Here is a 56,064-nt window from a genome sequence, read left to right on the forward strand (position 1 = left end):
GTGCATAACGCCTCGGCCTGGGTCGCGGAAACACCCGGCGACGAAAGCCGCGCCTTTACCGACATGTTCAGCGTGCACATGCTTGCGCCGTACCTGATCAACCTTCATTGTTCACCTTTGCTGCAACGCTCTTCGCCCGCCGACATCGTGCACATCAGCGACGATGTGGTGCGCAAGGGCAGCCGCCAGCACATCGCCTATTGCGCCACCAAGGCCGGGCTCGACAGCCTTACGCTGTCGTTTGCCGCGCAGTTCGCGCCGCTGATCAAGGTCAACGGCATCGCCCCGGCGATGGTGATGTTCAACGAGCACGACGACGCGGCCTACCGCGCCAAGGTCCTGGCCAAGTCGGCGCTGGGCATCGAGCCCGGGCCGGAAGTGATTTACCAGAGCCTGCGTTACCTGCTGGACAACCCCTATGTCACCGGTACCACCCTGACCGTCAACGGCGGGCGGCATATCAAGTAAGCCGTTTGTGAGGATGTTGTATGACCTTGTCCCTGCCCCACCACTACCGCGAGATCCTCAAGGGCCTGGGCGAAGACCCGGAACGCGAAGGCTTGCTCGACACCCCCAAGCGTGCCGCCAAAGCCATGCAGTACCTGTGTCATGGCTACGAGCAGAACCTGGAAGAAATCGTCAACGGCGCCCTGTTCGCCTCCGACAACGACGAGATGGTGATCCTCAAGGACATCGAGTTGTACTCGCTGTGCGAGCATCACTTGCTGCCCTTTATCGGCAAGGCCCACGTGGCCTACATTCCGACCGGCAAGGTGCTCGGCCTGTCGAAGCTGGCGCGCATCGTCGACATGTTCGCCCGGCGCCTGCAGATCCAGGAAAACCTCACGCGGCAGATCGCCGACGCCATCCAGGACGTGACCCAGGCCGCCGGCGTGGCCGTGGTCATCGAGGCCAAGCACATGTGCATGATGATGCGCGGCGTGGAAAAACAGAATTCAACCATGAACACCTCGGTGATGCTCGGCGCGTTCCGCGAGTCGAACACCACGCGCATGGAGTTCCTGCAACTGATTGGACGGAGCAAGTAGCAATGCCACAACTTCAACCAGGCATGGCGCGCATCCGGGTCAAGGACCTGTGCCTGCGCACTTTCATCGGCATCAACGAGGACGAAATCCTCAACAAGCAGGACGTGCTGATCAACCTCACCATCCTGTATGCCGCCCAGGAAGCCGTGCGCGACAACGACATCGACCATGCCCTGAACTACCGCACCATCACCAAGGCGATCATTGCCCACGTCGAAGGCAATCGTTTTGCCCTGCTGGAGCGCCTGACCCAGGAGCTGCTGGACCTGGTGATGAGCAACGAATCGGTGTTGTACGCCGAAGTCGAAGTCGACAAGCCGCATGCGCTGCGCTTTGCCGAGTCGGTTTCGATAACGCTCGCGGCGAGCCGCCCAGCCTCGAGCGATAAGCTTCAAGCCACACGTTAAAGCCAACCTCATTCCCACTTGCAGCTTGAAGCTTACCCGCTTGAAGCTGTCTCGAAGAGACCGTCATGAACGACCAACAACGCCTCGAACTCGAAGCCGCCGCCTTCCGCCGGCTGGTGGCGCACCTGGACAGCCGCAAGGATGTGCAGAACATCGACCTGATGAACCTCTCCGGTTTCTGCCGCAACTGCTTGTCCAAGTGGTACAAGGCCGAGGCCGATGAGCGCCACATCGAGCTGAGCCTCGATGACGCGCGTGAAGTGGTGTACGGCATGCCGTACGCCGAGTGGAAAGCCCAATACCAGAAAGAAGCCAGCGCCGACCAACAGGCGGCGTTCGCCAAAGGAAAAACCCATGACTGACCTGAACACCCTGCGCGCCAGCCTCAACAGTGGCGAACACGTCTTCGCCGATACCCTGGCATTTGTGGCCGCTGGCTACGACTACCAACCGCAGGCCTTCACCAACGGCCCGGTGGAAAACGCCGCCGGCCAGAACGAAGGCTCGTGCAAGACCCTGGGTCTGGCCCTGCTGGAAGGCTTGAGCGATCAGGAAGCGCTGCTGGCGTTTGGCGAGCATTACCGCTCGGTACTGGCCACGCCAGAGGGCAGTGACCACGGCAACATTCGTGCACTGATCGAGCATGGATTGGCCGGCGTGAAGTTCACTCAGCAGCCATTGACGCGCCGCTGATTCAATTTGCCAACCCGATTTAATCTGGGAGCGGGCTTGCCTGCGATGACGTCGGTGACTGACACACCGCTATCGCAGGCAAGCCAGCTCCCACAGTGATTGGATTACCACGTTGAGATAGCGCTGGATCGTCAAATCCCGCGCATAAAAAAACCGGCCTCGCAGCCGGTTTTTTCATTTCAACGGGTTCAGAACGAAGCGTTTTTCAGGCCGTCGAGGTAACGCTCGGCGTCCAGGGCGGCCATGCAACCGGCGCCAGCCGAGGTGATGGCCTGGCGGTACACGTGGTCAGCCACGTCACCGGCGGCGAAGATGCCTTCGATGTTGGTCGCCGTGGCGTTGCCTTCACGGCCGCCCTGCACGACCAGGTAACCGTCCTTGGCCTCCAGCACGCCTTCGAACAGCGAGGTGTTCGGGGTGTGGCCGATGGCGATGAACACGCCGTCGACTTTCAGCTCGTCGAAGCTGCCGTCGTTGTTTTTCAGGCGAGCACCGGTCACGCCCATGTTGTCGCCGAGGACTTCGTCCAGGGTGGCGTTGAGCTTGAGGATGATCTTGCCTTCAGCGACACGGGCGTGCAGCTTGTCGATCAGGATCTTCTCGGCGCGGAAGGTCTCGCGACGGTGAACCAGGGTCACGGTGCTGGCGATGTTGGCCAGGTACAGCGCCTCTTCCACGGCAGTGTTGCCGCCACCGACCACGGCGACCGGCTTGTTGCGGTAGAAGAAACCGTCGCAGGTCGCGCAGGCGGAAACGCCCTTGCCCATGAACGCTTCTTCCGACGGCAGGCCCAGGTAACGGGCGCTGGCACCGGTGGCGATGATCAGTGCGTCACAGGTGTACACGCCGCTGTCGCCGGTCAGGCTGTAAGGCTTTTTCGAGAAATCGACCTGGTTGATGTGATCGAAGACGATCTCGGTCTCAAAACGCTCGGCGTGCTCTTTCATCCGCTCCATCAGCACCGGGCCGGTCAGGCCGTGGACATCGCCCGGCCAGTTGTCGACTTCGGTGGTGGTGGTCAACTGACCGCCCGCCTGCATGCCGGTGATCAGCAGCGGCTTGAGGTTGGCGCGGGCAGCGTAGACGGCAGCGCTGTAACCGGCAGGGCCGGAACCGAGAATAATCACTCGCGAATGACGGGTATCAGACATGACTCACTCCTGTCGACCGCCCGGACAACAAGGCGGCTGGAATAAAAAAGGGACCACGAAGCACTTGGGGAAGGCTTGAACTCGCAGGCCCTGAAAAATAATGGGTGCAGCGTATCGAGGGGGGCAAGATTAAGGAAATACGCAATAACAATCCAGCTCATAGCGGGTCTCTATGCAGTCAGATCGATTAATCGACGCCTTTGTTACCGTTGATGTCGTCACACCGACCACGCTTTCGCCGTCGATGCAAAGCCGGTAAGGTCGGCGCGTTCGTCATCCTGCTCGGAGTTCTCCATGCCCGCCCCCGCTCTTTCCGGCCCGCAATACCTGCGAGAAGGCCTCAAACTGGTCCTGAGCCCCGGCCTGCGCCTGTTTGTACTGCTGCCCCTGGCGATCAACCTGGTGCTGTTCGTCGGCCTGATCTATTTTGCCGGCCATCAGTTCAGCCTGTGGGTCGACACGCTGATGCCGACGCTGCCCGGCTGGCTGAGCTTCCTCAGCTATATCCTGTGGCCGCTGTTCGTGGTGCTGGTGGTGCTGATGGTGTTCTTCACCTTCACCATGCTCGCCAATATCATCGCCGCGCCGTTCAACGGCTTCCTGGCCGAGAAGGTCGAGGTGGTGGTGCGCGGTACCGATGACTTCCCCCCGTTCAGTTGGGGCGAGCTGGTGGCGATGGTCCCACGTACCCTGGCCCGGGAAATGCGCAAGCTGGGCTATTTCCTGCCACGGGCCATCGGCCTGTTTATCCTGTCGTTCATCCCGGTGGTCAACCTGATCGCGGCGCCGCTGTGGCTGCTGTTCGGCGTGTGGATGATGGCGATCCAGTACATCGACTACCCGGCCGACAACCACAAGCTGGGTTGGAACGAAATGCTCGCCTGGCTGCGCCAGAAACGCTGGCAGAGCATGAGCTTCGGCGGCATCGTCTACCTGGTGCTGCTGGTGCCGGTGGTCAACCTGCTGATGATGCCGGCGGCGGTGGCCGGCGCCACGTTGTTCTGGGTGCGTGAGCAAGGCGCCGAGGCAATGGCGGCGCAGCAGATCGCCAAGTCATAAATCCATCATCTGGATGACACAATGACGACATGGCCCACGGCGACACTGTGGGTCATGACGACAGCCTCGCTCCACATCACCCTGATCACCGAAACCTTCCCGCCAGAGATCAACGGGGTGGCCAATACCCTTGGCCGCCTGTGCGACGGTTTGCGCGCGCGCGGCCATCAGGTCGAACTGGTGCGCCCGCGCCAGGGCGCGGACCAGAGCCGTCCCAGCGACGATGGCCTGCTGCTGTGCCGCGGCTGGCCGTTGCCGGGGTATCCAGGGCTGCAATGGGGCCAGTCGTCGATGCACAAATTGCTGCGCCGCTGGACGCGCCAGCGCCCGGACGTGCTGTACATCGCCACCGAAGGCCCGCTGGGACTGTCGGCATTGCGTGCCGCGCGGCGCCTGGGGATCAGCGTGGTCAGCGGCTTTCACACCAATTTCCAGCAGTACTCGAACCAGTACGGCTTGAGCCTGCTGAGCCGCATGGTCACTCACTACCTGCGCTGGTTTCATAACCGTTCGACCCTGACCCTGGTCCCCAGCGCCAGCCAGCGCCTGGAACTGGAGCGCCGGCATTTCGAGCGGCTGGGGATGTTGTCGCGCGGCGTCGACAGCCAGCTGTTCCATCCGGCCAGGCGCGACAGTGCCCTGCGCGAAAGCTGGGGCCTGGAAAACGACGATATCGCAGTGCTGCACGTCGGGCGCCTGGCCCAGGAGAAAAACCTCGGCCTGCTCAAGCGCTGCTTTGATGCAGTGCAGGCGACCTACTCGTGGCGCCGCTTGAAGCTGGTCATCGTCGGTGACGGTCCGCAACGCGCGCTGCTCGAGCGAGAGCTCCCTGACGCCGTGTTCTGCGGCACCCAGTGTGGCGAAGAGTTGGCCCGGCATTACGCCTCAGGGGATCTGTTCCTGTTCCCCAGCCTGACCGAAACCTTCGGCAACGTGGTGCTGGAAGCCATGGCCTCCGGGCTCGGCGTGGTCGCCTACGACCAGGCGGCCGCCACCCAGCATATCCGCCATGGCTACAACGGCGTGCTGGCGATGCCCGGGGATGAGGATGCATTTTGCGATGCCGCGATCTGGCTGCTGGAAGAACGCGAGACCTTGCGCAGGGCCCGACTGAATGCGCGCCAACATGCGAGCCGCCAGGGCTGGCCGGCGATTATCGAGCAGTTTGAAGGACAACTGCGCAGCGCCTGTGGCGAGGACGTGTCGATAGCGGCGACTTCACGCCTGATCTGACGCAGAACCTGGCCGCCGTGACATCGTCCTGGCCCACCACAACGCCTTGCCTGCCTCCTCCCGTCCAAAAAGACCACGCGGGCCTGGAACCCTATCCCACCTGCATCCCACATAAAGAGGTCTTGGAACCGAGAGATGGTTTCGAGCCCCCCTATCAAATCAATAACACATGGAGATACCAATGGGCGTAGGCGCAATTGGCAATACACAGGCTGCAGCCTGGAACTATCCTCAAAACGATCAAGCTGCGCCCTCTGACGAGCCAGCCCAAACGTCAGCAGCGTCCAGCATTGAGTACGGATCGCAAGGGCAAGGCTCTCAGAGCATCAATTATGAGGACATCAGCCAGAAGCAAAATCAGAACTTCCAGCACGCTACAAAAGATTGGCCGGACGATTTAGACGCCGTGAGTTGAAACACGACCGGCGGATACATCCGCCGGTCACCCTTGCCCCTGATGGCTTACACCAGCGTCGTTAGCGCCTCACGACTGAACGGCAGGATGTCGCCTTCACGACCTTCGCGCACTTTCAGCGCCCAATCCGGATCGACCAGCAATGCACGGCCGACGGCCACCAGGTCGAACTCGTCGTTGTTCAGGCGTTCCAGCAGCTTTTCCAGGCTCGCCGGTTGCGCGACCTTGTCGGTATTGACCATGAACTGCAGGAACTCGCCATCCAGGCCGACGCTGCCGACGGTGATGGTTGGCTTGCCGGTCAGCTTGCGCGTCCAGCCGGCCAGGTTGAGGTCGGAACCTTCGAACTCCGGCTCCCAGAAACGGCGGGTAGAGCAGTGGAAAATATCCACGCCGGCGTCAGACAAAGGCTTGAGGAACGCCCCCAATGCTTCGGGGGTTTGCACCAGGCGCGCGGTGTAGTCCTGCTGCTTCCACTGCGAGAAACGGAAGATGATCGGGAAGTCCGGGCCCACGGCGGCGCGGGTGGCCTGGATCAGCTCGATGGCAAAGCGCGAACGGTTGGCCAGGCTGCCACCGTATTCGTCAGTGCGCTGATTGCTGCCTTCCCAGAAGAACTGGTCGACCAGGTAACCGTGGGCGCCGTGGATTTCCACGCCGTCCATGCCGATGCCCTGGGCATCCTTGGCGGCTTGGGCGAAGGCGGCAATGACATCCTGGATGTCCTCGACGGTCATGCCATGCACGACCACGTTGCCGTCCTTGAGTTTTTCCATCGGGCCGTAAGCCGGCACGCTGGCGTCAGGCTCGGTGCCGATGCGACGTACGCTGCCCACGTGCCACAGCTGCGGGACGATCTTGCCGCCCTCGGCGTGCACGGCATCGACCACTTTCTTCCAGCCGGCGAGCGCCGCTTCTCCATAGAAATGCGGGACATTGGGATAGCCATTGGAAGCCTTGTGGCCGACCACAGTGCCCTCGGTGATGATCAGGCCGACGCCGGCAGCGGCACGGCGACGGTAGTACTCGATCACTTTGGAATTGGGCACGCCACCCGGGGAAAACGAGCGGGTCATCGGCGCCATGACCACGCGGGTCGACAGCTGCAGTGCGCCGAGCTGGAACGGTTTGAACAAGGCTTGGACAGGCATGGGGGCACTCCACGAAAGACGGGGTTTATGATGCGGATAATATGAGCAGTGCCCCGCGCTGGGTAGCACTATTGATGGGGGTGATTAAGGGGTAAAAGCAGGGGAGCGTGGTAGCTGTTGGGCTGGGGTGAGCGCGTTTATTGCGCAGGCACCTTGTGGCAAGCCCGCTCACCACATGAAGCATGCTAGTCACAACAAGCCGGCTCAGCCCATCAAGCCTGCTAGTCACAACAAGCCGGCTCACCACAAAATTGATGGGGGTGACTAAGAAGTAAAAGCAGGGGAGCGTGGTAGCTGTTGGGCTGGGGTGAGCGCGCTTATTGCACAGGCACCTTGTGGCGAGCGGGCTTGCCACATGAAGCATGCTAGCCACAACAAGCCTGCTCAGCCCATCAAGCCTGCTAGCCACAACAAGCCGGCTCACCACAAAATTGATGGGGGTGATGAAAGGGTAAAAGCAGGGGAGCGTGGTAGCTGTTGGGCTGGGGTGAGCGCGCTTATTGCGCAGGCACCTTGTGGCGAGCGGGCTTGCCCCGCGTTGGGCTGCGCAGCAGCCCCAATCAAGTCAGCGCAGTTTTTCAGAGACTCCGAGGTGGAGGGTTTTGGGGCTGCTGCGCAGCCCAACGCGGGGCAAGCCCGCTCGCCACATAAAGCATGCTAGCCACAACAAGCCTGCTCACCCCATCAAGCCTGCTAGCCACAACAAGCCTGCTCACCCATCAAGCCTGCTAGCCACAATAAGCCCACTCACCACAAAAAGCCGCTCTTCGAAGCCAGCCCGGTGTTCAAGCCAGGGCTTTTTCGATGGCCTGGATGATCGACGGGTCTTCCGGGGGGGTACGTGGCGAGAAACGCGCCAGGACCCGACCGTCTTTACCGAGCAGGAATTTCTCGAAATTCCAGGTGATATCCCCAGGAAACTCGGCGCCCTCACCCGCCAGCAGGCGGTACAGCTGGTGACGCTCAGGGCCGTTCACATCGAGCTTGCTGCCCAGCGGGAACGTCACGCCATAGTTGAGGCTGCAGAACTCGCGGATTTCATCCTCGGTGCCCGGTTCCTGGCCTGCAAACTGGTTGCAAGGCAAGCCCAGCACGGTGAACCCCTGGTCCTTGTACTGCTGGTAGAGGTTCTCCAACGCCGCGTATTGCGGGGTCAAGCCACATTTGGAGGCGACGTTGACCACCAGCACGACTTGCCCCTTGAAGGGCGCCAGCGGCAGCTCTTGTCCGTCCAACGCTTTGAGTTTCAGGTCGTGGAAAGCACTCATGACGAACTCCAGATATCCCATGTTCTTCGCATTGCGACGTATCGAGATTACAACCCGCAAGCCTGCAATCATAGACGCCGATTACAAAACTCGCCTGCGGATTACTGAGCGGTCGGCCACGGCAAAATTGGAATCGCCGTGACCGCGTTCTGCGGGCTGCCTTCGATCAGGCGGTCGCTGTAGACCAGGTACACCAGGGTGTTGCGCTTCTTGTCGAGAAAGCGCACGACCTGCATGGTCTTGAACACCAACGAGGTGCGTTCCTTGAAGACCTCGTCGCCGTCCTTGAGTTCGCCCTTGAAGCGGATCGGGCCGACCTGGCGGCAGGCAATCGAAGCTTCGGCGCGGTCTTCGGCCAGGCCCAGGCCGCCCTTGACGCCGCCGGTCTTGGCACGCGACAGGTAGCAGGTCACGCCGTCGACCTTGGGGTCATCAAACGCTTCGACCACGATCCGATCGTTGGGGCCGACAAACTTGAACACCGTCGACACCTGGCCGATCTCTTCAGCCGAAGCCAGCAACGGCATGGCCAGCAGCAGGCCGAGCAATCCCTTCATTAAACGCATCGTGTATTCCTTTGGTTAAACCAGGATCAGGTTATCGCGGTGCACCAGTTCCGGTTCCGCCATGTAACCCAGGAGTCCGACAATCGCATCAGACGATTGTCCGATAATTTTCTGCGCTTCCAGGGCGCTGTAGTTGGCCAGGCCACGGGCGATCTCACGACCATCCGGCGCCACGCACACCACCATTTCGCCACGGCGGAAGCTGCCCTGGACCAACTTGACGCCGACTGGCAGCAGGCTCTTGTTGCCTTGGGACAACGCCGATACCGCGCCTTCATCCAGCACCAGGGTGCCACGGGTTTGCAGATGACCGGCCAGCCACTGTTTGCGCGCCGCCAGCATGCCGCGTTCCGGCGACAGCAGCGTACCGATGCGCTCACCGGCCTTGAGGCGATCCAGCACGCGCTCCAGGCGCCCGCCAACGATGATCGTGTGGGCGCCGGAGCGTGCGGCCAAACGGGCTGCGCGCAGCTTGGTCTGCATGCCGCCACGGCCCAATGCACCGCCGACGCTGCCGGCCACGGCGTCCAGGGCCGGGTCATCGGCACGCGCTTCATAAATAAGCTGGGCATCGGGGTTGTTGCGTGGGTCGGCGTCGAACATGCCGTCGCGGTCGGTGAGGATCACCAGCAGGTCGGCTTCCACCAGGTTGGCCACCAGGGCGGCCAGGGTGTCGTTGTCGCCGAAACGGATTTCGTCGGTGACCACGGTGTCGTTTTCGTTGATCACCGGGATGACCTTGAGCTCCACCAGCGCGCGCAAGGTGCTGCGGGCATTGAGATAGCGCTTGCGGTCGGACAGGTCGTCGTGGGTCAGCAGGATCTGCGCCGTGTGGCGGCCGTGCTCGGCAAAGCTGGACTCCCAGGCTTGCACCAGGCCCATCTGGCCGATGGCGGCGGCGGCTTGCAGTTCGTGCATCGCGCTGGGTCGCGCGGTCCAGCCGAGGCGGCTCATCCCGGCGGCAACCGCCCCGGACGACACCAGCACCAACTCCACGCCCGCCTCATGCAAGGCCACCATCTGCTCGACCCAGACGCTCATGGCTGCGCGATCCAGCCCCTTGCCGTCTGCCGTCAGCAGCGCACTTCCGATCTTTACGACCCAGCGCTGCGCACCTGTCACTTTGCTCCGCATCTTCTTCAACCTTAGAGTGAGGGCTGCACGCGACCCAGCGCCGCCCATAACGTTATACCCGGATACCAAAACGCCGCTCCAGGGAGCGGCGTTCAAGTTTATCGCAACGGATCAGTCACGCACGTAAATGATTTCCGGACCGTCTTCATCATCCACGTCTTCTTCGTCCCAATCATCGTCGCCGATGTCATGGACCGACTTCACGCCACTGCGGCGCAGGGCACGCTGGTCATCCAGGGCCTGCAGCTGGGCGCGGGCTTCGTCTTCGATGCGCTGGTCGAGTTCGGCCAGTTCGGCCTTGAACACCGGATCGGCCGCCAGGCGGTCGGCACGGTCTTCGAGGTAGCGCATGATGTCGCGGGTCAGGCGCTCGGTGCCTTCTTTGGCGATGGCCGAGATCACGTAGACCGGACCTTCCCACTCCAGGCGATCGACGATTTCCTTGACGCGCTCCTCGTGTTCTTCTTCGAGGATCTGGTCGCACTTGTTCAGCACCAGCCAGCGATCACGCTCAGCCAGGGACGGGCTGAACTTGGTCAGCTCGCTGACGATCACTTCGGCGGCGTCCGGTGCGCTGGTGTCATCCAGCGGCGCCATGTCGACGAGGTGCAGCAGCAAACGGGTACGCGACAAGTGCTTGAGGAAGCGAATCCCCAGGCCAGCACCATCGGAAGCGCCTTCGATCAGGCCGGGAATGTCGGCGATCACGAAGCTTTTCCAGCGGTCGACGCTGACCACACCCAGGTTCGGCACCAGGGTGGTGAACGGGTAGTCGGCGACTTTCGGCTTGGCGGCCGAGACCGAGCGGATGAAGGTACTCTTGCCGGCATTCGGCAGGCCCAGCAGGCCCACGTCGGCGAGTACTTTCATTTCCAGCTTGAGGTCACGCTGCTCGCCTGGCTTGCCTGGCGTGGTCTGGCGCGGTGCACGGTTGGTACTGGACTTGAATCGGGTGTTACCCAGACCGTGCCAGCCGCCCTGCACTACCATCAACTTCTGGCCGGCCTTGGTCAGGTCGCCAATCACTTCCTGGGTCGCGGAGTCGATAATGGTGGTGCCGACCGGTACGCGCAGTACCAGGTCTTCGCCTTTCTTGCCGGTGCAGTCGGTGCTGCCGCCGTTGGAGCCACGCTCGGCATCGAAGTGCCGGGTGTAACGGTAGTCGACCAGGGTGTTGAGGTTTTCGTCGGCCATCATGTAGATGGAACCGCCGTCACCGCCGTCACCGCCGTTTGGACCACCGTTTTCGATGAATTTTTCGCGACGGAAACTCATGCAACCGTTACCGCCGTCGCCTGCTTTTACTCGGATGGAAACTTCATCAACGAACTTCATAACAAAACGCCTCTCGCCGCACGGACGAGCTTAAAAAACCAAGACATAAGACTCTTGCAAAAATGAGCGCAGCGACCTCAAGCAACGACCACACATCCAGCTGCTCTCGCCCATTACAAACAGCTTTGCAAGAGACTCACCCCACAAACGAAAAAGCCCCGTCGCAAGACAGGGCTTTTCCAGCGGTCTCGCAATTAAGCTGCGATAACGCTTACGTAACGACGACCGAAGGCGCCTTTTACTTCGAACTTGATCACGCCTTCGACTTTAGCGAAGAGGGTGTGATCTTTACCCATACCAACGCCGTAGCCAGCGTGGAATTGGGTGCCGCGCTGACGCACGATGATGTTGCCCGCTTTGATAGCCTGGCCGCCATACATCTTCACGCCAAGGCGTTTGGCTTCTGAGTCGCGACCGTTACGGGTACTACCACCAGCTTTTTTGTGTGCCATGAGTCAATTCTCCTAGTGAGGAATTAGGCTGAAATTAAGCCTGAATACCGGTGATTTTGATCTCGGTGTACCACTGGCGGTGGCCCATACGCTTCATGTGGTGCTTACGACGACGGAACTTGATGATGCGGACTTTATCGTGACGACCTTGGGAGATCACTTCAGCCACAACGGTAGCGCCAGCAACAACTGGAGCGCCGATGTTCACGTCATCGCCATTGGCGACCAACAGAACGCGATCAAAAGTAACGGATTCGCCGGTAGCGACTTCCAGTTTTTCGATCTTCAGGTATTCACCTGGGGCGACCTTGTATTGCTTGCCACCAGTAACAATTACTGCGTACGACATGGTATTTCTCCGATAATCCTGCTCACCCAGCGCTTTATAAGAAGAGGTATTGGCTGGCATGGCTGCATGGGATGGACGTCCCGAATGCAATTGCGTAAGGCAGGTGCTGCCCAGGAAGTTCAGGGTGCGCGATTGTACGCAAGGCTTTGATACGTTGCAAGTGGCCGCCTATCGCGCCTTGACACCCGGGGGTCAGGGTCCTAGCATGCCGCGCAACCCTTCTGGAGCGACTGTCGCTGATGCAACCCCAAGCTTTCTACCGCGCGGTCGCGGACGATTTTAGCGCCGTCGACGGCATCATCAAGCAGCAGCTGACGTCTAAAGTGCCGCTGGTCTCCAAAATTGGCGACTATATTACGTCGGCGGGCGGTAAGCGCCTGCGTCCTTTATTAGTGTTGCTGTGCGGCAAGGCCCTGGGTCGCGAAGGCGATGACGTGCGCCTGCTGGCCGCCACTATCGAGTTCCTGCACACCGCCACCCTGCTGCATGACGACGTGGTCGACATGTCCGGCATGCGCCGTGGCCGTGAGACCGCCAATGCGATGTGGGGCAACGCCCCGAGCGTGCTGGTGGGCGACTTCCTGTACTCGCGCTCGTTCGAAATGATGGTCGAGCTGGGCTCGATGCCGGTGATGAAGATTCTTTCACAGGCCACGCGCATCATCGCCGAAGGCGAAGTGTTGCAGCTGTCCAAGGTCCGCGACGCCAGCACCACCGAAGAAACCTATATGGAAGTGATTCGCGGCAAGACCGCGATGCTCTTCGAAGCCTCGACCCACAGCGCCGCCGCCCTGTGTGGCGCGACGGCCGAACAGGCCGAAGCCCTGCGCACCTTCGGGGATCACCTGGGCGTGGCGTTCCAGCTGGTCGACGACCTGCTCGACTACAAGGGCGACGCCGAGACCCTGGGCAAGAACGTCGGTGACGACCTGGCCGAGGGCAAGCCGACCTTGCCGCTGATCTACACCATGCGCGAAGGCACGCCGGAACAGGCCGCCCTGGTGCGCAAAGCGATCCAGAAAGGCGGGATCGAGGACCTGGAGGCCATCCGCGTCGCCGTGGAGGCCTCCGGTTCCCTCGAGTACACCGCGCAATTGGCGCGTGACTACGTGGCCCGTGCGATCAAATGCCTGGAAGCCCTTCCGGCCAGCGAATACCGGGATGCCCTGGTTGAGCTGAGTGAGTTTGCGGTCGCGCGGACGCACTGATTGCGCCGCACTTGATGTGGGAGCCGGCTTGCCTGCTCCCACATTAAGACCACATCGCCCCCTCCCCCTACAAATCCCTATATAATGTGCGACTTTTAGCCATCCCTGACTTTCAAGGAGCTTTAGTGAGCACGTTGCCACCCTGCCCGAAATGCAATTCCGAATACACCTACGAAGACGGCGCCCAGCTGGTCTGCCCGGAATGCGCCCATGAGTGGTCCGCCAATGGCGAGGCCGAAGTGGCGGGCGATGAAACCGTGAAGAAAGACTCTGTGGGCAACGTCCTGCAGGACGGCGACACCATCACCGTGATCAAGGACCTCAAGGTCAAGGGCACGTCCCTGGTGGTCAAGGTCGGCACCAAGGTCAAGAACATCCGCCTGTGCGACGGCGACCACGATATCGATTGCAAGATCGACGGCATTGGCCCGATGAAACTCAAGTCCGAGTTCGTGCGCAAAGTCTGAATCTGCTGCCCCCATCCCGCGCCCGCCGCGGGATGGCGTTTCGCCCTCTGCGTTGATCGAACGCAATATCCACACAGAAAAACCCGGAAACCGCCAATAGGCACTTGCTATTCTACGAATAAGAATTATTCTCATTGAAACTCATCAAGGAGAACGACCATGACTTATTTGATAGATGCCTGGCTGGATCGTCCACACCCTTACCTGCGGATCCTGCATCGGGAAACCGGCGAAGTCTGTGCAGTGCTGGAAGAAGAGGCACTCAATGAACTGCAGGACCAGGGCGACCTGGACGTGAATGGCCTGAGTTCGAGTGAACCCGGTGTACTCAAGGAAGTGGTGCGCAATCTGTTTCTGTTCTGCTATGCCCGAGCATTGCGCCCGGCCACGGAACTCAATGGCAAGTTCCATCCATGAACCAGCCAACACACAGGCCCTGTGTGGCAGCTGGCTTGCCGGCGATGTCTTCCACTCGATAACAGCTCGGATCGAGTCGTCTGCATCGCGGGCAAGCCCGGCTCCCACATGAAGCAGGTCTTACAGAACGTCGAGCAGCTCGACGTCGAACACCAGAACGCTGTGCGGCGGGATGCTGCCAACGCCTTGAGCGCCGTAAGCCAGTTCGCTCGGCACGTACAGGCGCCATTTGCTGCCGGCATTCATCAGTTGCAGGGCTTCGGTCCAGCCGGCGATCACGCCACCCACCGGGAATTCTGCAGGCTGGCCGCGCTCGTAGGAGCTGTCGAACACCGTGCCGTCGATCAACGTGCCGTGGTAGTGAGTACGCACTTGGTCTTCACGGGTCGGCTTGGCGCCGTCACCTTGGGTCAACACTTCAAATTGCAGGCCGGAAGCCAGGGTGGTGATGCCGTCACGCTTGGCGTTTTCCGCCAGGAATGCCAGGCCGGCACCTGCAGCGGCTTCAGCCTTGGCAGCGGCTTCGGCTTGCATGATTTCGCGGATGACTTTGAAGCTCGCAGCCATTTGCTCCTGGTCAACGCGGCTTGGCTTGCCGGCGAACGCGTCGGTCAGGCCAGCCAGGATTGCGTCCAGGCTGACGCCCGGTGGCGGGTTGTCGCGCAGTTGGTCGCCCAACTGACGGCCGATACCGTAGCTGACGCGGGTTTCGTCGGTGGACAGATTAACTTCGGACATGAAGAGGCTCCGCTGTAGGGCAGGGCTGAAAACACTGTTTTCCTGCACTGCCCGAAACTAAAAGGGCCAGCAGACTAGCACAGAATGTCAGTCCGGGATCAGCCGCGCGCAGCCCGCCGACCGAGCGCCGCTGGTCGGTTATGCGGCGGCGGTGCCTATCGGCTTACGAATAAAGGTTCAGATTCCTTGCCCCCCGCCGATACAGCCCTACACAACTTGGCTGGCTCAAAGAACAACACCGTCCAGCAGACAGACATCAATTTTTGCGGAGCATTCGATGAACAGCTGGTTCGGCAACATTAGCGTCAATCTCAAACTCGGCCTGGGCTTCGGCCTGGTGCTGGTCCTCACGTCAATCCTGGCCCTGACCGGCTGGACCAGCCTGGGCGGCCTGATCGACCGCAGCAACTGGATGAGCGACATCACCCAGCTCAATGCGTCGCTGACCAAGCTGCGGATCGTGCGCCTGCAGTACATGCTCGCCAACGGCGACGAAGCCGTGGCCCAGAACGTACAGACCAACCTGGACGCGTTCACGGCTCAACAGCAGAAACTGCTGGACAGCTTCAAGAGCCCGGAAAACCGCAAGCTGCTCACCGAGCAGAAAAACATCATCACCGCCTACCAGCAGTCGTTGAACAAAATGCGCGAGGCCTACCGAAACGGCAATGCCTCTCGCCAGCTGATGGGCGAAAAGGCCGACATCGCCAATGCACAAATCAACGCGCTGGAAACCAGCGTGAAGCAAGCCCCGGACAGCTCCGAGCACCTTGCACAGTTCCAGGCCGTCGCCGATGCCAAGATGCAATTCCAGTTGGCCCGCTATGAAGTGCGCGGCTATACCGGCAACGTCAACGCGGAGACCGAAGCCCGCGCCGCCGCACAAATCGAAAAAGCCATCAACGGCCTGAAGGGCCTCAGCGCTGTTTTCGGTGCCGGCCAGCAAAGCGCGTTGAGCGCGCTGGAAACCGCCCTGGGCGACTACCGCAGCGCCGTGCAGAACTACAAGGCTGCCAACGCCAACATCGTCGCCGCCCGCGCCGAAATGACCACCCAAGGCGCCGACATTGTCACCATCAGCGACAAGCTGTACGACATCCAGCTGGATCGCCGTGACGCCGAAAGCGCCCAGGCCCGCAGCCTGCAATTGATCAGCACGTTGCTGGCGCTGCTGGTCGGTGTCATTGCCGCCCTGGTGATCACCCGCCAGATCACCCGCCCCTTGCAGGAAACCCTGGCCGTGGTGGAGCGCATCGCTTCCGGCGACCTGAGCCACAACATCCAGGTGACCCGCCGCGATGAACTCGGCGTGTTGCAACAAGGCATCCAGCGCATGGGCACGACCCTGCGCGAGCTGATCAGCGGCATTCGTGATGGCGTCACCCAGATCGCCAGCGCCGCCGAAGAGCTGTCGGCCGTAACCGAGCAGACCAGCGCCGGCGTCAACAGCCAGAAGATCGAGACCGACCAGGTCGCCACCGCGATGCATGAAATGACCGCCACCGTGCAGGAAGTGGCGCGCAACGCCGAGCAAGCCTCCCAGGCGGCTTCCGAAGCCGACGGCCAGGCCCGCGAAGGCGACAAGGTCGTGGCGGAAGCCATCGCCCAGATCGAGCGCCTGGCCACCGAAGTAGCGCGCTCCACCGACGCGATGACGCACCTGCAGCAAGAGAGCAACAAGATTGGCAGCGTAATGGACGTGATCAAGGCCGTAGCCGAACAGACCAACCTGCTCGCCCTCAACGCCGCGATTGAAGCGGCGCGTGCCGGTGAAGCCGGTCGCGGCTTTGCCGTGGTGGCCGATGAAGTGCGTGGCCTGGCCCAGCGCACACAGAAATCCACCGAGGAAATCGAAGGCCTGGTGGCCGGTTTGCAGAACGGCACCCAGCAAGTCGCCAATGTGATGAACAACAGCCGCAGCCTCACCGACAGCAGCGTCGAGCTGACGCGCAAGGCCGGTGTGTCGCTGGAGAACATCACCCGCACGGTGTCGAATATCCAGTCGATGAACCAGCAGATCGCCGCCGCCGCCGAACAGCAGAGCGCCGTTGCGGAAGAGATCAGCCGCAGCATTGTCAACGTGCGTGATGTGTCGGAGCAGACTGCAACGGCGAGCGACGAGACGGCCAAGTCCAGCGTTGAGCTGGCGCGTTTGGGCAGCCAATTGCAGCAGATGGTCAGTCACTTCCGGGTTTAAGCAACAAAAAGCCGCCCCCGGTTTAAGCCGAGGCGGCTCCACTTCTCAGACCTTACAGGTCATCGAAGCTGTCCCGCAGGAATGTCCACACGTGATTAGTGGCGTGATTACATAACCGGCCTAGTATCCGTCTGCGGGTCGATTGCGTCTTTTTAGATAGCACCCCCAGCCACTCACTGGGATTGCAAAAAAAACCGCCTACCCAGGCGGTTTTTTATTGCCTGCGATTGACCGATCAGCCCTCGCCTTCCTCGACAAACACCAGCCGATTGCCAAATGGGTCGCCGATGCTCATCTCCCGCGAGCCCCAAGGCGTTGCTTCAACCCCAGGCTTGGCATACCGATAACCCTTGGCCAGCAATTGCTGCTGGTACGCGTCCACGCCCTGCGCCTGAATCCGCACCGCCGAGCCGGGCGAAGCATCGCCGTGGTGTTCGGACAGATGCAGCACGCAGTCGCCCAACGACACCTGCAAATACAGCGGGAAATTCGCTTCGAAGCGATGCTGCCAATCCACCTTGAACCCGAGGAAATCGACGTAAAACTCCAACGCCTTGGCCTCGTCGAAGATCCGCAGGATGGGGGTGACTTTTCCTAAGTGCATTGCGCTCGCTCCGTGTATGAGATCGCCCACTATAGAGACGAAAACCCGCCGCGCAAATCCCCGCTGCGCGCCAAAAACCGTCCCGGCCGCTGACCATTGGCCTGCCCGTCGCTGTAGCTCAGCACGCCATTGACCCACACACCGTCAATGCCCTCGGCGGCACGTTGCGGGGCTTTGAAGTCCGCCACATCGCGCACCCGCAGGGGATCGAACAACACCAGGTCAGCCCAATACCCTTCACGGATTTCACCGCGCTCAGCCAGGCCAAAACGCGCCGCCGACAACCCGGTCATTTTGTGCACCGCCGTGTGCAGTGGAAACAACCCCACGTCACGGCTGAAATGCCCCAGCACCCGTGGAAACGCGCCCCATAAACGCGGGTGCGGAAACGGGTCTTCGGGCAAGCCGTCCGACCCCACCATCGACAGCGGATGCGCAAGGATGCGTCGTACATCCGCTTCATCCATCCCGTAGTACACCGCCCCTGCCGGTTGCAGGCGACGCGCCGCGTCCATCAGCGAAACGTCCCACTCGGCAGCGATGTCCTGCAAGTCACGCCCGCCCATCTCCGGATGCGGCGTGGACCAGGTGATGGTGATGCGAAACGCATCGGTGACTTGCTTGAGGTCCAGGGTCGAAGAACTCGCCGCATAGGGATAACAATCACAGCCGACCGGGTGGGTTTTCGCCGCCAACTCCAGCGCCGCCAACAGCTGTGGACTACGCCCCCAGTTACCGGCACCGGCGCATTTGAGGTGGGAAATGATCACCGGCGCCTTGGCATGCCGGCCGATCAGGAAAGCCTCGTCCATCGCCTCCAGCACCGGCTCGAATTCGCTGCGCAGATGGGTGGTGTACACCGCACCGAAGGCCGTCAGTTCTTCACTCAGTTGCAGCACTTCATCGGTCTCGGCATCGAACGCACTGGCGTAGGCCAGGCCTGTGGATAAGCCCAGCGCGCCGGCTTCGAGACTTTCCTGCAACTGCGCCCGCATGTGCGCGATTTCACCGGGCGTGGCGGTGCGGTGCAGATCGTCCATATGGTTGCTGCGCAGCGCCGTGTGGCCGATCAGCGCGGCGACGTTGACGGCCGGGTGAGCGTTTTCGACCGCCAGGCGGTAATCGATAAAACGCGGATAGGCGAAGGCTTCACGCGTGCCCAACAGGTTCATCGGGTCCGGCGGGGCGCCGCGCAGGCTCACCGGCGACGCACTGATGCCACAGTTGCCGACGATCACCGTGGTCACACCCTGGCTGAGCTTGGGCAGCATCTGCGGATGGCGGATCACCACCGTGTCATCGTGGGTGTGCACGTCGATGAAACCCGGTGCCAGCACCCGGCCCGCGGCCTCGATTTCATGCTCGGCGTGTGCTGCCGACAAATCGCCGATCGTTTCGATGCGCCCGTCGCGCAGCCCCACATCGGCAACATAGCCTTCGGTGTTGCTGCCATCGATGATCAGCGCCTGGCGAATCAGCGTGTCGTACTTCATATCAGTCTCCAAGCGGCAGGCTGTCAGGGCCGCCGCGATAATCGTCCAGGGCCAGCTTGATCCGGCGCAGGCGTTCCTGGTTGTCGTCCGGCATGGCCAGCGCCAGCTCGGTGGCGAGCAGGTCGATGGCCAGCAGCATTCCGTAGCGCGCCGCCGTAGGTTTGTAGATAAAACTGGTTTCGGCCGGTTGCAGCGGCAGCAGGACATCCGCCAATTCGGCCAGCGGAGAATCGGCCAGGGTGATAGCGACAATGCGCGCGTCGTAGTTGCGCGCCAGCTTCACCACCTCCAGCAACTCGGGCGTGAGGCCGGTCAGCGAGCAGACGATCAGTGCCTGTTCGGGCCCCAGCGTCGCGGCCGTGACCCGCATCATCACCGGGTCGTGGCTGGCAGCAATCGGGTACCCCAGGCGCACCAGGCGCACCTGCAACTCGTCGCTGCACAGGCTCGACGGGCCGCCCATGCCGAAGGCGTGAATCATCCGCGCCTTGCCGAGCAGGTTGACCGCATCGACAAAACTCGCCTGGTTGAACCCCGACAAATGCTGACGCAACGTCGTTTCGATATCGCCGAGTATCTGCCGATGAAACGCCGACTGCTCGGGCAGCCCCGCCGGGTCCAGGAAGCGACTGCCGACACCACTGGCCTGGGCCAGTTGCAGGCGCAGATCGCGCAAGTCGCGACAGCCGACACTGCGCGCAAACCGCGACAAGGTTGCGGTGCTGACTTCGGCCCGCTGGGACAACTCTTCCAGGCTGGCCGACGCGGCAAATGCCACATCCTCAAGCATCAGCCTGGCGATACGCCCTTCGCCGGCGCTGAAGGAATCCTGGCGGGCGCGGATCTGGTAGAGGATGTCCATGGGGTCTCCGGGTTACAAAATGCAGGACAGACCATACGTGAGACCGAAGGCGACCACCGAAATCAGGGTCTCCAATACGGTCCAGGTCTTGAAGGTCTGGATCACCGTCATATTGAAGTATTCCTTGATCAGCCAGAAGCCGCCGTCGTTGACGTGGGAAAAGATTACCGAGCCCGCACCGGTGGCCAGCACCAGCAATTCAGGGTGTGGATAACCCATTCCCAGGGCAACCGGCGCTACCACGCCGGATGCGGTGGTCATGGCCACCGTGGCCGAACCCGTGGCAATGCGCATCAGGGCTGCAAACAGCCACCCCATCACCAGCGGCGACAACTGGAACGCATGGGCCAGGCCAAGGATTTCATTGGTGACGCCTGCATCCACGAGGATCCGGTTCAGGCCACCGCCCGCGCCCACCAGCAAGGTGATGCTCGCGGTCGGCGCCAGGCATTCATTGGTGAACTTGAGGATCGACTCGCGGTTGAAGCCTTGCGCCAGGCCCAGGGTCCAGAAGCTCACCAGGGTCGCCACCAGCAGGGCGATCACCGAGTTGCCGATAAACAACAGGAATTGGTTGAACCCGGTGCCCGGGGTGGAAATGACGTTGGCCCAACCGCCGATCATCATCAGCACCACCGGCAACAGGATGGTACCCATGGTCAGCGCAAAGCTCGGCAAGCGCTCGCGAGGCTCGCGCTCGATGAACTGGCGTTCCAGCGGGTTTTCCGCCGGCAGGTGAATACGCGGCACGATGAATTTGGCATACACAGGACCGGCGATGATCGCCGTCGGGATGCCGATGAGGATCGCGTAGAGCACGGTCTGCCCCACCGATGCGTTATAGGCCAGCACCGCCATCATCGCCGCCGGGTGCGGCGGCACCAGCGCATGCACCACCGACAAGCCGGCGACCATCGGCAGCCCGACCATCAGGATCGACACGCCCACGCGCCGTGCCACGGTAAAGGCGATCGGCACCAGCAACACAAAACCGACCTCGAAAAACAGCGGCAACCCCACCAGGAAGGCGATGCACACCATGGCCCAGTGGGCATTGCGCTCGCCGAAGCGGTTGATCAGCGTGCGCGCCACCTGCTCGGCGCCGCCGGATTCGGCCATCATCTTGCCGAGCATGGTGCCCAGCGCCACCACCAGGGCGATGTGCCCCAGCGTCTTGCCGACACCCGCCTCATAAGACCCCATGATGGTGTCCGCCGGCATCCCGGCCATCAGCGCGAGGCCGATGGACACCAGGGTGATGACGATAAACGGGTTGAGTCGGTAACGTGCAATCAGCACGATCAATGCAATGATGGCAATGGCAGCGTATGCCAATAGCCCGAAGCCCGGTAATGCGGCCATGCGGTACTCCTCGGAAAGGGTCACGTCGAATTGGTTGTGAAACTCATAAATCATTACCGAGGAGTATTTTCAAATTTTATGAAAGTAATTTTCGCCCACAGACACGTGCTGTCGCGTTGGGATATGCCCGACACGCACGCATGAAAATTCAAGGTGTGTTCTTACATGAAGATCAGCAACTGCCGGAAACTCAGGGGCGGGCGTTGAGTCATAGAATGCGCATCCACTCATGCCCAGGAAAATCGACCATGATTCGCACCTCCCTCGCCGCCGGCGCGCTGTTTCTGACCTTGTGCGGCGCTGCCTCGGCCGCCGATAACGCGGCGCTGAAAAAATGCATGGACGGCGCCAACACGACCGCCGACATGGTCGGTTGCAACGCCAAGGAAGCCAAGGTGCAGGACGATCGCCTGAACCGCGCCTACAAGACCGCCCTCGCCGCCCAGGAAGGCGCGCGCAAACAGCAGCTGCAGGACGTGCAGCGCCTGTGGATAAAATACCGCGACGCCAATTGTGCCTTCGCCGGCAGTGCCACCGGCGGCACGATCGACCAGGTCAATGGCTCCGGCTGCGTGCTGGACATGACCCAGACCCGCGCCCAGGAACTCGAAGACCTGGTCGGGCCATAACTCCCCTTGTAGAAGCCCGCAGGTTAATCGTGATGGACCTTGGCGCGCTTGAGCAGCTTCTTGCAGCGCTCGGACAAATGCAGCACCCGCAGGTGCTTGCCGGCCTTGGTGTAGCGCTCGCGCAGGGTCATCAGCGCGGCAATCGCTGAATAGTCGACAAAGCTCAGGTGACGGCAGTCCAGCGTCACCTGGGCCGGGTCGTTGGCTGGATCGAATTGGTTCAGGAATGGCGTAGTCGAGGCGAAGAACAAGGTGCCGTGCAGGCGATAGAGCTTGCTGCCGTCGGCCTCCAGGTGCTCATCGGCATACAATTCCCGCGCCTGTTGCCAGGCAAAATTCAGCGCAGCAATCACGATGCCGCACAGCACGGCGGTGGCCAGGTCGGTGAACACGGTGATCACCGTCACCGCGAGAATCACCAGCACGTCATTGAACGGCACTTTGTTGATGACCCGCAGCGACGCCCAGGCGAAGGTCTGCTGGGACACCACAAACATCACCCCCACCAGCGCCGCCAGCGGGATCCGCTCGATCAGCGGCGACAGAAACAGAATGAACAACAGGATCATCACCCCGGCAAACACCCCGGAAAAACGCCCGCGCCCGCCAGAACTGAGGTTGATCACGGTTTGCCCGATCATCGCGCAACCGCCCATGCCACCGAACAGGCCCGAGACCATATTCGCCGCCCCCAGGGCCACGCTTTCGCGGTCGGGGTAGCCCCGGCTTTCGGTGATTTCGTCGGTGAGGTTCAAGGTCAGCAGGGTTTCCAGCAGGCCGACCATGGCCATCAGGAACGCGTAGGGCGCGATGATGCCGAGGGTTTCCAGGGTCCAGGGGATCTGCGGCAGGGCAAAGGTCGGCAGGCCGCCGGCGATGTGGGCCATGTCGCCGAGGGTGCGGGTCGGCAGGCCGAGCAGGTACACCGCCAGGCCCACGCCGAGAATCGCCACCAGGGCCGGCGGCACGGCGCGCGTTATGCGCGGCAGCAGGTAGACGATGGCCATGGTCACCAGCACCAGGCCGGTCATCACATACAACGGCGTACCGCTGAGCCAGGTGTCACCGCTTTTGAAGTGTTCCAGTTGCGCCAGCGCAATAATGATCGCCAGGCCGTTGACGAACCCCAGCATCACCGGGTGCGGCACCATGCGCACCAGCTTGCCCAGGCGCAACAGGCCGAACGCGACCATGATCAGCCCGCCCAGCAGCACCGTCGCCAGCAGGTACTCCACGCCGTGCTGTACCACGAGCGCGACGATCACCACCGCCATCGAGCCCGCCGCCCCCGACACCATGCCGGGCCGGCCGCCAAACAGCGCCGTGAGGGTACAGATGATAAAGGCGCCGTAGAGGCCCATCAGCGGGTTGAGGTGGGCGACCAGGGCAAAGGCGATGCATTCGGGCAGCAACGCAAAAGACGTGGTGAGGCCGGCCAGGGCATCGGCGCGCAGGCGGGTGAGGTTCATGAGGTACCAGGGCATTGCGGGGATAAGGCCGGGAATGGTACGGAATTGAACGCGGCAGAACCAGATTTTTCAGGCAGGCAATCCCCGGTGGGGAACGGGCCGGTTGTGACAAACGGAGTCGTTCTGACAGGCACGCGTGTGTGGCGGACGGGCTTGTTGTGATAGGCAATTGTGTGTGGCAGACGGGCTTGGTGTGATAGGCAATTGTGTGTGGCGGACGCGTTCCATGTGGCGAGCGGGCTTGCCCCGCGTTGGGCTGCGAAGCAGCCCCCCCAAACCATTCAGCGCATATCTGTCGGAATATAGGCGGTGGCTGGGATGGGGCTGCTTCGCAGCCCAACGCGGGGCAAGCCCGCTCGCCACAAAAAGCCCGCCCGCCCAACTACAACTACAACTGCAGCCAGAGCCACAGCTACAGCTACAACTACAGCCATAGCTACAGCTACAGCCACAAGTTGAGCGGCAGAAAAATCAGACCATCTCGTGGCGAATCCACTCCACCACCGACGTACGCTTCGGCGCCCAGCCCAGCAGTTCACGCGCGTGTTTGCCGCGCACGCGGCTGTTGGAGCCCAGGCCATAGTTGGCCATTTCATAGCCCCACTCGGCTTCAGCCTCAGCCAATGGCCAATCCTGCGGCTGGCCCAGGTTCAGGGCGGCGGCAATCGCGGTGGTCATGTCGATAAACGCCGCCTCGCCGCTTTCCACAAAGTAGAAGGTGCCCGGCACGTTCCTGGTCAGCGCCAGCAGATACAGGGCCACCACGTCGTCAATGTGCACGTTGGACCAGATGTTCTGCCCGGTCCCCACGTGGTGCACCACGCCGCTCTTGCGGGCCTGCTTGAGCAAGCGCGGCAATTGCACGCTGTCACGCTTCACACCCAGGCTGTGCCCGTAGATCAAGGTGTTGCAGATCACCGCCGAGTTCACGCCGTCGTTGGCGGCCGCCAGGATCAGGTTGTCGATGGCCACGCGCGCAGCCTTGTCGACCGTCGGCGCCGGCAGGTTGTCTTCAAAGTAGATGACATCACTGGCCTTGCCGCCGGATGCATCACCAACAATGCTCGAACCGCTGGTGTGCAGGAATGGCTTGTTCGAACCTTTCAACGCGGCCAGCAAGGTTTCCACGGCAGCACGATGGTCGCTGCTCGCAGCGTTGATCACCGCATCGGCGCGCTTGGCCTGCTCGGTCAATACGCCGGAGTCATCCAGGGTGCCGATGACTGGGGTAATGCCCAGGGCGCTCATTTCAGCCGCTTGCTCGGCGCTGCGCACCAGGCCGGTAACGTGATGGCCGGCCTTGACCAGGCCCGTGGCGATGGAGCCGCCGATAAAACCTGCAGCGCCGGTGACGAATACGTTCATGGAGTGTGCTCCTGACTGGGTAAGTGATGGGCCCATTGTTACGGACCCCTCCCTGGCGAATAAGCCCCTGGTGCCCAATTCACTCTTGCGCGCAGGTCACGAATCAACGGGCATAGCGCGCCAATTTGGCCTGGATGAAGTCCAGGAAGCACTGGATGCGCAGCGCCAGTTGCGAGTTGCGGTAGAACACCGCGTGGATCGGCTGGCGATAACCGGTATTGAACGCTTCCAGCACCGGCACCAGGCGCCCGGCGCTGATGTCTTCCAGGGTCATGAAATTCGACAGGCAGCAAATCCCCTGCCCTGCCAACGCCAGGTGACGCAGGGTTTCGCCACTCGACGCAGCAATCCCCGGCTGGATCAGCCAGCGGTCGCCCTCCACATGGCGCAATGGCCAGTGGTTGAGGGTTTCGGTCTGGGTAAACCCCAGCAACGTGTGGTCGGCCAGCTCGGCCACCGTTGCCGGGGCGCCGTGCTGCTTGAGGTATTCAGGGCTGGCGAGGATATGCAGCGGCGACCAGCCGAGGGCGCGCGCATGCAGGGTCGAATCGGCCAGCACGCCGATGCGAATGGCGATGTCGGTGCTCTGTTCCAGCAGGTCGATGATCAAGTCATCGCTGTTCAGCTCCAGCTGGATATCCGGGTACAAACGGCGAAACTCGTCGATGTACGGCACGATCCCATGCAGCATGAACGGTACGGCAGCATTGATGCGCAGGCGCCCGGCCGGATTTTTCTGACGCGACGACAAGCGTTCTTCCAGCTCCTCCATCTGCGCCAGGATCACCTTGGCCTGCTCGAAGAAATACTTACCTTCCTCGGTCAGGTCCATGCGCCGCGTGGTGCGGTTGATCAACGTGGTGTCGAGCTTGGCTTCCAGGCGCGACAGGGTGCGGCTGACCGCCGAGGGCGTCTGCCCGACCTGCTCCGCTGCGGCGGAAATCGAACCGCACTCAATCACGCTGACGAAGATCTGGAGCTCATCGGATCGGGCTTTCACAGGCTGTCCTCTTTATCGATTCCTGCCAGCTTACACCGAGAGGTTGAACACCTGCGCCAGGTGCTGCTCGTAGCGCGCCACGTCGGCCTCAATGGCCGGGCGTTTCATCACGTCCACGCACAGGAAGGTCGGCAGGCCGGTCATGCCGAGGAACTCGTTGGCCTTGTGGAACGCAAAGTACACCGCGTCGACACCCTTGGCCTCAAAGAAATCGCTCGGGTCGTCGAAGGCTTGCTGCGGCGCGTTCCAGGTCAGCGAGAGCATGTACTGCTTGCCCTGGATCAGGCCGCCGCTGCCGTATTTCTGCGACGAATCGGAACGGGTGCGGCCGTCGCTGGCGTACAGGCTGCCGTGGCCTTCGGTGAAGACCTCGTCGATGTACTTTTTGACGATCCACGGTGCGCCCATCCACCAGCCGGGCATCTGGTAGATGATCACGTCAGCCCAGAGGAATTTGGCCACTTCTTCGGCGACATCGTAGCCTTCGTCAATGTGGGTGACTTTGACGTCGATACCGCCACGGTCCAGCACGGCCACGGCGGCGTCGTGCAGGGTGGCGTTGTAGCGACCATCGGAGTGGGCGAACTTTTTACCGCCGTTGAGCAGGAGGACTTTTTTCATCGTAGGGATCCAAGGGGTTAGAAATGTCTGGCGGCAGACTAGCGACTCGCAACCCTGGGAATAAGCGGTGATGCAGCAAAATGCATTTGACCCATACGCACGAATAACTACGCACTCGTGAATTATCCGCCAATCAGTAGGTGACCCCCCAACAGCGCCATGCCGATGAAAAATACGCGTTTGAACACCACCGCGCTGATGCGCTGGCGCAGCGTCTGGCCCAGCCACATCCCCAGCAGCGCCGGGACCAACGCCAACATCGAGGCGTTGATTTCGCCACCGCCGAGGTTGCCGCGCCAGGCCAAACCGGCGGCCAGCGCCAGCGTCGAAACCGTGAACGACAGGCCCAGCGCCTGCACCAACTCATCGCGGTTCAAGCCCAATGCCTGCAGGTACGGCACAGCCGGAATCACAAACACACCGGTGGCCGAGGTGATCACCCCCGTGATCAGCCCACACAGCGGGCCGAGCCAGCGTTCGGTCTCGGGCTTTACCTTGAGCGTGGGCAAAAACAGCCCGCTCAATGCGTACACCAGCAAGGCTCCGCCGAGCGCACGCACCACCCAATGGCCGCCGTCCATGCCCAGCCACACGCTGCCGAGCCCGGTGCCGAGAAAAATCAGCAACAGCAGCGGCCACAGGCGCTTGAACAAGGCGCTCAGGTGCCCGCCGAAGGCCAGTTGCCAGAGATTGGTGACTGTCGAGGGAATGATCAGCAACGCCGCAGCCTGCGCCGGCAGCATAGCCAGGCCGAGCATGCCCATGGCGACGGTGGGCAGTCCGAGGCCGATCACCCCCTTGACGGTGCCGGCCAGCAGGAAGGTGCCAATCACCAGCAGCGTCAGGGCTGGGCCGAGGTTTTGGTAAAAGGTCAGGAAGGTATTCATGGGGCGATTGTGAGGGGTTTCGATCCGGCGGGAAATTCGCCATATACTGAGGCAGCCTCTTGTTTTGCGGGAGGCTGATGACGCCATCGCTGGCAAGCCAATCACCCGGGAACAGCCGCCATGCACTTTGATTTGATCGACCTGCGCCTCTACCTGCACATACTCGACACCGGCAACATCACCGCCGGCGCCACGCGCAGTCATCTGTCCCTGGCGGCGGCCAGCGCGCGCATCCGGGCGATGGAGGCCTCGCTGGGCATCGCCTTTCTCGAGCGCGGCCGCCGTGGCGTCACCCCAACGCCGGCCGGCAAAGCCCTGGCCCGCCACGCGCGCCTGCTGTTGCAACAGGCCGACCACCTGCAACAGGACCTCGCGGAATACGCCAATGGCGTCAAAGGCCAGGTGCGCCTGTTGTGCAACACCACCGCGCTCAGCGAATACCTGCCGGAACTGCTGGCGGATTTCCTGCGCGAACACGCCAACCTGGATATCGACCTGCAGGAGCTGCCGAGCCTGCGCATCACCCAGGCCTTGCGCCAAGGCACGGCCGACCTGGGAATCATCTCTGATGCGGTCGACACCCACGGTTTGCAGACGCTGGCGTTTCGCGACGACCCGCTGGTGCTGATCATGCCCCTTGATCATCCGTTGACCACGGCGAGTTTCATCGACAGCCTGCAATACGACTACGTAGGCCTGGCCGCCAACAGCGCACTCGCGGTGTACCTGGAGGAGCAGGCGCTGCACGCGGGCTTTCGCTTGCAGACGCGCATTCGCGCCGATGGCTTTGATGGGCTGATTCGCATGGTCGCCGGCGGCGCCGGGCTGGGCATCGTGCCCCAGGCTGCGCTGGAACGCTGGCCGCTGGAGCACCGCTTCAAGGCCCTGCCGCTCAAGGAGGACTGGGCCTGTCGCCGATTGCTGTTATGCGCGCGCTCGTTCGAACAACTGCCGGGTTACGCCAGGGCCTTGTTCGATGCCTTGGCCCTGCCCTTGCGGAAAAACCCGTAATACACCGCCGACAGGATCAGCAGGAACGGCACGCCAAACACCAGGGTCATCTTGAATGCGTCAGTGAAGTACGTGGTGATCATCACCGCGCCCATCAGCACCAGGCCGAGCAAGGTGCTGTAGGGAAACAGGCGCAGTTCGAACGACAGCTTCGCGCCGCCATGGCGCTGGCGATAGCGCCGGAAGAACAGGTGCGTGAGGAAGATCATGAACCAGGTGAAGATCGCGCCAAACATCGAGATCGCCATCATCAGGGTGAACGAGCTTTCCGGGTACACCACGTTAAGCAAGGTTGCCAGCGCGATGCCCGAGCTGGACAGCAACAGCGCATTCAACGGGATGCCGCTCTTGCTCAGGGCGCCCATGGACTTGGGCGCAAAACCTGCGCGAGACAGGCTGAACATCATCCGCGTGGTGATGTAGAGCTGGCTGTTCATCGCCGACAGCGCCGCGATCAGGATCACGAAATTCATCACCCCGGTCGCCCCGGGAATGCCGATGGTCTGCATCACCGTGACGAACGGGCTCTGGGTCTGGCCCGCCTGGTTCCACGGCACGATGGCGAGCATCAGCGCCAAGGTCAGCAGGTAGAACACCACCAGCCGCACGATGGTCGCGCGAAAGGCCTTTTTCACCGCTTGTTCCGGGTCAGCCGCTTCACCGGCGGCGACGGCGATCATCTCCACGCTGAGGTAGCTGAAGATCGACACGATCACCGCGATCCACATGCCGCTCAGGCCATGTGGGAAAAAGCCGTCGTGGGCCGTGTAGTTCTGTACGCCATATTCCGGGTTGCCAGAGCCGAACACCACGTAGACGGCGAGGAGGATGAAGGCGACGATGGCGCTGATCTTGATGGTCGAGAACCAGTATTCGAAGGTGCCGAAGGTCTTCACGCTGATCGCATTGAGCAGGATCAGCACGCTGGAAAACGACACGATCCATACCCACTCCGGTACGTTGGCGAACCAGTACTTCATGTACATCGCCACCGCCGTGACCTCGGCGCCCACCGCCAGCACGATCGCCGCCCAGTAGGCATAACGCACCAGGAATCCGGCCAGTGGGCTGATGTAGAACTCGGCGTAGGCGCCAAACGAGCCGGAGGTGGAATGGGCCACCGTCATCTCGGCCAGGCAGCCCATCAGCAGCAAGGTGATCAGCGCGCCGATGGCATAGCTGATCAGCACACTCGGCCCGGCATAGCCGATGGCATAGGCGCTGCCCATGAACAGCCCGGTACCGATCGCGCCACCGATGGCGATCATGCTCATCTGGCCGGAAGTGAGCTGGCGCCTGAGGCCCAGTTCGCGGTGGGTAATCTCTGCAAAGCCGTTGTCTGGCGTGGTCACGTGGGGTGCCCCTTTATTATTGTGATGGTTGTTGCCGGTGTTGGACCCTGTGGGAGCTGGCTGGCCTGCGATGATGTCGGTGAATTCGCCATCGCCATCGCAGGCAAGCCCGCTCCCACATGTGAAAGGTGTTGCCCTTAAGTAACGCTGTTGCGCACTTTGAATTGCGCCTGGTCCCACGTGGCGTTGTCGAGGATTTCACCGAGAATCTCCACGGCGTCCCACACCTCGGTAAAGCTGGTGTACAGCGGGGTAAAGCCAAAGCGCATGATGCGCGGCTCGCGGTAATCGCCGATCACGCCACGGGCGATCAACGCCTGGATCACCGCGTAGCCTTCAGGGTGTTCGAAGCTCACATGGCTGCCTCGCCGGGCGTGGTCACGCGGGGTGATCAGCACCAGGTCGTGGGCGGCGCAACGGGCTTCGACCAAGTCGATAAACAGGTCGGTCAGGGCCAGCGACTTGGCGCGCAAGCTGGCCATGTCGGTCTGGGCAAAAATTTCCAGGCCGCATTCGACCATGGCCAACGAAGTGATCGGCTGCGTGCCGCACAGGTAGCGTGCAATGCCGCTGCTGGGCGCGTAGGTCGACTCCATGGCGAACTGCCGAGTGTGCCCGAACCAGCCCGACAATGGCTGGCGCACCACATCCACCAACTCCGGATTCACCCACACAAACGCCTGGGAGCCCGGCCCGCCGTTCAGGTATTTGTAGGTGCAGCCAATCGCGTAATCAGCCCCCGCCGCGTGCAGGTCGATGGGCACCGCGCCCGCCGAGTGGGCCAGGTCCCAGATACTCAACGCGCCGCACTCATGGCTCAAGGCGGTGAGTGCCTGCATGTCGTACATGTAGCCGGTCTTGTAGTTGACGTGGGTGAGCATCACCACTGCCACGTCCTGGTCGATGGCTTCGGGCAACTCGTCGGGGCTGTTGACCAGCCGCAGGGAATAGCCTTGTTGCAGCAGTTCGGCAAGGCCTTCGGCGATATACAGGTCGGTGGGAAAGTTGCTCGCTTCGCTGACAATTACCTTGCGCGCCGGCGTGCGCTGGCGCTGCACGCTCAACGCCGCGCTGAGCACTTTGAACAGGTTGATCGAGGTGGTATCGGTGATCACCACTTCGCCGTCGCGCGCACCGATCAGTGGTGCCAGGCGATTGCCCAGGCGCTGCGACAGATCCGCCCAGCCCGCGCTGTTCCAACTGCGAATCAAGCCGTTGCCCCACTCTTCGGCGATCACCGCCTGCGCCCGCGCCAACGCGGTTACCGGGCGTGCACCAAGGGAGTTGCCGTCGAGGTAGATCACGCCCGCCGGCAAGGCGAACTGTTGACGCAGCGGCGCCAGGGGGTCCTGGGCGTCTAGGGCTTGGCAATGGCTTCGAAGGGTCATGGGCTGTCCTGGTTTTTATAAGGAATATGGACCAAATAATGAACGAAGCTTTAGAGAATTTTCGTGCAAAGTGGTAGGTAACAGGCTAATTAAGCTGTAGGAAATTCGAATTTAACCTCCAAATACGCGGATTTATTCTAACCATGATTCTTGACGCCACCGACCTTCGCCTCCTGCATTTCCTGCAACAGGATGGGCGTATCAGCAACCAGGAACTGGCGGAAAAGGTCGCCCTGTCGCCCTCCGCCTGCCTGCGCCGGTTGCGCCTGCTGGAGAGCGAGGGAATCATCAGCGGCTACCGCGCGGTCCTGAATGCCGAGCAGTTGGGGATTGAGCTGGAGGCCATCGTCCACCTGTCATTGCGCCAGGATGTGGAGGATTGGCACGAGACGTTCATCAAGAAGGTGCAAGGCTGGCCGGAGGTCGCCAGTGCCTATGTGATCACCGGCGCCAGCAACTATGTGCTGCGGGTGCAGGCACGCAACCTCAAGCATTTTTCGGACTTCATCGTGAACCACCTGAACCGCACGGCGGGGGTGATGGATATTCGCTCGGAGATCGTGTTGCAGAAGATCAAGGACCGGGATGAAGTGCTGGATCTGGTAGTGCGCAAATAGCACGGACACACCACATCAGCTGTGGGAGCTGGCTTGCCTGCGATGGCGGTGTGTCATTCACCACCGCTATCGCAGGCAAGCCAGCTCCCACATTTTTTACCGCGTTCAGTCTTCGAGGGCGCGCACGCGCTGCATGCGTTTCTGCTCTACCGGTGCGTCAGCCACCTGCAGCTCGAAGTCAAAATCAATCTGCGCAAACCGCCCTTCCACGCCGAATTCCCGGGCCAGTTGCGGATCGTCGCTGAAGCGAATTTCGGCGATCAATTCATCCCGCGTGGCGTAGGCAAAATCGTCATGCAGGTACGGATCATCCGACAGGTTGATCTGCGTGGTCAGGTGCCGATGGCCCGGGGCCGAGATAAAGAAGTGGATGTGCGCCGGCCGCTGCCCGTGACGCCCCAGTTGATCAAGCAACTGTTGGGTCGGCCCGGTCGGCGGGCAGCCGTAGCCGGACGGCACGATGCTGCGAAACCGGTAGTTGCCCTGGGCGTCGGTCTCGATGCGCCGACGCAGGTTGAACGCTGATTGCGTCGGGTCAAACCACGAATAGGTGCCGCCGGTATTGGCCTGCCACACATCCACGATCGCCCCCGCCAACGGTTTGCCATCGGTGTCACGCACTTGCCCGCGCATGAACAGCGGCACCGCGGCGTCCGTGCCATCGTCCAGCCGCGCCTCGTACTTGGACAGCGGCGCACCGGCCACATACAGCGGGCCCTCGATGGTGCGCGGAGTGCCGCCGGATTTACCGGCTTGCTCGTCAGCGGCGTCCATCAGCAAGTCCAGGTAGTGCTCCAGGCCGAGCCCGGCGGCGAGCAGTCCCGCCTCCTGGTTCTTGCCCAGCTCATTCAGGTAGTTGACCGCCTTCCAGAACTCTTCCGGGGTCACTTCGAGGTCTTCGATGATGTTTACCGTATCGCGCAGGATCCGGTAGATCAGCGCCTTGGTGCGCGGGCTGCCGCCGTCATTGAGGTTGCCGCTGGCTTCCTCGAGGAACTGTTGGGCGTGGGCAGTCTGGGACAGTCGGATGGACATGGTGCAATCCTCATCTTGTAATTATTGGGTGCAGAACAGGCTCAGCGGTCGTCCTCATGGATCGACGAAGGGTGCCGGCACAGGGCATTCACTTCGATGGCCATGTAGGGGTAGAGCGGTAGTTGCATCAGCAGGTCGTGCAGCTCTTGCACGCTGTCGACATCAAACACGCTGTAGTTGGCGTAGTGCCCGGCGATGCGCCACAGGTGGCGCCATTTGCCCTGTTGTTGCAGGCGCTGCGCCAGGGCTTTTTCGTCGGCCTTGAGGCTGGCGGCCCGCTCGGGATTCATGTCGACGGGCAGGTTCACGGTCATTTTTACGTGGAACAGCATGGCAGGCGCCTCTTAGTGTTTGTCACGACGGAAGAACGCCAGGCGTTCTTCATCGATGGCCAGGCCCAGGCCCGGAGCGGTGGAGACATGCAACTGGAAATCGCGGTACACCGGCGGCTCGACCAGGATGTCTTCGGTGAGCAACAAGGGGCCGAACAGTTCGGTGTCCCACGCCAGCGTGTTCAAGGTCAGGAAGGCATGCGCCGAGGCCAGGGTGCCAATGCCGCCTTCGAGCATGGTGCCGCCGTAGAGGCCGATCCCCGCGGCCTCGGCAATCGCCGCCGTGCGCAACACCGCGCGGGGGCCGCCGTTCTTGGCGATCTTCAGCGCGAACACCGACGCCGCGCCTTCGCGGGCCAGGTTGAAGGCATCCTCCACGCACTCGATGGATTCATCCGCCATGATCGGCGTCGGGCTGGACAGGTTGAGCCGGGCCATGCCGCTACGGTTGTTGCGCGAGATCGGCTGTTCGATCAGGTCGATACCGTGGTCGCCGAGCACCTTGCACGCGCGCAGAGCCACGGCTTCGTCCCACGCCTGGTTGACGTCGACGCGCACACTGGCGCGCTCGCCCAACGCTTTCTTGATCGCGATGACATGGGCCAGGTCGCGCCCGACTTCACCGGCACCGATCTTCAACTTGAAGATGCGGTGGCGACGCAGGTCGAGCATCTTTTCGGCCTCGGCAATGTCCTGTTCGGTGTTGCCGCTGGCCAGGGTCCAGGCTACCGGCAAGGCATCACGCACGCGGCCCCCGAGCAGCTCGCTCACCGGCAGGTCCAGGCGCTTGCCCAGGGCGTCGAGCAAGGCGCTTTCGATACCTGACTTGGCAAAGGTGTTGCCGCGAATACTGCGCTCCAGGCGCAGCATCGCCGCGTTGATATTGCTCGCGTCCTGGCCGATCAGCAGCGGTGCGAAATGGCGGTCGATGTTGACCTTGATGCTGTCGGGGCTCTCGTTGCCGTAGCTCAGGCCGCCAATGGTGGTGGCTTCACCGATGCCCTCGATGCCGTCGGCGCAGCGCACGCGGATGATCACCAGGGTCTGGTTTTGCATGGTGTGCATCGCCAGCTTGTGCGGGCGGATGGTAGGAAGGTCGACGATGACGGTGTCGATCGACTCGATGGCGCAAATCGGCATGGCAATACCCGTTGGGTTCTTTATTGGTTTTGGCCGATTCTGTACCCTATTTTTCGAGGCTTCCAATATAGAATGGGTCTCGCACAATACCCTCAAGGTATGAAAGGAGCCGTCATGGAACTGCGTCACCTGCGCTATTTCCAGGTGTTGGGGGAAACCCTCAACTTCACCCGCGCCGCCGAACGCCTGCACATCGCCCAGCCGCCGTTGAGCCGGCAGATCCAGCAACTGGAGGATGAGTTGGGCGTGGTCCTGCTTGAACGCGGCCGGCCCCTGCGGCTGACCGAAGCCGGGCGGTTTTTCTATGAGCACGCCAATGTGTTGCTCGAACAATTGGGCAAGGTCTGCGACAACACCCGGCGCATTGGCCAGGGTGAGAAGACCTGGCTGGGCATCGGCTTTGCCCCGTCGACGCTGTATGGCGTGCTGCCCGAACTGATCCGGCGCCTGCGCAACCATGACGCGCTGGAGCTGGAGTTGGGCTTGTCGGAGATGACCACCCTGCAGCAGGTCGAAGCGCTCAAGGCCGGGCGCATTGATGTGGGTTTCGGGCGTATCCGCATCGACGACCCGGCCATCGTCCAGCGCGTGCTGGTGGAGGACCGCCTGGTGGCCGTACTGCCCGCCGGCCATCCTCTGCTCGAGGCGCCCGCCACCCTTGCCCAACTGGCCGCCGAGCCAATCGTGCTGTACCCCGGCAACCCGCGCCCCAGCTATGCCGACCATGTGATTGCGTTGTTCGATGCGCACGGCTTGAGCCTCAAGGTGGCGCAGTGGACCAACGAATTGCAGACCGCCATCGGCCTGGTCGGCGCGGGCATGGGCGTGACGCTGGTACCGGCCTCGGTGCAGGTGCTGCACCGCGCGGACATCGGCTACACGCCGATTGTGGAAGCCACCGCGACGTCGCCGATCATCCTCAGCCGGCGGGTGAATGATCAGTCGCCGGGGCTGAGTCATTGCCTGCAACTGGTGGAAGAGTTGATCTAAAAGAACACCACACATCCAATGTGGGAGCGGGCTTGCTCGCGAATGCGCAGTGTCAGTCACCGAATGAGTTGGCTGATGCACCGCATTCGCGAGCAAGCCCGCTCCCACAGTTGATCTCCGTTGTTTTTGAGTAAGGTATTCATCCACGCATGCGCCGGGCGTCGTTGCGTTGCAACGTCTGGCTGGGGGATTCGTCGAACAGCTTGCGGTACTCGGCCGAGAATCGGCCCAGGTGGGTAAACCCCCAGCCCAGGGCGATTTCGGAGATGGTGTGGGTTGAGCCGTGTTCGAGGATTTGCTGGCGCACGGCGCCCAGGCGGTATTTCTTCAGGTAGGCCATGGGCGACAGGGCGAAGTATTTGCGAAAGGCGTCGAACAGCTTGAAACGCGACACCCCGGCCGCCGCTTCCAGATCCTCCAGGTGCACCGCTTCGCGGGCGTTGTCGTGGATGTACTGACGGGCGCGGATCAAATAGTGCGGCAGCTTCACGCCCAGCATGTCCCGCAGCTCTTCGGAGTAGTTGTTCGGCTGGGCCAGGATCAAGCCCTTGATCAGCGAACTTTCCAGGTCCCGGGTAAACGCCGCCTGGTCATACAGCTCACTGCTGCGCTCCAGCTCGGCGATGAAATATCGCGCCATGCGCCACCACGACGCAGAAGCGCCGTCGACTGCATCCATCACCGCTTCGAAGCGCAGCGGCGCCTCAATCGGCCGTTGCAGCAAGCCTTCCAGCGACTCGCTCATGGCCGCGCGGGTGATCACCACCTGCAGCTTGCGGCAGTCGCCCGAGATTTCCAGCACCTGATGTTCGTTGGGCGAGATGATCACGCCCTGGTCACGGTTGGACATGAGCCGTTTGCCGTTCTTGCTCAGCTCCTGCTCGCCCACCAGCGGCAGGGTCAGGCTGTAGCTGCTGAAGTGCTCGGCGTCCTCGATATCGATGGTGACATCGGTGCCGTATTCGATAATCCCCAGCGTCGTGGCGCGGGACTTGAACACATTGGCACTGTGGTGAAAGCGGATGCGCTCCGGCGTCGCGGTTTGCAGCCGGTGCGGCCCGCAGATGCCGGACATCCAGCTGCAGGCGCCTTCAAGGTCGAAACGCTCGATACGTATATCGCGTGTATTGCTACTCATCACGGGGCACCCACGGCAATTGTGGCCGGCGCGCTCTGACGGCGCGTCCTGGTTGATCGACAGCAAGTTTTACGCCACGCCAGCCGTATTGCCACTGGGTGGATAGCAAGCGTCGACTAAGTGGATAAGCCGCCGGCTTTTTCGACCCTCACCTTGCAAGACAGTAGCGCATCACGTCACCGCCCTGCACCGCCGTGGGTATTTGCTGCCCAACTTTGCGGCCTGCCTTTGCCCATTAACCGGATAGCCCCGCGCCGCGTCGCAGCCTCTTAATGGCCCACCTGTTTAGCCATTATCAAAAGGTGCCTCCCATGAGTGGTGCAAGAAGCGTCGAGCAATGGAAAAGCTTTATCGAAAGCTGCCTGGATTTTCGCCCGGCCGATGCCGTGTTCCGTATCGCCCGCGACATGTTCACCGAGCCGGAGCTGTTCGACCTGGAGATGGAACTGATCTTCGAGAAGAACTGGATCTACGCCTGCCACGAAAGCGAACTGGCGAATAACCACGACTTTGTGACGATGCGCGCCGGGCGCCAGCCGATGATCATCACCCGCGACGGCGAAGGCCAACTGAACGCGCTGATCAACGCCTGCCAGCATCGCGGTACCACCCTTACCCGGGTTGGCAAGGGCAACCAGTCCACCTTCACCTGCCCGTTCCACGCCTGGTGCTACAAGAGTGACGGCCGGCTGGTGAAGGTCAAGGCACCGGGGGAATACCCGGAAGGTTTCGACAAGGCCACGCGCGGTTTGAAAAAGGCACGCATCGACAGCTACAAGGGCTTCGTATTCATCAGCCTGGACGTGCACGGCACGGACAGCCTGGAAGCGTTCCTGGGCGATGCCAAAGTGTTCTTCGACATGATGGTCGCGCAGTCCGCCACCGGTGAGTTGGAAGTGCTGCCGGGCAAGTCCGCCTACACCTATGACGGCAACTGGAAGCTGCAAAACGAAAACGGCCTGGACGGCTACCACGTCAGCACCGTGCACTATAACTACGTGGCCACGGTGCAGCATCGCCAGCAGGTCAATACCGAGAACGGCAGCGGCTCCGCCAGCACCCTGGACTACAGCAAGCTCGGTTCCGGCGACGCGAATACCGATGACGGCTGGTTCGCTTTCAACAACGGGCACAGCGTGCTGTTCAGCGACATGCCCAACCCCAGCGTGCGCTCCGGCTACGCCACGATCATGCCGCGCCTGGTCGAAGAGCACGGCCAGCAAAAAGCCGAGTGGATGATGCACCGCCTGCGCAACCTGAACATCTACCCGAGCCTGTTCTTCCTCGACCAGATCAGCTCACAGCTGCGCATCATCCGCCCGGTGGCGTGGAACAAGACCGAGATCATCAGCCAGTGCCTGGGGGTGAAGGGCGAGTCCGACGCCGACCGCGAGAACCGCATCCGCCAGTTCGAGGATTTCTTCAACGTGTCCGGCATGGGCACACCGGACGACCTCGTGGAGTTCCGCGAAGCCCAGCGTGGCTTCCAGGGCCGCCTGGAGCGCTGGAGCGACATCTCGCGCGGCAGCCACCGCTGGGAGACCGGCCCGACGCCGAACAGCGAGGCTATCGGCATCCAGCCGGCCATGACCGGCACCGAATTCACCCACGAAGGCTTGTACGTCAACCAGCACCGCAACTGGCAGCAGTTCCTGCTCGACGGCCTTGATCGACACGCGTTGAAACTGCGGGAGGTGAAATGATGAGCGCGCCATTGCAGTACCAGATCGAGCAGTTTTTCTACCGTAAATCCGAGCTCTGCGATGCCCAGGACTGGGACGCCTATGTAGAGCTGTTCGACCCCCAGAGTGAATTCCATCTGCCGCAATGGGACTCCGAACACGTCTACACCCGCGACCCCAAGCGCGAGATGTCGCTGATCTACTACGCCAACCGTTCGGGCCTGGAGGACCGCGTCTTCCGCCTGCGTACCGGCAAGGCGGCATCCGCCACGCCGATGCCGCGCACCTTGCACCTGATCAATAACGTGCGCATCAACGAGCAGGCGGACGGCACGCTGGAAGTGCGCCTGAACTGGCACACGCTGTTCTATCGCCTGGCCACCTCGGAGCAGTTCTACGGGCACGCCACCTACCGCCTGAAACCCCATGGCGACAGTTGGCTGATCACCCGCAAGCACGCGTTGCTGCTCAACGACACCATCAACTCGGTGCTGGATTTCTATCACCTCTAAACGCGCTTGTTGTGGCGAGCAGGATTGTTGTGCTGAGCAGGATTGTTGTAGCGAGCGGGCTTGTTGTGGCGAGCGGGCTTGCCCCGCGTTGGGCCGCGCAGCGGCCCCAATACAGTCACCGCATCTCTTCAGTCAAACAACGGTGCCTGGACCAGGGCCCGCTCGCAGGACAAGCCCGCTCGCCACGACAGGCGCACTCGACACACTCATGACTCTGCGGAGACCAACACATGAATCACAAAGTGGCCTTCAGCTTCGCCGATGGCAAGACCCTGTTTTTCCCGGTGGGCGCCCACGAGATCCTGTTGGATGCGGCGCTGCGCAACGGCATCAAGATCCCCCTGGATTGCCGCGAAGGCGTATGCGGCACGTGCCAGGGCCGTTGCGAGTCCGGCGAGTACACCCAGGATTATGTGGACGAGGAAGCCCTCTCCAGCCTCGACCTGCAGCAACGCAAGATGCTCAGTTGCCAGACCCGGGTGCAATCCGACGCGACGTTCTACTTCGACTTTGATTCGAGCCTGTGCAATGCGCCCGGCCCGGTACAGCTGCAAGGCACAGTGAGCGCGGTGCAGTTGGTGTCCGCCAGCACGGCGATCCTGCAGGTTCAGCTGGACGCGTCGCTGGATTTTCTGCCCGGCCAGTACGCGCGCCTGTCCGTTCCCGGCACCGACAGCTGGCGCTCGTATTCCTTCGCCAACCGGCCCGGCAATCAGCTGCAGTTCCTGGTTCGCCTGTTGCCCGACGGCGTGATGAGCAACTACCTGCGTGAGCGCTGCCAGGTAGGCGACCGCCTCTTGATGGAAGCGCCGCTGGGCGCTTTTTACCTGCGTCAGGTGACCAAGCCGCTGGTGCTGGTCGCTGGCGGCACCGGGTTGTCGGCCTTGCTGGGCATGCTCGATGAACTGGTTGCCAGCGGCTGTGACCAACCGGTACACCTGTATTACGGCGTACGCGGTGCCGAGGATCTGTGCGAGGCCGAACGTATCGACCAATACGCCTCCACCCTCGATTTTCGCTACACCGAAGTGCTGAGCAACCCATCGCCGGCGTGGCCCGGCAAGCGCGGTTACCTCACCGAACATTTCGACCTGGCCGAATTGCGGGACAGATCGGCAGATATGTACGTGTGCGGCCCCCCTCCAATGGTCGAATCCATCCAGCAATGGCTGGCAGATCAGGCACTTGATGGCGTTCAGCTGTATTACGAAAAGTTCACGCAGAGTAATATCTGACCCTCAGCACTTCTGAGGGGCTGGTGCGGCGTGCAATCAACCCTGAGAAAAACAAGTAGAAGGGAATGTTAATGGCGGATGACATGGTTAACCCGGTAGGCCTCAAGCGGGGCTTGAAGAACCGGCATATTCAGCTGATCGCCTTGGGAGGGGCGATTGGCACGGGGCTGTTCCTCGGCTCGGCAGGCGTGCTCAAGTCGGCGGGACCGTCGATGATCCTCGGCTATGCGATTGCCGGTTTCATCGCGTTCCTGATCATGCGCCAACTCGGCGAAATGATCGTCGAAGAGCCGGTGGCCGGATCCTTCAGCCACTTCGCGCACAAATACTGGGGCGGTTACGCAGGCTTCCTGGCGGGCTGGAACTACTGGGTGCTCTACGTACTGGTAGGCATGGCCGAACTCACGGCCGTGGGCAAGTACATCCAGTTCTGGTGGCCGGAGATTCCGACCTGGGTCAGTGCGCTGGTGTTCTTTGTCGCGGTGAACCTGATCAACACCCTCAACGTGAAGTTCTTCGGTGAAGCCGAGTTCTGGTTCGCGATCATCAAGGTGGTGGCGATCGTCGGCATGATCGTGCTCGGCTGCTACCTGCTGTTCAGCGGCACCGGCGGCCCGCAGGCCTCGATCACTAACCTGTGGAGCCACGGCGGGTTCTTCCCGAATGGCGGCATGGGGCTGTTGATGTCCATGGCGTTCATCATGTTCTCGTTCGGTGGCCTGGAGTTGGTGGGCATCACCGCCGCCGAGGCCAGCGAGCCGCGCAAGGTGATCCCCAAGGCGATCAACCAGGTGGTGTACCGGATCCTGATTTTCTACGTCGGCGCACTGACTGTGCTGTTGTCGCTGTACCCCTGGGACCAATTGCTGCAAACCCTCGGCGCGTCGGGCGATGCCTACAGCGGCAGCCCGTTTGTGCAGATCTTCTCGCTGATCGGCAACGACACCGCGGCGCACATCCTCAACTTCGTGGTCCTGACCGCGGCGCTGTCGGTGTACAACAGCGGCGTGTACTGCAGCAGCCGCATGCTGTTCGGCCTGGCCGAGCAGGGGGATGCACCCAAGGCGCTGATGAAGCTCAACAAACAAGGCGTGCCGTTGCGTGCCCTGGCCATTTCGGCGTTGGTGACGATGCTGTGCGTGGTGGTCAACTACGTGGCGCCCCAGAGTGCGCTGGAGTTACTGTTTGCGCTGGTGGTTGCCTCGCTGATGATCAACTGGGCGCTGATCAGCATCACCCATATCAAGTTCCGCAAGGCCATGGGCGAGCAAGGCGTGGTGCCGTCGTTCAAGACCTTCTGGTTCCCCTTCAGCAACTACCTGTGCCTGGCGTTCATGCTGATGATCGTCAGCGTGATGCTGGCGATCCCGGGCATTCGTGAGTCGGTGTATGCGATGCCGGTGTGGGTGGGGATTATCTACATCGCGTATCGGATGCGGGTGCGCAGAAGTAACGCGCCAGTCAACGCACAGTGATACCTGTGGGAGCCGGGCTTGCCCGCGATGGCGGTGGGTCAGCCGATGGCTGTGGTGGCTGACACACCGCATCGCAGGCAAGCCAGCTCCCACTGTTGATTGCATTCCAAATGAAAAAGCCCCGGTTATCCGGGGCTTTTTTCATAGCGTGGAACGCACTCGCCACAGCTCGGGGAACAGCACGGTGTCGAGCATCTTGCGCAGATACCCCACGCCTTCAGTACCACCAGTACCGGGCTGGAAGCCGATAATCCGTTCCACCGTCGTCACATGCCTGAAGCGCCACTGGCGGAACGAATCCTCCAGGTCGATGAACTTCTCGGCCAACTGATACAAGTCCCAATACCGGCTCGGATCGCGGTACACCTCACGCCACGCGGCTTCCACCGATTCATCGTGAACCGTGGCCGCCGTCGGGTCGCGTTCGGCGCGTTTGGGGTCAATCGCCAGGCCCGCCTTGGCCATCAGGTTGACTGCCTCGTCATACAGCGACGGCGTGGCAATCGCCACTTTCAACTCGTTCAACAACTCCGGCCGATGCGCGTGAGGACGCAACAGCGCCGCGCTTTTATTGCCGAGGATAAATTCGATCTCGCGGTACTGGAACGACTGGAACCCCGACGACTGCCCCAGGAACGGACGGATCGCCTTGTACTCCGACGGCGTCATCGTCGCCAGCACGGCCCAGGCGTGCACCAGTTGATCAAAGATGCGCGACACTCGCGCCAGCATCTTGAACGCCGGCGGCAACTCGCCAAGGCGCACATGTTCGCGGGCGGCCTTGAGTTCGTGGAGCATCAGTTTCATCCACAGCTCAGACGTCTGGTGCTGGATGATGAACAGCATTTCGTTGTGGTCCGGCGACAGCGGGTGCTGGGCGCTGAGGACTTTGCCCAGGTCCAGGTAGTCGCCATAGCTCATGGACTCGGAAAAATTCAGCTCGGCGTTATGCCATTCTTCCGGCGGTTGGTAATCAGCAGAGAAGGGACATTGGCTCATCGCGTGGGCTCCTTGAGCGGGCGGAGAATGGCGCGGACCGGGCTCGCGTCGAGGTTGGCAAAGCGCAACGGCAGCGCGATCAATTCATAGTCGCCCTCCGGTACGTCATCGAGCACGATGCCTTCAAGAATCGCCATGCCATGACGGGCCACGGCGTTGTGCGAATCCATGGTCTTGGATTGCTGCGGATCGAGGGACGGCGTGTCGATCCCGACCAGCCGCACGCCGAGGCTCGCCAGCAACTCGATGGTCTGCGGGGCGATGGCGGTGAAATTCGAATCCCATTCGGTCAGCGGCGCGTGTGGATAAGTACGCAAGAGCACGCGCTCTGGCAGGTTATCCACACGCCCTTCCAACTGATGCGGCTGCACCAGCGCGCCGCTGTCCAGACAATGCAGGACCCGGCACGGCCCCATGTAGACATCCAGCGACACCTCGCCAATCGGCGCGCCGTCCGCGCTGTAATGCAGCGGCGCATCGACGTGCGCACCGGTGTGCGGCGACAAGGTAATGCGCCCGACATTCACCGGGCATTCCGGACCGAACTGCCAGACGCGCTCTTCCTGGAACGGCGTATCGCCCGGCCAGGTCGGGGTCGCCGTACTCAAGGGGGGGCTGATGTCCCACCACGTTTTTATTGGATTCATTTCAAGGCTCTCGGCGGTTACTGGGGTGAATGATACGAGGGCCAGCTGTGAATTTTCTTGCGAATTCCAGCGCCAGGCGGGATTTCTTTCGTACTTACTGCGAGGAATTGCCTTATTTGTGATTGGATATTTCAAATGTAGGCGCCAGCTTGCCGGCGATGGCGTTCCTACGAGGCCCGTCGCTGGCAAGCCGGCGCCTACAGGGTTTTGTATTGCGCGGGACTTGCGCTTCTGGGCATCCCGATGTCGAGTTCAGACCACTGGCACGACGCCCAAGGCCTTAGGGTGCATCTTTGCATTCACTGCCTCGGAGTCATCATGTCCAAGCCCATCACCGTACTGCGCGACACCCACCCCCTGCCGGTCCTGGATGCCTGCAAATGGGAAAAACTCGAAGGCGACCCGCACACCGTCAACCTCAACGCCTACACCAGCGAAGACGGCAGCAAGATCATGGGCACCTGGATCTGCACACCAGGCAAGTGGTACGTGGAATACGTGAAGTGGGAATACTGCCATTTCCAGGAAGGCTACTGCGTGATCACCCCAGAAGGCCTGGAACCGATCCATTTGCGGGCTGGGGATATCTTTGTGGTGGAACCGGGAATGAAGGGGACGTGGGAAGTGGTCGAGACGGTGCGTAAGTATTTTGTGTTTGCTTAAATCGCTTCCAAAGCGGGCAACTTTGACATTGTTGTGGCGAGCGGGCTTGCCCCGCGTTGGGCTGCGCAGCAGCCCTGATCCAGACGCCGCGATCTTCCAGGAAGATCGCGGCGTTTTCCTTTAGGGCTGCTTCGCAGCCCAACGCGGGCAAGCCCGCTCGCCACAGGAGGTCCCCTTACAAGGTTATTTGGGTTTGCGGTAGCTGTTGATAATCGCCGAGAAGTCCTTGCCGCCTTCCCCGCGCTGGCTCATCGATTGATACAACTGCTGGGCCACGGCGCCCAGGATGACGGGCTGCTTGGCTTGGCGCGCAGCCTCGGTGGCCAGGCCAAGGTCCTTGAGCATCAGGTCAGCGCCAAAGCCACCGGTGTAGCCGCGCGATGACGGCGCGGTTTCAATCACGCCCGGCCATGGGTTGTAGGTGTCGGAACTCCAGCAACGTCCGGTGGAGCTGTTGATGATGCCGGCCAGCACTTGGGTGTCGATCCCCAGCGCATCGCCCAGCGCCATAGCTTCGCTGACGCCGACCATACTGATTCCGAGCAGCAGGTTGTTGCAGATCTTGGCGATTTGCCCGGTGCCGACCTCACCGCAATGCACGATGTTACGCCCCATCTGCGCCAGCACCGGTTGCAGGGTGGCGAACAGTTCAGGGGTGCCGCCGACCATAAAGGTCAGGGTGCCGGCACTGGCGCCGCCGGTGCCACCGGAGACTGGGGCGTCAGCCACGACCACACCTTGCTTGGCCGCCGCAGCCGCTACGTCGCGGATCGTCTGCGGGTCGATGGTGCTGCAATCCACCGCCGGCACGCCTTGGCCGATACCGGCGAGTACGCCGTCTTCATTCAGCCACACGCTACGCACATGCGCGGCCGCCGGCAGCATGGTGATCACAAGCTCGGCGTCTTTCGCCGCATCGCGGGGTGAATCGCTGATAGTGCCGCCCAGCTCGGCCAATTCCTTGAGCACGGCCTGGTTCAGGTCAAACAGGTTCAGCGCGTGGCCGGCCTTGATCAGGTTGCGGGCCATGGGCGCGCCCATGTTGCCCAAGCCGATAAATGCAATCTTCATGGTCGTCTCCCGGAATCAGCGCAGGTTGATGGTGGTATTGACGCCATCGTTGACCGTGTCGTCGTCGAACCAGCGGCTGGTGACGGTTTTGGTCTGGGTGTAGAACTGCACCACTTGCTTGCCGTACGGGCCGAGGTCGCCGAGCTTGGAGCCACGCGAACCGGTGAAGCTGAAAAACGGCACCGGCACCGGGATCGGGATGTTGATGCCGACCTGGCCCACGTCGATTTCGCTCTGGAATTTACGCGCCGCCGCACCACTCTGGGTAAACAGGCCGGTACCGTTGCCGAACGGGTTGGCGTTGACGAGCGCGATGGCCTCGTCGAGGGTCGCGACTTCGAGCACCACCAGCACCGGGCCGAAGATTTCCTGGGTGTAGATCTGCATGTCCGTGGTCACGCCCGAGAACAGGGTCGGGCCGACAAAGTTGCCTTGCTCAAAGCCCGGCACCTTGATGTCGCGGCCGTCCAGCTCGAGCTTGGCGCCTTCTTTCACACCGCTTTCGATCAGCTCGAGGATGCGCGCCTTGGCGCGTTTGGAAATCACCGGGCCGACATCGGTACCGGCCTCGCTGCCGGCATTGACCTTGAGTTTTTGCGCCAGCGCCTTGAGGTCCGGCAGCCATTGTTTGGAGGCACCGACCAACACCACCACAGAGGTGGCCATGCAACGCTGGCCCGCTGCGCCGAAACCGGCACCGACCAGCGCATTGAGGGTGTGTTCGCGGTTGGCATCCGGCAGCACCACGGCGTGGTTCTTGGCGCCCATCATCGACTGCACGCGCTTGCCGTGTTTGCCGGCCAGATCATAAACATGCGTGCCGACGGCGGTCGAACCGACGAAGGACACGGCCTTGATGTCTTTATGGGTGCACAGCGCATCCACCACGTCCTTGCCGCCGTGCACCACGTTGAGCACGCCGGCCGGTACGCCGGCTTCCAGCGCCAGCTCCACCAACAGCACGGTCGACAGCGGGTCCTGCTCGGACGGTTTGAGGACGAAGGTGTTACCGCAGGCGATCGCCATCGGGAACATCCACAGTGGAATCATCGCCGGGAAGTTGAATGGGGTAATGCCGGCACACACGCCGATGGGTTGGCGCAGGGTATAGGTGTCGACGCCACCGGCGACGTTTTCAGCGAATTCGCCCATTTGCAGGGTGCCGATGGAGCACGCGTGCTCCACCACTTCCAGGCCACGGAAAATATCGCCCTCGGCATCGGCAATGGTCTTGCCCTGCTCGGCGCTGAGGACTGCGGCGATGCGCTTGGAATGTTCGCGGATCAAGGCTTGCAGCTTGAGCATGATGCGCATGCGCGCGCCGATCGGGGTCAACTTCCAGGTCTGGAAGGCGCGATGGGCAGCGTCGATGGCGGCATTTACTTCATCGGCAGTGGCAAACGGCACTTTGGCCAGCACTTGCTGGGTGGCCGGGTTGACGATGTCGTGCCACTCGGTGGTCTTGGACTCGACCCATTCACCGTTGATCAGCAGCTTGACCTGTTGCACGGAAATATCGGCAGATGCGTTCATGTGGTCTCCAATCTTGTAGTTATGCAGAGACAAGGCGCGTGAATCGCCTTGGGAATGAGGCGTTTTTGGAGTATAGATGTGCAAATCTCTAATAAGAACGCACATAAAAGCCGGTCCAATATGCAAAAAAACATCACATCATTGGGCTCCCTGAACTGGGACGACCTGAAGTTTTTCCTCGAAGTGGCCCGCACCCGCAAGGCCAGCGTCGCGGCCAAGCGCCTGGCGGTGGACTACACCACGGTGTCGCGGCGCATCAGCTCACTGGAAGTGTCGCTGGGTACATTGCTCTTCGAAAAATCTCGGACCAACGGCTTCGTCCTCACCACCGAGGGCCAACGTTTGCTGGGGTACGCCGAGTCCATCGAGAGCACCCTGCACATGGCTTGCGAGCAGGTGTCCGGCTCCGGCGTGGCACTGTCCGGGCATGTGCGCATGGGCTGTACCGAAGGCTTCGGCAGTTTTTTTGTCACCCCGCAGCTCAGCCATTTCGTCGACACTTACCCGGCGATCTCGGTGGACATCCTGCCCCTGCCCCACTTCATCAGCCTGTCCAAGCGCGAAGCCGACATTGTCATCGCCCTGGAACGCCCGGAACACGGGCCCTACGTGTGCTGCAAACTGTGTGACTACAAACTGCAGCTGTATGCGACCCAGGAATACCTCGACCAGCACCCCCCGATCCGCAAACCCACGGATTTGGCCGAGCACCCGTTTATCAGCTATGTGGATGACCTGGCGTTCAGCTCCGAGCTGCTCTACCTGGCGAACGTGGTGCCCGGCGCCAGCGCCAGCCTGCGCAGTACCAGCGTGATTGCCCAGTACGTGGCAGCGCAGCAAGGCCGGTCGATGGCGATATTGCCGTGCTTCCTGGCGGCGCAGGACCCTCGGTTGCTGCCGGTGCTGGGGGAGCAGATCACACTGACTCGGCAGTTCTGGATGTATTGCCGGGAAGACTTGCGCAAGTTGAAACGCATCACCTTGCTGTGGGATTACATCCGCGAGGTGACGGAACAGAACCAGGGCTTATTGATGGGGGAGACGCGGGAGATCAAGTTTGCAGATTAAGGGGGGCGCGCGGTGTTGCCGTGAGCGCACTGCAAAATAAATGGGGGGGCTGGCTTGCCTGCGATAGCGGTGTATCAGCCAGCTTAGCCTTGACTGATACACCGCCTTCGCAGGCAAGCCAGCTCCCACATTTGAACTGCGGCGGATGCAAGATTTTGGTTAAACACAAATAGTGTGGAATCTGCGGCGGGTGCAAGATTTTGGTCAGACGCAAATATATGTGGGAGCTGGCTTGCCTGCGAAGGCGGTGGGTCAGCCAGCTTAACCTTGACTGATACACCGCCATCGCAGGCAAGCCCGGCTCCCACATTTTGAATGCATGGCAGGTGGAAAACCCGCTTAGTCCGCACTCACCACAATCGACACCCGCCGATTCTCCGTACGTCCCGCCGCCGTCGCGTTCGACGCCACCGGCTCGCTGCTGCCCAACCCGCGCAGCTGGATGTTTTCTTCCTTCATGCCCACACCGATCAGCACCGTGGCCACGCTCTTGGCGCGGCGCAAGGACAGTTGCTGGTTGTAGGTTTCCTTGCCCGAAGCGTCGGTATGGCCGTCGACGCGCACGCGCTCGATGCCCACGCCGAGCAGGGCCTTGCCGATACGCTGGACGATCTCGGTACTGGGCTTGTTGAGGGTTTCGACGTCGCTGCCAAACAACACTTTGCCGGACAGGCCGAACGCCCAACCCTCGTCGGTCAGCTCAAAGCCTTGTTGCTTGAGCACGGCGACCTGGGCCGGGGTCAAGCCTTTGGGTGGGGCGGTCTGGCAACCGCTGAGAGCCAGCAGTGACACCAGCACGGTGAGGAAGATAAAACGCGCGGTCGAAAACAAGGGATCAACTCCTGTGTTGAACATTGACGGCAGGGCTCTCCGACTCCGCCGTTTGCTGGCCGCCTTGGGCCTGCCGTTTGGCCTGGTACATCGCTGCATCGGCGGCATTGAGCAAGGTGCCGGGCGTGGCGCCATGATCGGGGTAGATGGCGATGCCGATACTGAGGGAGGTCAACACCTGGGTATTCCCGGGCACGGCAATCGGCACGTCCATGCTGGCGATAATCTTGTCGGCGATGCGCTGGGCGTCTTCCACTTTATGCAACGGCGCCAGCAGGATGGCGAACTCATCGCCGCCCAGGCGCGCGACCAGGTCATCTTCGCGCAGTTGTGCCCGCACCCGTTCAGCGACGGCCACGAGGACGGCATCGCCTGCGGCATGGCCAAAGCTGTCATTGATTTCCTTGAAGCGGTCGCTGTCGAGGTAAAGCACCGCGACCTGCTCCTTGACCTTGGCCGCGCTGCGCAAGGCACGAATCAGCCGACCTTCGAAAAACGCCCGGTTGGGCAAGCCAGTGAGACTGTCGTGGTTGGCCTGGTGCGCAAGGGTTTCGTTCTCGCTTTGCAGGTGGCTTTGCCAGGCTTCCATTTCACCGAGCAACGCATTGAAGTCGCTGCCCAGGCTGTCGAGTTCGGCGATCCGCGCGGGCGGCACGCGGCGGTCGAAGTCGCGCTCGCTGCGGGCGGCATGGGCCACGGCTGCGAGGCGTTGCAGCGGCTCGGTAATGCCGCGCAACAGACGCCGCGCCAAGTGCAAGGCCACCCACGCACTGAGGGCGGTACAGATCAGGATCCCCGCCAGCCCACTCAGCAGGAAGCGCAACAGGCTGCCGCCATGGCCAGTGACATGAATGCTGCCGATGGTGCGCCCCTGGTGCAGGATCGGCTGGCTGATGGGCTGTTCGAGCAGGGTGTGCGCCAGCTCCAGTTCAAGCCGTGAGAGCATGCCGGTTTCCGGACGTGTCCACTGCGCCAACAGCTTGCCGTTGACATCAAGCACTTCGGCCTGGGCCACCTCTTCGGTGGAGGCGATCAGGCTGAGGGCCTCGGTGGCCGCCGCGCTGTCGTTGAACACCACCGCCGCTTCTACGGTGTAGTTGATCGAGCGTGCGATCAAATGCAGGTTGTGCTCGGCGTACACGCGCAGCGCCAGCACGCCGAGCAGGGTCAGCGACACACTGGCCAGGCTCACCGCCACCAGCGCGAGGATCAGGTGCCCCCGGCCGATGACCGAGCGCAGCGTCGGTCGCACCTTATCGACCTTCATGGCGCAAGCGCTCGACGGCGGGACAATTGCAGCACGCTGGGGTGAATGCGCACGCCGCTGCGCGCCACGGAGTCGAGATTGACCTCGAACGACACCTGATCATCGCCGACCCGCAGGCAGAACAAGCTGCCGACCGTGCACTGGTCGCCGCCTTCGCTGATGCTCAGCACCGGGTGCCCGATCAACGAAGCGAACAGACGGCTGCGCTCATCGCCGCTGAGCTTGCCGATGTAAACGGCGTCACAACTATTGACGATATCAGGATGGTCGGCGAGCAGGCGCTGCACCACCACCGGGCGGCCGGTGGCTTGGGTGGTGCCCTTGACCAGGTCGTCGGTGTATTGGGTCGGCCCGACGATGCACAGGCGCAATTGCGCAGGCTCCACCGGCCAACGCGCGTAACTGAGGATACCCAGCACCACTTGGGTCACCGCCTGGGCGCGGGAGTCGGCGGGGCTGGACGCCTGGGCAAAGGCGCCGGGCGCGAGCAGGCACAGAACCGCCACCAGCAACAGGCGTCCCCAGCTCATACGGCGCTCTGTGGGCGAGACAGCCACGTTCATGCAGCGATTTCTCTCAGGTGTGTACAAAGTGATGCCGCAACGATAGCACAGCAACGGAAAACCCCGCGAAGCGAGGCTTTCGCGGGGGCCGCTATTTTTTCAGAAAAATCAGGCGACTGAATCAGAAATATCGCATGACCTGTCAGTCAGTTTTTTCCGTCTCCTGACCCAGTTCCAGCATCAACCCGCTCAAGCGCTTGACCTTGCGTCGTACCGCTTCTTCAAACACGCCGCCACGGGGTTCGATCAGGCTGAACCAGCGCTTGGCGCGGGTGATCCCGGTATAGATCAGCTCTTTAGTGAGCACCGGGTTCAATGCGTCCGGCAGGATCAGCGCCGTGTGGGTGAATTCCGAGCCTTGGGACTTGTGCACGGTCATGGCGTACACGGTTTCGACATCATTCAGGCGGCTGGGCAGTACAAAACGCACACCGCCCTGACCATCATTGCGCGGGAAGGCCACGCGCAATACCTGCGGCCCCCCGTCGCTTTCGGGCAGTTTGAGAGCGATGCCGATATCGCCGTTCATCAAGCCCAGGCCGTAATCGTTGCGGGTCATCAGCACCGGGCGGCCTTCGTACCATTGCTCGTCACCTTCGATCAGCCGCACCTTGCGCAAGGCCGCGGTGATGCGCAGGTTGAGGCCTTCCACCCCCCACGGTCCCTTGCGCACGGCACAAAGCAACTGGAAGGCGTCGAAGGCTTGCAACAGTTGTTGCGCCCAGTGGGTCCAGGCGGCGTCCTCGCGTGGAGTATCCAGCGACGGGCGCGCGCTGTGCAGCAGGTTGAGGTAATAGCGATAACCTTCGGCGCCATCGCCCTGCCCGTCCAGTACCAGCCGCTCCAGGGCGTGGTCGTGTTCGCCCTTGAGGCTGACGCAGAACAGGTCGCGATGGCTGCGCGCGGCCAGCAACTTGCGCGCTTCTTCGGCATTCTGCTGGTTGACCCAGCGCGCCAATTGGCCGATGCCACTGCCCTCGCCGAAACGCCGCGAGTAACGCAACATCACCACTTGCTGGGCCAGCGGGTGGCTGCCATCGAGGTCTTCCTGCAGGCCGCTGGCGTCAAGGTCTTCGCCGCTGACCGCCTGCAGCCACTGACGCGTCTCGGGGCTGTACCAACCGGCCTCGGCGTCGCGGCACAAATCGCCGAGTACGGCGCCCGCCTCCACCGACGCCAGCTGGTCCTTGTCCCCCAGCAGCACCAGCCGCGCATGGGGCGGCAAGGCGTCGAGCAGGTTGGCCATCATCTCCAGGTCGATCATCGACGCCTCGTCCACCACCAGCACATCCAACGGCAGTGGATTACCTAGGTGATGGCGGAAATGCCGAGTACCCGGGCGGCTACCCAGCAGGCGGTGAACCGTGGTCACCTGGGTCGGGATTTTTTCCCGCACGCTTTCGGGCACTTTCAGCGACAGTACTTGCTGGCTGATGGACTCGGTAAGCCGCGCGGCGGCTTTACCGGTGGGTGCGGCCAGGCGGATGCGCAACGGTGTGCCGACTTCCACCGCAGGCGCCTGCAACAACGCGAGCAGGCGCACCACGGTGGTGGTCTTGCCGGTACCGGGACCACCGGTGACGATGCTGAATGCCCCGCGAGTCGCCAGGGCGCAGGCGAGTTTTTGCCAGTCGATCACACCCTCGGGTGCGGGTTGGTCGAACAAGCCATTCAAACGCTGGGGCAAATCGGCAGCGACGCTTTCCTGGGTGGCGAGGCGCTGGCGCAGTGCCGTGTCGATACGTCGTTCATAGGTCCAGTAGCGGCGCAAATACAGGCGCTTGCCGGACAGTACTAACGGGCGGCTTTGGGCTGATTCACTGCCATCGACGGCCAACGCGACCAGGCCGCTGGCAGCCAGGGCATGGCACCAATGGGCGCCGTCCAGACCGTCGAGCAACTGCGACGGCAGCAGCATGGCAGTGGTCTGCAGATCGCCCTCGGGCGGCAAGGACAAGGCGAAGTCCGGCGCTTTCAGGGTCTCGAACAGGTCCAGGCAGACATGGCCGTGGCCCAATTGGTGGCTGGTCAGCGCGGCCGCCAGCAGCACCAGGGGGTCGGCCTGCGGGTCGAGTTCATGCAGGAAGCCGACGAAGGCTTTGTCGAGGGCGCGCAACCAGCCACGCGCCACCCAACGTTCCAAGAGTTGCAGCAGGTCGGCGGCGCGGCTGAGGGGCGCCAGTTCCTCCAACGGCAATGGCGACAGGCTCATAACAACACTCCTTGTTCCCAGGCGGGCTCAACCTTGGGCGGGATGGGCTTGCCCTGGAACAACAGATCCAGGCCTTCGATCAATTCACGCGGTGGCCGAGTGAAATACGCGCCCTGGCTGGCGGCCTGCGTACCGCGCAGGAACAGGTAGAGGGCGCCGCCGACATGGCGGTCGTAGTCGTAGTCCGGCAGGCGCGCCTTGAGCTGGCGATGCAGGGCCAGCAGGTAAAGGACATATTGCAGGTCGTATCGATGCTCGAGGATCGACTGTTCCATGGCGGCTTGGGTGTAGGCCGAATCGTCAGGACCGAGCCAGTTGGATTTGTAGTCAGCCACGTAATAGCGGCCATCGTGTTCGAAAGTCAGGTCGATAAACCCCTTGAACATACCGTTGAGCAACACCGGTTCGGCGGCAACGCGAGACACGCCGTTGTGGGTGTACTGGCACACCAGCTTGTCGAGGGCGAGTACGTCTACCTTGTGGCTGGCGAACCAGAACTCCATTTCGATCTGGTAGTGCTGCAAGCCACTGAGGCTGACCTGGCCGTTATCCACGGGCAACGGGGTTTGCAGCAAGTGACCGAGCCAGTCGCTGAGGGTGACGATCCAGCCCTCCCAGTTGCGCCGATTGCAACGCGCGCCCACGGCTTTTTCGATCGCCTCGGGCGTTACGTTGAAACCATCTTCGCCGGCCCACTCCAACAGGCCATGGAGGAAGGTGCCTGGGTTCGGGCCACGTGGGAAACGGTGAATATCACCGCCGGATGCCGCCACTTCGCGCGGTGCGTCGGGGTCGAGGCGCTCGTCATCAAACAGCTTCTGGGCTTGTGGGCTTTCCGGCGCTTCGAGGCTGGCGGCGCTCATGCTGTCGCCAATACGCAAGGCGCTGTAGGAAGCGATCCACCAGTTTTCCGCGGCCTTGCGTTTGGGCAGCAACGGCGCAAGCAGCGTGGCTTCGTTACGCGGCGGGTGGAACAGGATGGCTTGAGCTTCGGGCACGTGGCCGTAGTGAATCGCGGGACAGCCTTCCTGCAGGTCCAGCAACCAGCGCGCCAGGCCGGCAGATTCGCCCAGCAACGAACCCGCGCCGAGCAAATAGCCCAGCGCCGACAAGTGCAGCACCGAACTGCTGCTGTTGCCACGTTTGAGGTCGGCGACACCCAGCCAGCAGGCGTGTTTGGCGCGGGTCAAGGCGACGTAGAACAAACGCAGGTCTTCGGCCAGGCGCTCGTCGTCAGCCAGGGCAATCAACTCGGCGGTCGGCCGCAGGCTCACGTGGGATTTACCCTGCTCGTCGTGGTAGTGAAGCGGCAAGCGGCTGCCGTCCACGGGCTTGGCCGAGCAGATGAAGGGCAGGAAAACCAGGTCGTACTCCAGCCCCTTGGACTTGTGGATGGTCACGACCTTGACCAGTTGTTCATCACTTTCCAGGCGCAGGATCTGTTCTTCGCCGGCCTGGCCCGACAAGGCGAGGTGTTCGGCCAGATGGCGAATCAGCGCCTGTTCGCCATCCAGTTCCGCAGCGGCTTGTTGCAACAATTCGCTGAGGTGCAGCAGGTTGGTCAGCACCCGCTCGCCGTCGCTGCGGGCGATCAGGGTTTGCGGCAGTTTGAAATCGTGCAGCAGGCGACGCAGCATCGGCAGCACGCCCTGGGTGCGCCAGATGGCGCGGTAACCACGGAACTGCATGACACGGGATTCCCACGCCAGCTCGTCCTGATTCAGACGCTCCAACTCCGGCAGCGATAGGTTCAAGGTGACACACGCCAAGGCAGCTCGCAGCGGGCGCTCGACGTCCGGCTCGGCACAGGCCTTGAGCCAGGCCAGCAGGTCGTGGGCTTCCTGGGCGGCGAACACTGAGTCCTTGTCCGAGAGGTACACACTGCGCACGCCCCGGGCGGCCAGCTCGGCGCGCACGGCTTGGGCCTCCTTGCCATCGCGCACCAGGATGGCGATGTCTGACGGCAGCACGCCTTTAAAACCCGCCTCCGGATGTAGGAAACCGGCTGTGCCTTGCTGACCGCCATTGAGCAGTTCAACAATCTGCGTGGCACAGGCTGCGGCCAGTTGCTGGCGGTACACCGCGTTGGAAACCGGCTGATCGGTGGGCAGGTGCCAGAGGTTCATCGCTGGCACTGCTTGGCCGTCGACCTGCAATTGCTCCTTGCGGCCTTGGGACAGCACCGAGTGGAACGGTACCGGGTTCTGGCCGTCCGGCTCGCGGAACAGGAACGCGCCACGGCCAGTTTCCGCACGTTGAAACACGTGGTTCACCGCCTCGACCATCGCGTGGCTGGAGCGGAAGTTGGTGCCCAGGGTGTGATGGCGGCCGGTGGTGGATTGGCGCGCACGCAGGTAGGTGTAGATGTCGGCACCACGAAAGGCATAGATCGCCTGCTTGGGGTCGCCGATCAGGAACAAGCCACTGTCGAGGTGGTTTTCTTCGATGCGGTAGATACTGTCGAAGATGCTGTATTGCACCGGATCGGTGTCCTGGAATTCGTCGATCAGCGCCACCGGGAACTGCTCGCGGATCACGCTGGCCAGGCGCTCGCCACCGTCGGCCTGCAGGGCGGCGTTGAGACGGATCAGCATGTCGTCGAAGCCCATTTCGGCGCGACGGCGTTTTTCTTCTTCGAAGCGTTTACCCACCCAACCGGCAGCATGCTGCAACACCGCCGCGTCAGGCGTTGGCAGTGCGTCGAGCGCAGCTTTGAGGCCAGCCATGGCGTCGATACCGGGGTGCTGCGGCGGGTCGCCCTTCCAGGCTTCGGCCATGCCTTCGGGCGTCAGGCGGGTGAAGCCAGTGCCGATGTCCAATTGCTCAAGGGTTTCGTCAGCGGCCCAGGCGCTGATCTTTTCGAACCAGGGTTCGAAGTAACGTGCCTGCATCTTGCGGCCGTCGACGGCTTTGGCGGCCACGGCCTGCAGGCAGATGTCACGCAGCTCGGCGGCCCATTGCTGCCAAGGCGCCTTGAGGTGTATCAGCGCTGCTCGACGCTCTTGCAGGCAGGCGTTGATCAGCTCGGCAGGTTCACGGGCTTCATCCGTGGGTCGTTCACTGCCGAACAAGGCGCGTACCCGTGGCATCAAGGCAGCAGGGCCGCCCCAGTTGTTGCGCACCCAATTGAGCGCGTCGTCATGCATCGGGTAACAGAACAACCGCCAGTAATCGCGCAAGACTTCGCCAAGCAGATCACTGTGGTCAGTTTCCAGGGTTTGAGTGAACAGGCTGCCGCTGTCGAACGCGTGCTCGCGCAGCATGCGCTGGCACCAACTGTGGATGGTCGAAACAGCAGCTTCATCCATCCACTGGGCGGCGATGTCCAGGCGATTGGCGCAGGCGGGCCACTGCTCAGGCGGGTATTGATCTCGCAACTCGGCAATCAGGGCATCAGGTTGCGGTATTTCATCGCGAAAGAAACGTGCCGCCTCTGCCAGGCGGATGCGAATGCGTTCGCGCAACTCCTTGGTGGCAGCGTCGGTGAAGGTCACTACCAGAATTTGTGGGGGCAGCAGTTCGCGGCCAAAACCGGATTCATCACCACCGTGGCCGAGGACCAGGCGCAAGTACAGCGCGGAAATAGTGAAAGTCTTGCCGGTGCCGGCGCTGGCTTCGATCAGTTGGCTGCCTTGCAGCGGGAAGGCCAGGGCCAAGGGTTTGCTGCTCATGCGCCGGCCTCCTCGCGGGTGAGAGATCGCCATGCGGCGTTGATCAGTGGG

At 61.9% G+C, this 56,064-nt stretch carries 55 protein-coding genes and 2 pseudogenes (2 of these 57 running past the window's edge); 23 read left to right on the plus strand and 34 right to left on the minus strand.

The annotated features are described in order from the left end of the window. The 5 genes from folM to JFU04_RS24645 all read left to right on the plus strand — a co-directional run. Positions 1-468, plus strand: the 3' portion of a protein-coding gene (gene folM, locus JFU04_RS24625; RefSeq protein ID WP_106802647.1) for a dihydromonapterin reductase. The gene continues 243 nt to the left of window position 1, outside the view; the window shows 468 of its 711 coding nt (coding positions 244-711); the start codon falls outside the window, past its left edge; its stop codon occupies positions 466-468. Between the two features lie 20 nt (positions 469-488). Beyond that, on the plus strand, positions 489-1,049 hold the full coding sequence (folE, locus tag JFU04_RS24630; RefSeq protein ID WP_025858052.1) for a GTP cyclohydrolase I FolE: 561 nt from the start codon (positions 489-491) through the stop codon (positions 1,047-1,049). 2 nt (positions 1,050-1,051) lie between these two features. Next, positions 1,052-1,456, plus strand: a complete 405-nt coding sequence (gene folX, locus JFU04_RS24635) for a dihydroneopterin triphosphate 2'-epimerase (protein WP_065908486.1) — start codon at positions 1,052-1,054, stop codon at positions 1,454-1,456. A gap of 65 nt (positions 1,457-1,521) precedes the next feature. Then, positions 1,522-1,818 (plus strand): DUF1244 domain-containing protein, encoded by a 297-nt coding sequence (locus JFU04_RS24640; protein WP_065908484.1) that lies wholly within the window; start codon positions 1,522-1,524, stop codon positions 1,816-1,818. After that, positions 1,811-2,149, plus strand: coding sequence for a HopJ type III effector protein (locus JFU04_RS24645; protein ID WP_120449880.1), 339 nt, complete (start codon positions 1,811-1,813; stop codon positions 2,147-2,149). The genes JFU04_RS24640 and JFU04_RS24645 overlap by 8 nt, the downstream gene beginning before the upstream one ends. A 188-nt stretch (positions 2,150-2,337) precedes the next feature. Here JFU04_RS24645 and trxB read toward each other — a convergent pair whose 3' ends face one another. After that, a complete protein-coding gene (gene trxB, locus JFU04_RS24650) occupies positions 2,338-3,300 on the minus strand; it encodes a thioredoxin-disulfide reductase (RefSeq protein ID WP_200623793.1) in 963 nt (320 codons plus the stop codon). A gap of 294 nt (positions 3,301-3,594) precedes the next feature. Between trxB and cysZ the strand changes: the two genes are divergently transcribed. From cysZ to JFU04_RS24665, 3 genes are all read left to right on the plus strand, one after another. Further along, the gene (gene cysZ, locus JFU04_RS24655; RefSeq protein ID WP_065908480.1) at positions 3,595-4,359 is read left to right on the plus strand and encodes a sulfate transporter CysZ; all 765 of its coding nucleotides are present in this window, start codon (positions 3,595-3,597) and stop codon (positions 4,357-4,359) included. Between the two features lie 54 nt (positions 4,360-4,413). After that, positions 4,414-5,592: a glycosyltransferase family 4 protein gene (locus JFU04_RS24660; protein ID WP_201146446.1), complete on the plus strand. Its 1,179-nt coding sequence runs from the start codon at positions 4,414-4,416 to the stop codon at positions 5,590-5,592. Between the two features lie 181 nt (positions 5,593-5,773). Beyond that, on the plus strand, positions 5,774-6,007 hold the full coding sequence (locus tag JFU04_RS24665) for a hypothetical protein (protein WP_201145863.1): 234 nt from the start codon (positions 5,774-5,776) through the stop codon (positions 6,005-6,007). A 47-nt stretch (positions 6,008-6,054) separates the two neighbouring features. On the opposite strand, the gene JFU04_RS24670 is transcribed toward JFU04_RS24665, so the two are convergent. The 7 genes from JFU04_RS24670 to rplU form a co-directional block, all read right to left on the minus strand. After that, complete coding sequence (locus JFU04_RS24670; RefSeq protein ID WP_120449884.1) at positions 6,055-7,158, minus strand: NADH:flavin oxidoreductase; 1,104 nt, start codon at positions 7,156-7,158, stop codon at positions 6,055-6,057. A 785-nt stretch (positions 7,159-7,943) separates the two neighbouring features. Next, positions 7,944-8,426 (minus strand): glutathione peroxidase, encoded by a 483-nt coding sequence (locus JFU04_RS24675; protein ID WP_065908472.1) that lies wholly within the window; start codon positions 8,424-8,426, stop codon positions 7,944-7,946. Between the two features lie 101 nt (positions 8,427-8,527). Continuing rightward, positions 8,528-8,992 (minus strand): CreA family protein, encoded by a 465-nt coding sequence (locus JFU04_RS24680; RefSeq protein ID WP_048722903.1) that lies wholly within the window; start codon positions 8,990-8,992, stop codon positions 8,528-8,530. Between the two features lie 15 nt (positions 8,993-9,007). After that, entirely contained in the window at positions 9,008-10,126 is a 1,119-nt protein-coding gene (gene proB / locus JFU04_RS24685; protein WP_005791305.1) for a glutamate 5-kinase, read from the minus strand. 111 nt (positions 10,127-10,237) lie between these two features. Further along, positions 10,238-11,461 (minus strand): Obg family GTPase CgtA, encoded by a 1,224-nt coding sequence (cgtA, locus tag JFU04_RS24690; RefSeq protein ID WP_010206489.1) that lies wholly within the window; start codon positions 11,459-11,461, stop codon positions 10,238-10,240. 194 nt (positions 11,462-11,655) lie between these two features. Then, entirely contained in the window at positions 11,656-11,913 is a 258-nt protein-coding gene (rpmA, locus tag JFU04_RS24695; RefSeq protein ID WP_003205738.1) for a 50S ribosomal protein L27, read from the minus strand. Positions 11,914-11,947: 34 nt separating this feature from the next. Beyond that, positions 11,948-12,262, minus strand: coding sequence for a 50S ribosomal protein L21 (rplU, locus tag JFU04_RS24700; protein WP_007950961.1), 315 nt, complete (start codon positions 12,260-12,262; stop codon positions 11,948-11,950). Positions 12,263-12,501: 239 nt separating this feature from the next. On the opposite strand from rplU, the gene JFU04_RS24705 reads away from it, so the two are divergent. The 3 genes from JFU04_RS24705 to JFU04_RS24715 all read left to right on the plus strand — a co-directional run bounded on the left by JFU04_RS24705 (position 12,502) and on the right by JFU04_RS24715 (position 14,354). After that, positions 12,502-13,470, plus strand: a complete 969-nt coding sequence (locus JFU04_RS24705; RefSeq protein ID WP_065908467.1) for a polyprenyl synthetase family protein — start codon at positions 12,502-12,504, stop codon at positions 13,468-13,470. 125 nt (positions 13,471-13,595) lie between these two features. Next, positions 13,596-13,937: a zinc ribbon domain-containing protein YjdM gene (locus JFU04_RS24710; protein WP_073521882.1), complete on the plus strand. Its 342-nt coding sequence runs from the start codon at positions 13,596-13,598 to the stop codon at positions 13,935-13,937. Positions 13,938-14,096: 159 nt separating this feature from the next. Then, positions 14,097-14,354: a PA4570 family protein gene (locus JFU04_RS24715; protein ID WP_003194088.1), complete on the plus strand. Its 258-nt coding sequence runs from the start codon at positions 14,097-14,099 to the stop codon at positions 14,352-14,354. A gap of 120 nt (positions 14,355-14,474) precedes the next feature. Here the strand turns inward: JFU04_RS24715 and JFU04_RS24720 are convergent, their stop codons facing one another. Further along, on the minus strand, positions 14,475-15,092 hold the full coding sequence (locus JFU04_RS24720) for an FKBP-type peptidyl-prolyl cis-trans isomerase (RefSeq protein ID WP_065908463.1): 618 nt from the start codon (positions 15,090-15,092) through the stop codon (positions 14,475-14,477). Between the two features lie 277 nt (positions 15,093-15,369). Between JFU04_RS24720 and JFU04_RS30755 the strand changes: the two are divergent. After that, positions 15,370-16,434 (plus strand): annotated as a pseudogene (locus JFU04_RS30755) (methyl-accepting chemotaxis protein); the annotation flags it as partial. 258 nt (positions 16,435-16,692) lie between these two features. Beyond that, a pseudogene (locus JFU04_RS30760) lies at positions 16,693-17,289 on the plus strand (methyl-accepting chemotaxis protein); the annotation flags it as partial. Between the two features lie 235 nt (positions 17,290-17,524). Here JFU04_RS30760 and JFU04_RS24730 read toward each other — a convergent pair. Genes JFU04_RS24730 through JFU04_RS24745 form a run of 4 tightly spaced genes read right to left on the minus strand, consistent with a single transcriptional unit; the run spans position 17,525 to position 21,610 of the window. Then, complete coding sequence (locus JFU04_RS24730; protein WP_201145864.1) at positions 17,525-17,893, minus strand: glyoxalase superfamily protein; 369 nt, start codon at positions 17,891-17,893, stop codon at positions 17,525-17,527. Between the two features lie 29 nt (positions 17,894-17,922). Next, entirely contained in the window at positions 17,923-19,386 is a 1,464-nt protein-coding gene (locus tag JFU04_RS24735) for an N-acyl-D-amino-acid deacylase family protein (protein ID WP_201145865.1), read from the minus strand. A gap of 1 nt (position 19,387) precedes the next feature. Continuing rightward, on the minus strand, positions 19,388-20,248 hold the full coding sequence (locus JFU04_RS24740; RefSeq protein WP_065908458.1) for a MurR/RpiR family transcriptional regulator: 861 nt from the start codon (positions 20,246-20,248) through the stop codon (positions 19,388-19,390). A 12-nt stretch (positions 20,249-20,260) separates the two neighbouring features. After that, complete coding sequence (locus tag JFU04_RS24745; protein WP_106802642.1) at positions 20,261-21,610, minus strand: GntT/GntP/DsdX family permease; 1,350 nt, start codon at positions 21,608-21,610, stop codon at positions 20,261-20,263. A gap of 248 nt (positions 21,611-21,858) precedes the next feature. On the opposite strand from JFU04_RS24745, the gene JFU04_RS24750 reads away from it, so the two are divergent. Next, positions 21,859-22,239, plus strand: coding sequence for a lysozyme inhibitor LprI family protein (locus JFU04_RS24750; protein ID WP_065908454.1), 381 nt, complete (start codon positions 21,859-21,861; stop codon positions 22,237-22,239). 23 nt (positions 22,240-22,262) lie between these two features. On the opposite strand, the gene JFU04_RS24755 is transcribed toward JFU04_RS24750, so the two are convergent. The 5 genes from JFU04_RS24755 to JFU04_RS24775 all read right to left on the minus strand — a co-directional run bounded on the left by JFU04_RS24755 (position 22,263) and on the right by JFU04_RS24775 (position 27,581). Further along, positions 22,263-23,708, minus strand: a complete 1,446-nt coding sequence (locus JFU04_RS24755; RefSeq protein ID WP_106802641.1) for a SulP family inorganic anion transporter — start codon at positions 23,706-23,708, stop codon at positions 22,263-22,265. Between the two features lie 471 nt (positions 23,709-24,179). Then, positions 24,180-25,073, minus strand: coding sequence for an NAD-dependent epimerase/dehydratase family protein (locus tag JFU04_RS24760; protein ID WP_201145866.1), 894 nt, complete (start codon positions 25,071-25,073; stop codon positions 24,180-24,182). Positions 25,074-25,176: 103 nt separating this feature from the next. Next, positions 25,177-26,073 (minus strand): LysR family transcriptional regulator, encoded by an 897-nt coding sequence (locus JFU04_RS24765; protein WP_065908448.1) that lies wholly within the window; start codon positions 26,071-26,073, stop codon positions 25,177-25,179. A gap of 30 nt (positions 26,074-26,103) precedes the next feature. After that, a complete protein-coding gene (locus JFU04_RS24770; protein WP_065908447.1) occupies positions 26,104-26,694 on the minus strand; it encodes an NAD(P)H-dependent oxidoreductase in 591 nt (196 codons plus the stop codon). Between the two features lie 122 nt (positions 26,695-26,816). After that, a complete protein-coding gene (locus JFU04_RS24775) occupies positions 26,817-27,581 on the minus strand; it encodes a sulfite exporter TauE/SafE family protein (RefSeq protein WP_201145867.1) in 765 nt (254 codons plus the stop codon). Between the two features lie 120 nt (positions 27,582-27,701). Between JFU04_RS24775 and JFU04_RS24780 the strand changes: the two genes are divergently transcribed. Continuing rightward, positions 27,702-28,592, plus strand: coding sequence for a LysR substrate-binding domain-containing protein (locus JFU04_RS24780; RefSeq protein ID WP_201145868.1), 891 nt, complete (start codon positions 27,702-27,704; stop codon positions 28,590-28,592). On the opposite strand, the gene JFU04_RS24785 is transcribed toward JFU04_RS24780, so the two are convergent. Beyond that, positions 28,538-29,944 (minus strand): amino acid permease, encoded by a 1,407-nt coding sequence (locus JFU04_RS24785; protein ID WP_201145869.1) that lies wholly within the window; start codon positions 29,942-29,944, stop codon positions 28,538-28,540. The genes JFU04_RS24780 and JFU04_RS24785 overlap by 55 nt on opposite strands. 137 nt (positions 29,945-30,081) lie before the next feature. Further along, positions 30,082-31,332 (minus strand): kynureninase, encoded by a 1,251-nt coding sequence (kynU, locus tag JFU04_RS24790; protein ID WP_201145870.1) that lies wholly within the window; start codon positions 31,330-31,332, stop codon positions 30,082-30,084. Between the two features lie 143 nt (positions 31,333-31,475). Here kynU and JFU04_RS24795 point away from each other — a divergent pair, with 143 nt between their 5' ends. Then, positions 31,476-31,949, plus strand: coding sequence for an Lrp/AsnC family transcriptional regulator (locus JFU04_RS24795; protein ID WP_003176072.1), 474 nt, complete (start codon positions 31,476-31,478; stop codon positions 31,947-31,949). A 105-nt stretch (positions 31,950-32,054) separates the two neighbouring features. On the opposite strand, the gene catA is transcribed toward JFU04_RS24795, so the two are convergent. From catA to JFU04_RS24810, 3 genes are read right to left on the minus strand one after another with little or no spacing between them, the layout of a single operon-like run. Next, positions 32,055-32,984 carry a catechol 1,2-dioxygenase gene (gene catA, locus JFU04_RS24800; RefSeq protein ID WP_065908436.1) on the minus strand — a complete coding sequence of 310 codons (930 nt, stop codon included), beginning with the start codon at positions 32,982-32,984 and terminating at the stop codon, positions 32,055-32,057. A 41-nt stretch (positions 32,985-33,025) separates the two neighbouring features. Further along, positions 33,026-33,316: a muconolactone Delta-isomerase gene (gene catC / locus JFU04_RS24805; RefSeq protein ID WP_201145871.1), complete on the minus strand. Its 291-nt coding sequence runs from the start codon at positions 33,314-33,316 to the stop codon at positions 33,026-33,028. A 12-nt stretch (positions 33,317-33,328) separates the two neighbouring features. Continuing rightward, positions 33,329-34,456, minus strand: coding sequence for a muconate cycloisomerase family protein (locus JFU04_RS24810; RefSeq protein ID WP_065908429.1), 1,128 nt, complete (start codon positions 34,454-34,456; stop codon positions 33,329-33,331). Positions 34,457-34,570: 114 nt separating this feature from the next. Here JFU04_RS24810 and JFU04_RS24815 point away from each other — a divergent pair, with 114 nt between their 5' ends. Further along, entirely contained in the window at positions 34,571-35,446 is an 876-nt protein-coding gene (locus JFU04_RS24815; RefSeq protein WP_065908428.1) for a LysR family transcriptional regulator, read from the plus strand. 139 nt (positions 35,447-35,585) lie between these two features. Here JFU04_RS24815 and JFU04_RS24820 read toward each other — a convergent pair whose 3' ends face one another. After that, positions 35,586-36,584: an AraC family transcriptional regulator gene (locus JFU04_RS24820; protein WP_065908474.1), complete on the minus strand. Its 999-nt coding sequence runs from the start codon at positions 36,582-36,584 to the stop codon at positions 35,586-35,588. A 311-nt stretch (positions 36,585-36,895) separates the two neighbouring features. Here JFU04_RS24820 and antA point away from each other — a divergent pair, with 311 nt between their 5' ends. The 4 genes from antA (at position 36,896) to JFU04_RS24840 (ending at position 41,488) form a co-directional block, all read left to right on the plus strand. After that, a complete protein-coding gene (antA, locus tag JFU04_RS24825) occupies positions 36,896-38,287 on the plus strand; it encodes an anthranilate 1,2-dioxygenase large subunit (protein ID WP_201145872.1) in 1,392 nt (463 codons plus the stop codon). After that, positions 38,287-38,778, plus strand: coding sequence for an anthranilate 1,2-dioxygenase small subunit (gene antB / locus JFU04_RS24830; protein ID WP_065908425.1), 492 nt, complete (start codon positions 38,287-38,289; stop codon positions 38,776-38,778). The genes antA and antB overlap by 1 nt, the downstream gene beginning before the upstream one ends. A 230-nt stretch (positions 38,779-39,008) precedes the next feature. After that, positions 39,009-40,013 carry an anthranilate 1,2-dioxygenase electron transfer component AntC gene (gene antC, locus JFU04_RS24835; RefSeq protein ID WP_201145873.1) on the plus strand — a complete coding sequence of 335 codons (1,005 nt, stop codon included), beginning with the start codon at positions 39,009-39,011 and terminating at the stop codon, positions 40,011-40,013. Positions 40,014-40,084: 71 nt separating this feature from the next. Continuing rightward, positions 40,085-41,488 carry an amino acid permease gene (locus tag JFU04_RS24840; protein ID WP_201145874.1) on the plus strand — a complete coding sequence of 468 codons (1,404 nt, stop codon included), beginning with the start codon at positions 40,085-40,087 and terminating at the stop codon, positions 41,486-41,488. Positions 41,489-41,629: 141 nt separating this feature from the next. Here the strand turns inward: JFU04_RS24840 and kynA are convergent, their stop codons facing one another. Together kynA and kynB are read right to left on the minus strand one after the other, a co-directional pair. Further along, positions 41,630-42,487 (minus strand): tryptophan 2,3-dioxygenase, encoded by an 858-nt coding sequence (gene kynA, locus JFU04_RS24845; protein WP_065908419.1) that lies wholly within the window; start codon positions 42,485-42,487, stop codon positions 41,630-41,632. Then, positions 42,484-43,134, minus strand: coding sequence for an arylformamidase (gene kynB, locus JFU04_RS24850; protein ID WP_120449909.1), 651 nt, complete (start codon positions 43,132-43,134; stop codon positions 42,484-42,486). Before kynB ends, kynA begins: the two co-directional genes overlap by 4 nt. A gap of 318 nt (positions 43,135-43,452) precedes the next feature. On the opposite strand from kynB, the gene JFU04_RS24855 reads away from it, so the two are divergent. Continuing rightward, a complete protein-coding gene (locus tag JFU04_RS24855; protein WP_010566207.1) occupies positions 43,453-43,797 on the plus strand; it encodes a cupin domain-containing protein in 345 nt (114 codons plus the stop codon). A gap of 183 nt (positions 43,798-43,980) precedes the next feature. On the opposite strand, the gene mmsB is transcribed toward JFU04_RS24855, so the two are convergent. After that, entirely contained in the window at positions 43,981-44,868 is an 888-nt protein-coding gene (gene mmsB, locus JFU04_RS24860) for a 3-hydroxyisobutyrate dehydrogenase (protein WP_065908412.1), read from the minus strand. Positions 44,869-44,883: 15 nt separating this feature from the next. Continuing rightward, on the minus strand, positions 44,884-46,401 hold the full coding sequence (locus JFU04_RS24865) for a CoA-acylating methylmalonate-semialdehyde dehydrogenase (RefSeq protein ID WP_065908408.1): 1,518 nt from the start codon (positions 46,399-46,401) through the stop codon (positions 44,884-44,886). A gap of 120 nt (positions 46,402-46,521) precedes the next feature. Here JFU04_RS24865 and JFU04_RS24870 point away from each other — a divergent pair, with 120 nt between their 5' ends. Continuing rightward, complete coding sequence (locus JFU04_RS24870; RefSeq protein ID WP_065908407.1) at positions 46,522-47,469, plus strand: LysR family transcriptional regulator; 948 nt, start codon at positions 46,522-46,524, stop codon at positions 47,467-47,469. Between the two features lie 339 nt (positions 47,470-47,808). Here JFU04_RS24870 and JFU04_RS24875 read toward each other — a convergent pair whose 3' ends face one another. From JFU04_RS24875 to recC, 6 genes are all read right to left on the minus strand, one after another. Further along, positions 47,809-48,300, minus strand: coding sequence for an OmpA family protein (locus JFU04_RS24875; RefSeq protein WP_201145875.1), 492 nt, complete (start codon positions 48,298-48,300; stop codon positions 47,809-47,811). Positions 48,301-48,304: 4 nt separating this feature from the next. Further along, a complete protein-coding gene (locus tag JFU04_RS24880) occupies positions 48,305-49,567 on the minus strand; it encodes a diguanylate cyclase domain-containing protein (protein ID WP_065908403.1) in 1,263 nt (420 codons plus the stop codon). Beyond that, complete coding sequence (locus JFU04_RS24885; RefSeq protein WP_065908401.1) at positions 49,564-50,130, minus strand: YfiR family protein; 567 nt, start codon at positions 50,128-50,130, stop codon at positions 49,564-49,566. The genes JFU04_RS24880 and JFU04_RS24885 overlap by 4 nt, the downstream gene beginning before the upstream one ends. Before the next feature lie 142 nt (positions 50,131-50,272). Then, complete coding sequence (gene recD, locus JFU04_RS24890) at positions 50,273-52,342, minus strand: exodeoxyribonuclease V subunit alpha (RefSeq protein WP_106802624.1); 2,070 nt, start codon at positions 52,340-52,342, stop codon at positions 50,273-50,275. After that, positions 52,339-56,013, minus strand: coding sequence for an exodeoxyribonuclease V subunit beta (recB, locus tag JFU04_RS24895; protein WP_201145876.1), 3,675 nt, complete (start codon positions 56,011-56,013; stop codon positions 52,339-52,341). The genes recD and recB overlap by 4 nt, the downstream gene beginning before the upstream one ends. Beyond that, positions 56,010-56,064 carry the 3' portion of an exodeoxyribonuclease V subunit gamma gene (gene recC, locus JFU04_RS24900; protein WP_201145877.1) on the minus strand. The gene runs 3,398 nt beyond the window's last position, so 55 of the gene's 3,453 nt are visible here — the last part of the coding sequence; the start codon falls outside the window, past its right edge; the stop codon is at positions 56,010-56,012. Before recC ends, recB begins: the two co-directional genes overlap by 4 nt.

Origin of the sequence: Pseudomonas sp. TH21 (assembly GCF_016651025.1) — a bacterium.
GTDB classification, from domain to species: domain Bacteria; phylum Pseudomonadota; class Gammaproteobacteria; order Pseudomonadales; family Pseudomonadaceae; genus Aquipseudomonas; species Aquipseudomonas aylmerensis.

What these genes read in the sequence shown, in the direction of transcription:
- JFU04_RS24840 (WP_201145874.1), top strand. Translation starts at nt 40,085, where the DNA reads ATGGCGGATGACATGGTTAACCCGGTAGGCCTCAAGCGGGGCTTGAAG.
- JFU04_RS24745 (WP_106802642.1), bottom strand. Translation starts at nt 21,610, where the DNA reads ATGGCCGCATTACCGGGCTTCGGGCTATTGGCATACGCTGCCATTGCC.
- JFU04_RS24865 (WP_065908408.1), bottom strand. Translation starts at nt 46,401, where the DNA reads ATGAACGCATCTGCCGATATTTCCGTGCAACAGGTCAAGCTGCTGATC.
- folX (WP_065908486.1), top strand. Translation starts at nt 1,052, where the DNA reads ATGCCACAACTTCAACCAGGCATGGCGCGCATCCGGGTCAAGGACCTG.
- JFU04_RS24665 (WP_201145863.1), top strand. Translation starts at nt 5,774, where the DNA reads ATGGGCGTAGGCGCAATTGGCAATACACAGGCTGCAGCCTGGAACTAT.
- kynB (WP_120449909.1), bottom strand. Translation starts at nt 43,134, where the DNA reads ATGAATCCAATAAAAACGTGGTGGGACATCAGCCCCCCCTTGAGTACG.
- JFU04_RS24795 (WP_003176072.1), top strand. Translation starts at nt 31,476, where the DNA reads ATGATTCTTGACGCCACCGACCTTCGCCTCCTGCATTTCCTGCAACAG.
- antA (WP_201145872.1), top strand. Translation starts at nt 36,896, where the DNA reads ATGAGTGGTGCAAGAAGCGTCGAGCAATGGAAAAGCTTTATCGAAAGC.
- proB (WP_005791305.1), bottom strand. Translation starts at nt 10,126, where the DNA reads ATGCGGAGCAAAGTGACAGGTGCGCAGCGCTGGGTCGTAAAGATCGGA.
- JFU04_RS24815 (WP_065908428.1), top strand. Translation starts at nt 34,571, where the DNA reads ATGGAACTGCGTCACCTGCGCTATTTCCAGGTGTTGGGGGAAACCCTC.
- JFU04_RS24660 (WP_201146446.1), top strand. Translation starts at nt 4,414, where the DNA reads ATGACGACAGCCTCGCTCCACATCACCCTGATCACCGAAACCTTCCCG.
- JFU04_RS24715 (WP_003194088.1), top strand. Translation starts at nt 14,097, where the DNA reads ATGACTTATTTGATAGATGCCTGGCTGGATCGTCCACACCCTTACCTG.
- JFU04_RS24720 (WP_065908463.1), bottom strand. Translation starts at nt 15,092, where the DNA reads ATGTCCGAAGTTAATCTGTCCACCGACGAAACCCGCGTCAGCTACGGT.
- JFU04_RS24760 (WP_201145866.1), bottom strand. Translation starts at nt 25,073, where the DNA reads ATGAACGTATTCGTCACCGGCGCTGCAGGTTTTATCGGCGGCTCCATC.
- JFU04_RS24645 (WP_120449880.1), top strand. Translation starts at nt 1,811, where the DNA reads ATGACTGACCTGAACACCCTGCGCGCCAGCCTCAACAGTGGCGAACAC.
- recB (WP_201145876.1), bottom strand. Translation starts at nt 56,013, where the DNA reads ATGAGCAGCAAACCCTTGGCCCTGGCCTTCCCGCTGCAAGGCAGCCAA.
- antB (WP_065908425.1), top strand. Translation starts at nt 38,287, where the DNA reads ATGAGCGCGCCATTGCAGTACCAGATCGAGCAGTTTTTCTACCGTAAA.
- mmsB (WP_065908412.1), bottom strand. Translation starts at nt 44,868, where the DNA reads ATGAAGATTGCATTTATCGGCTTGGGCAACATGGGCGCGCCCATGGCC.
- antC (WP_201145873.1), top strand. Translation starts at nt 39,009, where the DNA reads ATGAATCACAAAGTGGCCTTCAGCTTCGCCGATGGCAAGACCCTGTTT.
- JFU04_RS24680 (WP_048722903.1), bottom strand. Translation starts at nt 8,992, where the DNA reads ATGCGTTTAATGAAGGGATTGCTCGGCCTGCTGCTGGCCATGCCGTTG.
- folE (WP_025858052.1), top strand. Translation starts at nt 489, where the DNA reads ATGACCTTGTCCCTGCCCCACCACTACCGCGAGATCCTCAAGGGCCTG.
- JFU04_RS24755 (WP_106802641.1), bottom strand. Translation starts at nt 23,708, where the DNA reads ATGAACCTCACCCGCCTGCGCGCCGATGCCCTGGCCGGCCTCACCACG.
- JFU04_RS24810 (WP_065908429.1), bottom strand. Translation starts at nt 34,456, where the DNA reads ATGCCGATTTGCGCCATCGAGTCGATCGACACCGTCATCGTCGACCTT.
- JFU04_RS24740 (WP_065908458.1), bottom strand. Translation starts at nt 20,248, where the DNA reads ATGGACATCCTCTACCAGATCCGCGCCCGCCAGGATTCCTTCAGCGCC.
- JFU04_RS24705 (WP_065908467.1), top strand. Translation starts at nt 12,502, where the DNA reads ATGCAACCCCAAGCTTTCTACCGCGCGGTCGCGGACGATTTTAGCGCC.
- JFU04_RS24670 (WP_120449884.1), bottom strand. Translation starts at nt 7,158, where the DNA reads ATGCCTGTCCAAGCCTTGTTCAAACCGTTCCAGCTCGGCGCACTGCAG.
- JFU04_RS24870 (WP_065908407.1), top strand. Translation starts at nt 46,522, where the DNA reads ATGCAAAAAAACATCACATCATTGGGCTCCCTGAACTGGGACGACCTG.
- cysZ (WP_065908480.1), top strand. Translation starts at nt 3,595, where the DNA reads ATGCCCGCCCCCGCTCTTTCCGGCCCGCAATACCTGCGAGAAGGCCTC.
- catC (WP_201145871.1), bottom strand. Translation starts at nt 33,316, where the DNA reads ATGCTGTTCCACGTAAAAATGACCGTGAACCTGCCCGTCGACATGAAT.
- JFU04_RS24780 (WP_201145868.1), top strand. Translation starts at nt 27,702, where the DNA reads ATGCACTTTGATTTGATCGACCTGCGCCTCTACCTGCACATACTCGAC.
- rpmA (WP_003205738.1), bottom strand. Translation starts at nt 11,913, where the DNA reads ATGGCACACAAAAAAGCTGGTGGTAGTACCCGTAACGGTCGCGACTCA.
- cgtA (WP_010206489.1), bottom strand. Translation starts at nt 11,461, where the DNA reads ATGAAGTTCGTTGATGAAGTTTCCATCCGAGTAAAAGCAGGCGACGGC.
- recD (WP_106802624.1), bottom strand. Translation starts at nt 52,342, where the DNA reads ATGAGCCTGTCGCCATTGCCGTTGGAGGAACTGGCGCCCCTCAGCCGC.
- JFU04_RS24775 (WP_201145867.1), bottom strand. Translation starts at nt 27,581, where the DNA reads ATGAATACCTTCCTGACCTTTTACCAAAACCTCGGCCCAGCCCTGACG.
- rplU (WP_007950961.1), bottom strand. Translation starts at nt 12,262, where the DNA reads ATGTCGTACGCAGTAATTGTTACTGGTGGCAAGCAATACAAGGTCGCC.
- JFU04_RS24735 (WP_201145865.1), bottom strand. Translation starts at nt 19,386, where the DNA reads ATGAAGTACGACACGCTGATTCGCCAGGCGCTGATCATCGATGGCAGC.
- trxB (WP_200623793.1), bottom strand. Translation starts at nt 3,300, where the DNA reads ATGTCTGATACCCGTCATTCGCGAGTGATTATTCTCGGTTCCGGCCCT.
- JFU04_RS24640 (WP_065908484.1), top strand. Translation starts at nt 1,522, where the DNA reads ATGAACGACCAACAACGCCTCGAACTCGAAGCCGCCGCCTTCCGCCGG.
- JFU04_RS24820 (WP_065908474.1), bottom strand. Translation starts at nt 36,584, where the DNA reads ATGAGTAGCAATACACGCGATATACGTATCGAGCGTTTCGACCTTGAA.
- catA (WP_065908436.1), bottom strand. Translation starts at nt 32,984, where the DNA reads ATGTCCATCCGACTGTCCCAGACTGCCCACGCCCAACAGTTCCTCGAG.
- JFU04_RS24770 (WP_065908447.1), bottom strand. Translation starts at nt 26,694, where the DNA reads ATGAAAAAAGTCCTCCTGCTCAACGGCGGTAAAAAGTTCGCCCACTCC.
- kynA (WP_065908419.1), bottom strand. Translation starts at nt 42,487, where the DNA reads ATGAGCCAATGTCCCTTCTCTGCTGATTACCAACCGCCGGAAGAATGG.
- kynU (WP_201145870.1), bottom strand. Translation starts at nt 31,332, where the DNA reads ATGACCCTTCGAAGCCATTGCCAAGCCCTAGACGCCCAGGACCCCCTG.
- JFU04_RS24855 (WP_010566207.1), top strand. Translation starts at nt 43,453, where the DNA reads ATGTCCAAGCCCATCACCGTACTGCGCGACACCCACCCCCTGCCGGTC.
- JFU04_RS24675 (WP_065908472.1), bottom strand. Translation starts at nt 8,426, where the DNA reads ATGAGTGCTTTCCACGACCTGAAACTCAAAGCGTTGGACGGACAAGAG.
- JFU04_RS24750 (WP_065908454.1), top strand. Translation starts at nt 21,859, where the DNA reads ATGATTCGCACCTCCCTCGCCGCCGGCGCGCTGTTTCTGACCTTGTGC.
- JFU04_RS24880 (WP_065908403.1), bottom strand. Translation starts at nt 49,567, where the DNA reads ATGAAGGTCGATAAGGTGCGACCGACGCTGCGCTCGGTCATCGGCCGG.
- JFU04_RS24730 (WP_201145864.1), bottom strand. Translation starts at nt 17,893, where the DNA reads ATGCACTTAGGAAAAGTCACCCCCATCCTGCGGATCTTCGACGAGGCC.
- JFU04_RS24885 (WP_065908401.1), bottom strand. Translation starts at nt 50,130, where the DNA reads ATGAACGTGGCTGTCTCGCCCACAGAGCGCCGTATGAGCTGGGGACGC.